At 65.0% G+C, this 55805-nt stretch carries 55 protein-coding genes and 1 pseudogene (1 of these 56 running past the window's edge); 43 read left to right on the top strand and 13 right to left on the bottom strand.

The genetic code is table 11. From position 1 onward, the window contains the following. Together HNQ95_RS24195 and HNQ95_RS24190 are read left to right on the top strand one after the other, a co-directional pair. Window positions 1-77, top strand: partial view of an IlvD/Edd family dehydratase gene (locus HNQ95_RS24195; protein ID WP_182575460.1) — the 3' end only. It extends 1621 nt beyond the left edge of the window; the window shows 77 of its 1698 coding nt (coding positions 1622-1698); its start codon lies beyond the left edge, outside the window; it ends in the stop codon at window positions 75-77. 11 nt (window positions 78-88) lie between these two features. Beyond that, on the top strand, window positions 89-1045 hold the full coding sequence (locus HNQ95_RS24190) for a dihydrodipicolinate synthase family protein (protein WP_182575459.1): 957 nt from the start codon (window positions 89-91) through the stop codon (window positions 1043-1045). A 720-nt stretch (window positions 1046-1765) separates the two neighbouring features. On the opposite strand, the gene HNQ95_RS24185 is transcribed toward HNQ95_RS24190, so the two are convergent. After that, window positions 1766-3364, bottom strand: a complete 1599-nt coding sequence (locus tag HNQ95_RS24185) for a globin-coupled sensor protein (RefSeq protein WP_182575458.1) — start codon at window positions 3362-3364, stop codon at window positions 1766-1768. Between the two features lie 269 nt (window positions 3365-3633). Here HNQ95_RS24185 and HNQ95_RS24180 point away from each other — a divergent pair, with 269 nt between their 5' ends. From HNQ95_RS24180 to HNQ95_RS24160, 5 genes are all read left to right on the top strand, one after another. After that, window positions 3634-4821 (top strand): NAD(P)-binding domain-containing protein, encoded by a 1188-nt coding sequence (locus HNQ95_RS24180; RefSeq protein WP_182575488.1) that lies wholly within the window; start codon window positions 3634-3636, stop codon window positions 4819-4821. A gap of 376 nt (window positions 4822-5197) precedes the next feature. Continuing rightward, window positions 5198-5704 carry a serine/threonine-protein kinase gene (locus tag HNQ95_RS24175; RefSeq protein ID WP_154386813.1) on the top strand — a complete coding sequence of 169 codons (507 nt, stop codon included), beginning with the start codon at window positions 5198-5200 and terminating at the stop codon, window positions 5702-5704. Continuing rightward, the gene (locus tag HNQ95_RS24170; protein WP_182575457.1) at window positions 5701-6912 is read left to right on the top strand and encodes a serine hydrolase domain-containing protein; all 1212 of its coding nucleotides are present in this window, start codon (window positions 5701-5703) and stop codon (window positions 6910-6912) included. The genes HNQ95_RS24175 and HNQ95_RS24170 overlap by 4 nt, the downstream gene beginning before the upstream one ends. Before the next feature lie 279 nt (window positions 6913-7191). Continuing rightward, window positions 7192-7485 (top strand): CPBP family intramembrane glutamic endopeptidase, encoded by a 294-nt coding sequence (locus tag HNQ95_RS34235; protein ID WP_182575487.1) that lies wholly within the window; start codon window positions 7192-7194, stop codon window positions 7483-7485. 153 nt (window positions 7486-7638) lie between these two features. Beyond that, window positions 7639-9102: an MFS transporter gene (locus HNQ95_RS24160; protein ID WP_083948658.1), complete on the top strand. Its 1464-nt coding sequence runs from the start codon at window positions 7639-7641 to the stop codon at window positions 9100-9102. Between the two features lie 58 nt (window positions 9103-9160). On the opposite strand, the gene HNQ95_RS24155 is transcribed toward HNQ95_RS24160, so the two are convergent. Next, the gene (locus tag HNQ95_RS24155) at window positions 9161-9763 is read right to left on the bottom strand and encodes a helix-turn-helix domain-containing protein (RefSeq protein WP_067964751.1); all 603 of its coding nucleotides are present in this window, start codon (window positions 9761-9763) and stop codon (window positions 9161-9163) included. Between the two features lie 347 nt (window positions 9764-10110). On the opposite strand from HNQ95_RS24155, the gene HNQ95_RS24150 reads away from it, so the two are divergent. The 9 genes from HNQ95_RS24150 to HNQ95_RS24110 are packed head-to-tail and all read left to right on the top strand — an operon-like array spanning window position 10111 to window position 20693. Next, window positions 10111-11667 (top strand): serine hydrolase domain-containing protein, encoded by a 1557-nt coding sequence (locus HNQ95_RS24150; protein ID WP_182575456.1) that lies wholly within the window; start codon window positions 10111-10113, stop codon window positions 11665-11667. A 26-nt stretch (window positions 11668-11693) separates the two neighbouring features. After that, window positions 11694-13298 carry an ABC transporter substrate-binding protein gene (locus HNQ95_RS24145; protein WP_182575455.1) on the top strand — a complete coding sequence of 535 codons (1605 nt, stop codon included), beginning with the start codon at window positions 11694-11696 and terminating at the stop codon, window positions 13296-13298. A gap of 13 nt (window positions 13299-13311) precedes the next feature. Then, the gene (locus HNQ95_RS24140; RefSeq protein ID WP_182575454.1) at window positions 13312-14301 is read left to right on the top strand and encodes an ABC transporter permease; all 990 of its coding nucleotides are present in this window, start codon (window positions 13312-13314) and stop codon (window positions 14299-14301) included. Continuing rightward, window positions 14294-15190, top strand: coding sequence for an ABC transporter permease (locus HNQ95_RS24135; protein ID WP_182575453.1), 897 nt, complete (start codon window positions 14294-14296; stop codon window positions 15188-15190). The genes HNQ95_RS24140 and HNQ95_RS24135 overlap by 8 nt, the downstream gene beginning before the upstream one ends. Window positions 15191-15192: 2 nt before the next feature. After that, complete coding sequence (locus HNQ95_RS33790) at window positions 15193-16023, top strand: ABC transporter ATP-binding protein (protein ID WP_182575452.1); 831 nt, start codon at window positions 15193-15195, stop codon at window positions 16021-16023. Next, the gene (locus HNQ95_RS33785) at window positions 16016-16837 is read left to right on the top strand and encodes an ATP-binding cassette domain-containing protein (protein ID WP_182575451.1); all 822 of its coding nucleotides are present in this window, start codon (window positions 16016-16018) and stop codon (window positions 16835-16837) included. The genes HNQ95_RS33790 and HNQ95_RS33785 overlap by 8 nt, the downstream gene beginning before the upstream one ends. After that, window positions 16830-18323 (top strand): amidohydrolase family protein, encoded by a 1494-nt coding sequence (locus HNQ95_RS24120; protein ID WP_182575450.1) that lies wholly within the window; start codon window positions 16830-16832, stop codon window positions 18321-18323. The genes HNQ95_RS33785 and HNQ95_RS24120 overlap by 8 nt, the downstream gene beginning before the upstream one ends. Further along, on the top strand, window positions 18320-19222 hold the full coding sequence (locus HNQ95_RS34110) for a CobW family GTP-binding protein (RefSeq protein WP_182575449.1): 903 nt from the start codon (window positions 18320-18322) through the stop codon (window positions 19220-19222). Before HNQ95_RS24120 ends, HNQ95_RS34110 begins: the two co-directional genes overlap by 4 nt. Before the next feature lie 22 nt (window positions 19223-19244). Continuing rightward, a complete protein-coding gene (locus HNQ95_RS24110) occupies window positions 19245-20693 on the top strand; it encodes a M81 family metallopeptidase (protein WP_182575448.1) in 1449 nt (482 codons plus the stop codon). A gap of 22 nt (window positions 20694-20715) precedes the next feature. On the opposite strand, the gene HNQ95_RS24105 is transcribed toward HNQ95_RS24110, so the two are convergent. Further along, a complete protein-coding gene (locus HNQ95_RS24105) occupies window positions 20716-21216 on the bottom strand; it encodes a peptide deformylase (protein WP_182575447.1) in 501 nt (166 codons plus the stop codon). A gap of 48 nt (window positions 21217-21264) precedes the next feature. Next, a complete protein-coding gene (locus tag HNQ95_RS24100; RefSeq protein ID WP_182575446.1) occupies window positions 21265-22239 on the bottom strand; it encodes a LysR family transcriptional regulator in 975 nt (324 codons plus the stop codon). Between the two features lie 60 nt (window positions 22240-22299). Here HNQ95_RS24100 and HNQ95_RS34230 point away from each other — a divergent pair. The 3 genes and pseudogenes from HNQ95_RS34230 to HNQ95_RS33765 form a co-directional block, all read left to right on the top strand. After that, window positions 22300-23193: pseudogene (locus tag HNQ95_RS34230) on the top strand (MFS transporter); the annotation flags it as partial. 46 nt (window positions 23194-23239) lie between these two features. Beyond that, window positions 23240-23722 (top strand): MFS transporter, encoded by a 483-nt coding sequence (locus tag HNQ95_RS33770; RefSeq protein ID WP_246340951.1) that lies wholly within the window; start codon window positions 23240-23242, stop codon window positions 23720-23722. A 26-nt stretch (window positions 23723-23748) separates the two neighbouring features. Beyond that, the gene (locus HNQ95_RS33765; RefSeq protein ID WP_246340950.1) at window positions 23749-24804 is read left to right on the top strand and encodes an alpha/beta hydrolase; all 1056 of its coding nucleotides are present in this window, start codon (window positions 23749-23751) and stop codon (window positions 24802-24804) included. Window positions 24805-24840: 36 nt separating this feature from the next. On the opposite strand, the gene HNQ95_RS24090 is transcribed toward HNQ95_RS33765, so the two are convergent. Continuing rightward, window positions 24841-25278, bottom strand: a complete 438-nt coding sequence (locus HNQ95_RS24090; RefSeq protein WP_067964726.1) for an Lrp/AsnC family transcriptional regulator — start codon at window positions 25276-25278, stop codon at window positions 24841-24843. 130 nt (window positions 25279-25408) lie between these two features. Between HNQ95_RS24090 and HNQ95_RS24085 the strand changes: the two genes are divergently transcribed. The 5 genes from HNQ95_RS24085 (at window position 25409) to HNQ95_RS24065 (ending at window position 32157) form a co-directional block, all read left to right on the top strand. Beyond that, window positions 25409-28459: an aminotransferase class III-fold pyridoxal phosphate-dependent enzyme gene (locus HNQ95_RS24085; RefSeq protein WP_182575444.1), complete on the top strand. Its 3051-nt coding sequence runs from the start codon at window positions 25409-25411 to the stop codon at window positions 28457-28459. A 122-nt stretch (window positions 28460-28581) separates the two neighbouring features. Then, window positions 28582-29595, top strand: a complete 1014-nt coding sequence (locus HNQ95_RS24080) for an amino acid ABC transporter substrate-binding protein (protein WP_376769273.1) — start codon at window positions 28582-28584, stop codon at window positions 29593-29595. Between the two features lie 234 nt (window positions 29596-29829). Further along, window positions 29830-30417: an NUDIX domain-containing protein gene (locus tag HNQ95_RS24075; RefSeq protein ID WP_182575443.1), complete on the top strand. Its 588-nt coding sequence runs from the start codon at window positions 29830-29832 to the stop codon at window positions 30415-30417. A gap of 5 nt (window positions 30418-30422) precedes the next feature. Beyond that, a complete protein-coding gene (locus tag HNQ95_RS24070; RefSeq protein ID WP_182575442.1) occupies window positions 30423-31454 on the top strand; it encodes a DmpA family aminopeptidase in 1032 nt (343 codons plus the stop codon). Between the two features lie 67 nt (window positions 31455-31521). Next, window positions 31522-32157, top strand: coding sequence for a 2'-5' RNA ligase family protein (locus HNQ95_RS24065; RefSeq protein ID WP_083948654.1), 636 nt, complete (start codon window positions 31522-31524; stop codon window positions 32155-32157). Between the two features lie 3 nt (window positions 32158-32160). Here the strand turns inward: HNQ95_RS24065 and HNQ95_RS24060 are convergent, their stop codons facing one another. Together HNQ95_RS24060 and HNQ95_RS24055 are read right to left on the bottom strand one after the other, a co-directional pair. Continuing rightward, window positions 32161-33606: an amidohydrolase family protein gene (locus HNQ95_RS24060; protein ID WP_182575441.1), complete on the bottom strand. Its 1446-nt coding sequence runs from the start codon at window positions 33604-33606 to the stop codon at window positions 32161-32163. 85 nt (window positions 33607-33691) lie between these two features. Next, complete coding sequence (locus tag HNQ95_RS24055; RefSeq protein WP_115733166.1) at window positions 33692-34381, bottom strand: GntR family transcriptional regulator; 690 nt, start codon at window positions 34379-34381, stop codon at window positions 33692-33694. A gap of 255 nt (window positions 34382-34636) precedes the next feature. On the opposite strand from HNQ95_RS24055, the gene HNQ95_RS24050 reads away from it, so the two are divergent. Then, entirely contained in the window at window positions 34637-35299 is a 663-nt protein-coding gene (locus HNQ95_RS24050; RefSeq protein ID WP_182575440.1) for a flavin reductase family protein, read from the top strand. A 102-nt stretch (window positions 35300-35401) separates the two neighbouring features. Here HNQ95_RS24050 and HNQ95_RS24045 read toward each other — a convergent pair whose 3' ends face one another. Then, on the bottom strand, window positions 35402-35845 hold the full coding sequence (locus HNQ95_RS24045; RefSeq protein ID WP_067964711.1) for a MarR family winged helix-turn-helix transcriptional regulator: 444 nt from the start codon (window positions 35843-35845) through the stop codon (window positions 35402-35404). A gap of 174 nt (window positions 35846-36019) precedes the next feature. On the opposite strand from HNQ95_RS24045, the gene HNQ95_RS24040 reads away from it, so the two are divergent. The 6 genes from HNQ95_RS24040 (at window position 36020) to HNQ95_RS24015 (ending at window position 41262) form a co-directional block, all read left to right on the top strand. Then, complete coding sequence (locus HNQ95_RS24040; protein WP_067964709.1) at window positions 36020-36952, top strand: LysR family transcriptional regulator; 933 nt, start codon at window positions 36020-36022, stop codon at window positions 36950-36952. 126 nt (window positions 36953-37078) lie between these two features. Beyond that, window positions 37079-38350, top strand: coding sequence for a Coenzyme F420 hydrogenase/dehydrogenase, beta subunit C-terminal domain (locus HNQ95_RS24035; protein WP_182575439.1), 1272 nt, complete (start codon window positions 37079-37081; stop codon window positions 38348-38350). A 23-nt stretch (window positions 38351-38373) separates the two neighbouring features. Further along, window positions 38374-39594 (top strand): aminotransferase-like domain-containing protein, encoded by a 1221-nt coding sequence (locus HNQ95_RS24030; RefSeq protein WP_182575438.1) that lies wholly within the window; start codon window positions 38374-38376, stop codon window positions 39592-39594. Then, a complete protein-coding gene (locus HNQ95_RS24025) occupies window positions 39591-40442 on the top strand; it encodes an SMP-30/gluconolactonase/LRE family protein (protein WP_182575437.1) in 852 nt (283 codons plus the stop codon). Before HNQ95_RS24030 ends, HNQ95_RS24025 begins: the two co-directional genes overlap by 4 nt. Continuing rightward, entirely contained in the window at window positions 40439-40843 is a 405-nt protein-coding gene (locus HNQ95_RS24020) for a RidA family protein (RefSeq protein WP_115733160.1), read from the top strand. Before HNQ95_RS24025 ends, HNQ95_RS24020 begins: the two co-directional genes overlap by 4 nt. 68 nt (window positions 40844-40911) lie before the next feature. Further along, on the top strand, window positions 40912-41262 hold the full coding sequence (locus HNQ95_RS24015; protein WP_172582943.1) for an ArsC family reductase: 351 nt from the start codon (window positions 40912-40914) through the stop codon (window positions 41260-41262). Between the two features lie 55 nt (window positions 41263-41317). Here the strand turns inward: HNQ95_RS24015 and HNQ95_RS24010 are convergent, their stop codons facing one another. Further along, window positions 41318-42250 (bottom strand): LysR substrate-binding domain-containing protein, encoded by a 933-nt coding sequence (locus HNQ95_RS24010; protein ID WP_182575486.1) that lies wholly within the window; start codon window positions 42248-42250, stop codon window positions 41318-41320. 91 nt (window positions 42251-42341) lie between these two features. Here HNQ95_RS24010 and HNQ95_RS24005 point away from each other — a divergent pair, with 91 nt between their 5' ends. Further along, entirely contained in the window at window positions 42342-42545 is a 204-nt protein-coding gene (locus tag HNQ95_RS24005; protein WP_182575490.1) for a hypothetical protein, read from the top strand. Here HNQ95_RS24005 and HNQ95_RS24000 read toward each other — a convergent pair. Beyond that, window positions 42542-42946, bottom strand: a complete 405-nt coding sequence (locus HNQ95_RS24000; protein WP_182575436.1) for an MAPEG family protein — start codon at window positions 42944-42946, stop codon at window positions 42542-42544. The genes HNQ95_RS24005 and HNQ95_RS24000 overlap by 4 nt on opposite strands. 172 nt (window positions 42947-43118) lie before the next feature. Here HNQ95_RS24000 and sbmA point away from each other — a divergent pair, with 172 nt between their 5' ends. Beyond that, window positions 43119-44393 carry a peptide antibiotic transporter SbmA gene (gene sbmA / locus HNQ95_RS23995; protein WP_182575435.1) on the top strand — a complete coding sequence of 425 codons (1275 nt, stop codon included), beginning with the start codon at window positions 43119-43121 and terminating at the stop codon, window positions 44391-44393. Window positions 44394-44640: 247 nt separating this feature from the next. Here the strand turns inward: sbmA and HNQ95_RS23990 are convergent, their stop codons facing one another. Then, window positions 44641-45639: a polysaccharide deacetylase family protein gene (locus tag HNQ95_RS23990; protein WP_182575434.1), complete on the bottom strand. Its 999-nt coding sequence runs from the start codon at window positions 45637-45639 to the stop codon at window positions 44641-44643. Window positions 45640-46206: 567 nt separating this feature from the next. Here HNQ95_RS23990 and HNQ95_RS23985 point away from each other — a divergent pair. The 9 genes from HNQ95_RS23985 to HNQ95_RS23945 all read left to right on the top strand — a co-directional run bounded on the left by HNQ95_RS23985 (window position 46207) and on the right by HNQ95_RS23945 (window position 53086). Beyond that, window positions 46207-46872 carry a tetratricopeptide repeat protein gene (locus tag HNQ95_RS23985; protein ID WP_182575433.1) on the top strand — a complete coding sequence of 222 codons (666 nt, stop codon included), beginning with the start codon at window positions 46207-46209 and terminating at the stop codon, window positions 46870-46872. A 10-nt stretch (window positions 46873-46882) separates the two neighbouring features. Beyond that, window positions 46883-48319, top strand: a complete 1437-nt coding sequence (der, locus tag HNQ95_RS23980) for a ribosome biogenesis GTPase Der (RefSeq protein WP_182575432.1) — start codon at window positions 46883-46885, stop codon at window positions 48317-48319. Between the two features lie 148 nt (window positions 48320-48467). Then, on the top strand, window positions 48468-49655 hold the full coding sequence (locus tag HNQ95_RS23975) for a cell wall hydrolase (RefSeq protein ID WP_182575431.1): 1188 nt from the start codon (window positions 48468-48470) through the stop codon (window positions 49653-49655). Between the two features lie 239 nt (window positions 49656-49894). Further along, a complete protein-coding gene (locus HNQ95_RS23970) occupies window positions 49895-50305 on the top strand; it encodes an AtpZ/AtpI family protein (RefSeq protein WP_182575430.1) in 411 nt (136 codons plus the stop codon). A 39-nt stretch (window positions 50306-50344) separates the two neighbouring features. Further along, a complete protein-coding gene (locus tag HNQ95_RS23965) occupies window positions 50345-51094 on the top strand; it encodes a F0F1 ATP synthase subunit A (RefSeq protein ID WP_182575429.1) in 750 nt (249 codons plus the stop codon). A 64-nt stretch (window positions 51095-51158) separates the two neighbouring features. Continuing rightward, window positions 51159-51383, top strand: a complete 225-nt coding sequence (locus HNQ95_RS23960) for a F0F1 ATP synthase subunit C (RefSeq protein ID WP_182575428.1) — start codon at window positions 51159-51161, stop codon at window positions 51381-51383. Window positions 51384-51444: 61 nt separating this feature from the next. After that, window positions 51445-52044: a F0F1 ATP synthase subunit B gene (locus tag HNQ95_RS23955; RefSeq protein WP_067964671.1), complete on the top strand. Its 600-nt coding sequence runs from the start codon at window positions 51445-51447 to the stop codon at window positions 52042-52044. Window positions 52045-52054: 10 nt separating this feature from the next. After that, on the top strand, window positions 52055-52534 hold the full coding sequence (locus HNQ95_RS23950) for a F0F1 ATP synthase subunit B (RefSeq protein WP_182575427.1): 480 nt from the start codon (window positions 52055-52057) through the stop codon (window positions 52532-52534). Window positions 52535-52699: 165 nt separating this feature from the next. After that, the gene (locus HNQ95_RS23945; RefSeq protein ID WP_182575426.1) at window positions 52700-53086 is read left to right on the top strand and encodes a DUF4180 domain-containing protein; all 387 of its coding nucleotides are present in this window, start codon (window positions 52700-52702) and stop codon (window positions 53084-53086) included. A gap of 22 nt (window positions 53087-53108) precedes the next feature. Here the strand turns inward: HNQ95_RS23945 and rnhB are convergent, their stop codons facing one another. Together rnhB and HNQ95_RS23935 are read right to left on the bottom strand one after the other, a co-directional pair. Beyond that, a complete protein-coding gene (gene rnhB, locus HNQ95_RS23940) occupies window positions 53109-53759 on the bottom strand; it encodes a ribonuclease HII (protein WP_182575425.1) in 651 nt (216 codons plus the stop codon). 149 nt (window positions 53760-53908) lie between these two features. Continuing rightward, a complete protein-coding gene (locus HNQ95_RS23935) occupies window positions 53909-55063 on the bottom strand; it encodes a PA0069 family radical SAM protein (protein ID WP_067964664.1) in 1155 nt (384 codons plus the stop codon). Window positions 55064-55210: 147 nt separating this feature from the next. Between HNQ95_RS23935 and HNQ95_RS23930 the strand changes: the two genes are divergently transcribed. Continuing rightward, a complete protein-coding gene (locus HNQ95_RS23930; protein ID WP_182575424.1) occupies window positions 55211-55714 on the top strand; it encodes a glycosyltransferase in 504 nt (167 codons plus the stop codon). Window positions 55715-55805: the final 91 nt, after the last annotated feature.

Here is a 55805-nt window from a genome sequence, read left to right as displayed (position 1 = left end):
TGCAGGCCGATCACGGTGCCGACCTCGACTTCCTGGTCGGTTGCCGTGGCCATGACGTGCCGCGCGAAAGCCATTGAAGGAGAGGCCGATGTCCCGTTTCGCTGTCGCCGACATGCACGGCATCCACGCCATCCTGTATGCGCTGTTCGATGATCAGGAAAAGCTCGACCGCTCTGCCATGCGCCGGCAGGTCGAACTTTGCCTTGGGGTCGGCGTCCACGGCATGGCCGCGCTCGGCCTTGCCACTGAAGCGTCGAAGCTGACGGATGCCGAGCGCCGGATGGTTATGGACTGGATCGCCGAAGACACTGGCGGAAAGGTGCCGCTGGCGCTCACCATCTTCGGTGCGTCGGTGGCAGAACAGATCGCGCAGGTGCGCCATGCCGAGAGCGTCGGCGCCGACTGGCTGATCCTGCAGCCGCCGATGGTCGGCCAGTATGGTGCTGCCGAATACATCCGCTTCTTCGGCCGCGTGGCCGAGGCGACCGACCTGCCGGTCGCGATCCAGAATGCCCCGGCCTTCATGGGCCGTGGACTGAGCGCGACCGAGATCAGCGACCTCGTTCGCCAGCACCCCAACATCCAGCTGGTCAAAGGCGAGGGTCCGGTGGTCGACATTGCCGGCCTTGTCGAGGCAACCGGCGGCAAGCTGCCGATCTTCAACGGCCGCGCCGGGTTGGAAATGCTCGACAATCTGCGCATCGGTTGCCGCGGCCTGATCCTGGCACCCGACTGCATCGACTACGCAGTCGCTGCCTACAATGCCTTCATCTGTCGAGACGAAGAAGAAGCGCTGTTGCATTACCGCAAAATGCTGCCGGCCGTCGTCTCGACGATGCAGGGCATCGAACACCTGATGGCCTACGGCAAACGGTTGTTTGCTTTGCGTGCTGGTCTGGTCGTTCATGACCGCGCGCCAGCGCTTAGGCCAAATGCGGTGGGACTTGCCATGATGGAGCGCTTCAATGCCGACCTTGGGCCGCTGCAGCGCAGGGCGAAAGATGCACGAGAATATCGTGGCCGAACGATAGTGACTAAGCGCTGAGCGCCAACGCCCTGGCTACGAGAACGCACGATCCGGCACGTCTCGTGAGGCAGGATCCGGCAGAAACTTGGTCGCCGACTCCGGGGCCCAAACCGCCCAGTGCTCACCAGAGCATTTGCGCCCAACCTCATAGCTCGTCAACGCTGGGATTCGACGGTTGAATAAACATGGGCGAGGCCTGCAAGCCATTTGCCCGCAGCGCTGGAGGAAGCAGTCAAGAGTGCCATTGACACCGCAGATACGCCGGCGCCATCGCTTCAGGATTACGACGGCGCCGCAGCGTTGGGAGGCTTTAGAGGTAGATAGGGTGGCCCGGCCGATCTGATCCTGCAACAGCCTCGCGATGCCTACACACGCCGCCTGATCGCCCCGATACCCAACCCTCTGCGTATTCTCGAAAGCGTTTGAAGGCACTAAGCCTGCGCGGTCAGCCGCTGCGGCGAGGATGCACGTCCCCGTCCGATTTTGTGGCGCTCCCTGTTGCAACCTCGTGGCTGGTTCGCCATGTCCGGTATCCGACATCCAAGTAAGGTGAGGAAGATCAGGTTAATGCAAGCTTGGCGCCTGGAGGTGCGCTTTCGCGGCATGTCGACGGCACGCCCGATACTGATATTCTTGTTTCCCTGGCCTCAACCATCCCGATCGTCTCATCGAAACGTTTGACCGGAGCAAGCGAAGGTCAGCAATTTCCAATGGCAGGACTGGTGCTGTTCTTTTGGCTCAGAACTCCGTCCATCCTTCCTGCGCAGTGGGAACCGGCTTGGCCGGTTTGACGACCCTGAGCGATGGTTGCGGCCTGCGCACGTGTTTTTCAGCGTGAACTCTGAGCGGTGTCCGCGCGCCAATCTCGAAATGCGCGACGCTGGTCGCCAGTGCCGACGCCTCCTCGGCAAGCGCGTGCGAGGCAGCCGTCGATTCTTCGACCATCGCGGCGTTCTGCTGGGTCACCTGGTCGAGCTGGGTGACAGCGTTGTTGATGCCCGAAAGTCCGACCGACTGCTCCTTGGCCGAGTTGGCGATATCGGCGACGAGCACGCTGATCTCCGCCACCTTGCCGGTCAATACCTCCAGCACCTCCCCGGTCTGGCCGACCAGCCGCACGCCGGCGGCGACGCGTTCGCCCGACGAGGCGATCAGCGACTTGATCTCGCGCGCCGCTTCCGCCGAGCGCAGCGCCAGGCCGCGCACCTCGGCGGCGACGACGGCAAAGCCCTTGCCGGCGTCGCCGGCGCGCGCTGCCTCGACGCCGGCGTTGAGCGCCAGCAGGTTGGTCTGGAAGGCGATCTCGTCGATGACCGAGACGATCTGGCCGATCTGCCTGGCCGAGCTGTCGATCTCGCCCATGGCGACGATCATGTCGCGCATCGCCTGGCTGCTCGACTGGGCGCTCAACCTGGCATCCTGCGCCACGCTGTCGGCGCGCGTCGCCCCGGTCGTCGTCTGTGCCGTCGCCTCCGAGATCTCGACCAGTGCCGCGGCCGTCTCTTCCAGGCTCGCCGCCTGGTGCTCGGTGCGACGGGCGAGGTCGTCGGCCGCCTGCACCAACTGGGCCGAGCCGTCGCGGATGGCGCCGGCATTGCCATGGATGCGGCCGACGGCCTCCTCGAGCAGTTCCATGGCGCGGTTGGAGTCGTCCCGGATCTGCGCGTAGTTCGGCGCGTCGAGCCCGTCGATGCGGTGGTTTAGGCGGCCCTTGGCCAGCTGGTCGATGGCCTCAGCCAGCGAAACCAGTGCGGTGCGCTGCTCCCTTTCGGCAGCGTCGCGCGCGGCTTCGGCCGAAAGCCGGCGCTGCTCGGCGGTTTCGAGGTAGGTCGAGATCACCAGCTCCATGTCGAACAAGGAGGCCTTGAGCAGGGCGCTCATCGCCTCTTTGGCCTTGGCCAGACCCGGCGCCTGAATGCCGAGCGCCTTCGGCCAGGACTGCTCGAGGATGACCGATACCAGCTCGTCGATGATCAGCGTGTAGCCGCCGACATACCAGCGCGGCTCGAGCCCGATGTCGGCATGGATGCGGCCGATGCGCTGCGCCGACTGGGCATAGTCGTCGCCGAAATCGGCGGCGGCGATGGCCGACCAGTGCTTCATCTGGCGCCCGCCGGCGGCCTGCATCCGCTGTTTGCTGCCGTCACCTAGTCCGAAGAAACGCCGCGCCTCTGCGAATTCGGCGATATGGCCGTAGAAGCTGTCCATCACCTTGGGCAGCGCTGCCTCGATCGAGGGTCGGACGGCGTTCAGCGCGGCGCGCGCCTCGCCGTCGAAGCGGACAAAGGCGAGGCGACGGGCAATTGCTGCGTCCGTTGTTGCGGGGTGATCGGACATGTTACTTTCCTTCGGGGTGGCTGGCAGCCTTCGGTTGAGCGCTTGCGCGAACCCGCTGCCAGTGAATGCTGTGCCGCTCGCTAGGCTCCAAATGGTTCACAATTGGTTTCCGCCAACACATTGAAATCACATGCGAAATAATGACGCGCCAGCGATGGTTGTCGCATCGCTCGGGCACTCGCCATATGCTGGAAGCATCGCGTCGTCGTCCAAGCGTCGATGCCCGACCCGTTGCGCCGTTGGCTTCGGCTGCTTATCTCTGCCGGGCCATGCCCGACCAAGATGCCGATAGCCCCGGATCCGAACCGTCGCCCGCCAGGGGTGATCTCCGTGCCGCCTACAAGACCAACATCGTCGTCATCGGCGCTGGCCAGGCGGGGCTTTCCACCGCCTACAATCTGAGAAAGCTCGGCCTTCAACCCGGGCGCGATTTTGTCATCTTGGACAAATCGCCCGAGGCCGGCGGCGCCTGGCAGTATCGCTGGCCGTCGCTGACGCTCTCGACCGTCAACCGCATCCATGACCTGCCCGGCATGCAGTTCGCCGACGTCGTCGAGGAGGGCGCCACCGAGGTCAGGGCGTCGGTCGCGGTGCCGAAGTACTTTGCCGCCTATGAGCGCGAGTTCGACCTGCCGGTCTATCGCCCGGTGACGGTCAAGGTCGTCTGCGACCGTGGCGACAGGCTGCGTATCGAGACCGATCGCGAGACCTTCTCGGCCCGGGGCATAGTCAACGCCACCGGCACCTGGGAAACGCCCGTCATCCCAGCCTATCCAGGTTCTGAGCGCTTCAAGGGGCGGCAGCTCCACACTCGCGACTACCGCAGCGCCGAGGCGTTCGCCGGCCAGCGTGTCGTCATCGTCGGCGGCGGCATCTCGGCGCTGCAACTGCTCGACGAGATTTCGCGCGTCGCCGCCACGATCTGGGTGACACGGCGCGAGCCGCAGTTCCGCGACCGCGCGTTCACGCCGGACGACGGTCGCGCCGCCGTGGCCATCGTCGAGGACAGGGTCCGGCGGGGGCTCGTTCCGGGCTCGGTCGTCTCGGTCACTGGCATCCCATGGACGCCGGCCCTCAAGGCCGCGCGCGACCGTGGCGTGCTCGACCGCCTGCCGATGTTCAACGAGATCACCGAGGACGGTGTGCGCTGGCCCGACGGCAGCGAGCAGCGTGCCGACGTCATCTTGTGGAACACCGGCTTCCGCAGCTCGCTCGATCATCTCGCGCCGCTGCAGATTCGCGAGGAGGGTGGCGGCATCGTCATGGCCGGCAAGCTGGCGACACAGGTTTCAAGGGATCCGCGCATCCACCTCGTCGGCTACGGCCCTTCGGCGTCGACAATCGGCGCCAACAGGGCGGGTGGGGCTGCCGCGCGCGAACTGGCGGCATATCTCGGGCTCGCCCGAGCAGCAAAGACAGCCAGCCTGGCCCGCGCAACCACCCCGCCGATGCCTTGACGGACCGCGCCGGCGCACCGGACGAAATCATCCCGCACGTCCGGAAACGGATCGGCTCGCTGGCGAAGACATGGCCAACCGCAAAGGCATCGAAGCAACGACGGGCGTATAGAAATCCGTAGATCAATGTACCGAGCGTGACCATCGAAATTCCGAACGCCAGTGCCCGAATGGAAAGATCGGTCCCTGTCGCTGGGGCATTCGCAATTGCCGCCTCGCTGAACAGCGTGCGCGTCGGCGTCATGAACCAATAGAAGAACATTGCTGCGGTGAGCAGCCCGGATGTGACGAGGCAACCCGTCGCCATCAGTCAACTGAGACGTCGAATCCGCAATTCGAGGCCCCTCGTGGCGGTCATGTCGATCATCTTTTGTGCTTGGTCCATGTCTGGACGACTTCTCTCTTTCCTTTGCCTGAATCAAAATACAACCCCAAAAAATTATCGTTTGACAATGATTTATTATTATCGATCAATGTGACGGCCAACATAGGAGATCCTGCATTGTCTCGTCGCCTCGCCAAACTGGCTATCAGTCTTGTCACCTGCGTCGTCGCCATTCCCGCTGCATCGCCATCAACGGCCACGCCATCCACCTCCCGTGGCCTCATCTCAGTCGCTCAGGTGATGCAGATGCTGGAGAAGGCTCCGACCGATCGGACGGCGCAGCAAGTTCTTGCCGCCTACCTTGCCGGCGTAGGCGAGGCCGCCGGTGCGGTTGTCAGCATGGGCAACGCGACCTGTCGGACATCGTTACGCGTGAACGCAGGGAGTGTCCGCCAGGCCCTCAAGGCCGCTGCTGCGGGTCAAGACACAGCGGAAACGCCGGCAACACCCTTGATCGTCAAGGACATGCTCGATCGCGCCGGATGCAAACGTCAATGAGCCCCGTCTACCTACCCTCGCTCTCCGAACGTTATTTCCGTCGGATCGAAACCACGCGCAGACCCTGCAAATTCATCCTTGCCGGTCTTGGGGTGGCGAGCCTCGCAGCGTTTGGCATCCCCGCTCATGCGGCGGACTATCAGCCAGTTCACTGCGCTGTTCACGCTGCCTATGTGGGGTCGCCGCTGCATGCCCCCGTTGACATCACGGCGACCCCACCCGTTCCGAATAAAGCGCTGCCGGCGGAAACCACGCGTCGCCTCGACGTCACCTACGAGCGTATCCAAGCCTTTACAGCCGCGTCAGCGATTACGGCCGCGGTCGCCATACCTGGGAAAGGTCTATGGCAACAGACCAGCGCTCCAACAGATGCACCACGGCTGTTTTGGGCCAGCGCTGGAAAGACCTTCACTGCGGTCGTCATCCTGCAACTCGCTGAGGAGGGGAAACTATCCCTTGATGACCCGGTTTCACTTTGGGTGCCGGACGTACCGAATGGCGATGTTGCCACAGTCCGTGATTTGCTCGCCCACACCAGCGGGCTATTCAGTGCCAATGAGGATCTGAAAGCGCATGCTGATCCGCGCTATCGCGATCCGGCGGCGAACCTTGCGATTGCGCGCAGGCATGGGGCTATGTTCTGCCCAGGGGGACGCTGGCGCTATTCGAACACGGGCTACGACCTTCTTGGCGAAATTGTCCGGAAGGTCGATCACCGATCGATCGATGTAGCGATCACCACGCGGATCATTGCGCCGCTTGGGCTCACCTCGATGCGGGCGCTTGTTCCAGGTGGCGGAGCCATTGGTGTCGCACCACTGACGGCGGTACATGAAAAGCCTATTGACCCAAGCTGGGCTGGCGCGGCTGGTCCTATCGTGAGTGACGCGGCCGACATGACCCGCTTCTGGGCCGCTTTGCTCGGCGGACGCCTGTTGTCAGACGGCACGGTCCGGACGATGGCCAGGAAGCTCTACCCTATGTTCGATCCAGGCACCTATTATGGCTTGGGGATCATGGTCTTCGACGTGACCGATGATTCCCGGTCGATACGCTGGATCGGGCACGCCGGCGGCACCCCTGGCGCCAGCGCAGTTGTTGCCTATTCGCCTTCAGACAACGCCATCGTCGCGGTCGCTCTTACCGGAGATGCTGCGTCCGTCCCTGCCGCCAACCTGCTCCTGAAAGCGCTTGGGCCGCCAAAGTGAGTCAGCAATCGACTGAACGACGCACGTGCCATTTCCGCGATCCCCTCTGTCGTCCTAACTGCCATGACACCGCGCTGCCGAGGCCAGGCAGCGACAAGGCGGCGAGCACGACGGCCATGCTGCCGTGGCGATCGTCGAGGACAGGGTGAGGCGGCGCCTCGTCCGGGCTCGGTCGTCTCTGTCACCGGCATCCGTGGACGCCGGCGCTCAAGGCGGCCCGTGACCGCGGCGTGCTGAACCGCCTGCGATGTTCAGCGAGATCACCGAGGAGGGCGTGCGCTGGGCTCCGGCCAGCTGTCGCCCTCGCCGCTGGCCGAATATGGTTGGATCGTCGTCGCCACAGCCGTTGAAGAACTGGTTTTCAGGGGCGTCATCCGGACCCGGCTGGCCGAGCGTTGGGGGGGGGCCGCTTTGGCCATCGGCGTCACTTCAGTTGCATTCCTGCTCATCTATTTCCCCGGGTGGGTGCAGTTGGCCGCCATGCCCGTCGCAACGACGATGGCCTCGGTCTTTCTCATCGGCCTGGTCTGCGGCTTGCTACGCCATCGGACCGGAAGCTGTGGCCAGCCATAGCAGCCCACGCCGCGAACAATTTTGGCGCGTTGCTCTAGCCGCGGACAGTCTCGTCGCTGCCCACAGGCCACATCCATTTGTCTTTTTGTCTGTTGACCTCAATAGGGCTTGAGGTTTTACAGACGTGTCGGCACGAAAAATGGAAAGGCCGACATGAACTTCGATCTTGAACAGCCGGCGCCCCTCGTCGGCACTGCGACCGCAGCGGCCGCGACCAAACCCGCGGGCTGGGGCGATCTCTTCAGCGGCAGGCACGGTATCTACACATTCGCGCTTGCCGGCGGCGTCACGCTGCACGCCGTCAACATGTACATTGCAACGACGGCGATGCCGTCGGTCATCGCCGACATCGGCGGGCTCGACTTCTATGCCTGGGCAACGACCCTGTTCGTGGTCGCCTCGATCCTCGGTTCGGCGCTGACGGCAAAGCTGCTGAACGGCAGCGGGCCGCGCGGCGCCTATGTGCTCGCCACGTCGATCTTCGCCCTGGGCACGCTTACCTCAGCGCTTGCTCCCAGCATGCCGGTCTTGCTCCTCGGCCGCGCCGTCCAGGGCCTCGGCGGCGGCTTCCTGTTCGCGCTCGCCTATGCCCTGACCCGCATCGTCCTGCCGGAGCATCTGTGGGCAAGGGCCATCGGCCTCACCTCGGCCATGTTCGGCATCGCAACGCTGGTCGGCCCCGCCATCGGCGGCATCTTTGCCGAATATGGCGCATGGCGGCTCGGCTTCGCCTCGTTGCTGCCGTTCTGCGTTGCCTTCGCCATCGTCGCCTTCGTCACCTTGCCCAGGAAGAGCTGGGACACCAACGAACACGTCGCCGTGCCGTTCCTGCAGCTCGTCATGCTGACGGTGGCCGTGCTTGCCGTGTCTGCCGGCAGCCTGTCGGCGCAGTTGGCATGGAACCTCGCCGGGCTCGGCGCCGGCCTTGCACTCGTCGTGCTGATCTCCGGCGTCGATGCACGGGCCAGCGCCCGGCTCTTGCCGCGCGGCGCCTTCAATGTCTCGACGCCGCTGGGCGCGCTCTACCTCACCGTCGCGCTGTTGATGTTGGCCATACAGCCCGAGATCTTCGTGCCCTACCTGCTGCAGAACCTTCATGGCCAGTCGCCGCTCTGGTCCGGCTACATCGCGGCCGTCATGTCGCTCGGCTGGAGCATTGCGTCGTTCATGAGTTCACGCTGGCAGGCGCATGCCGACCGCCTGATGGTGCTTGGTCCACTGCTCGTGCTGGCCGGTCTCGTGCTGTTTGCGTTGTTCATGCCGATCCATGGCGGTGGCGACCGGTCGCTGCTCGTGCCGATCAGCCTAGGCCTGCTGCTCGTCGGGTTCGGCATCGGCGTCACCTGGCCCGGGCTGGTCACACGCATCTTCCAGAGTGCTCCGCCCAGCGAGCAGGATCTTGCCGCCGGCGGCATGACGACGGTGCAGCTGTTCTTCATGGCCCTCGGCACCGCCTGTGCCGGCATGGTTGCCAACTTCGCGGGCATTGCCGATCCGGGCGGAGCTGAGGGCGCCGCCAACGCCGCCGTCTGGCTCGGCACCATCTTTGCGATGGCGCCCGCGCTCTGCGTGCTCGTCGCACTGCGCGTCGTGCGCCTCACCGGACAGCGGGGCTGACACGCCAAAATCCTGCGGAGCGGTTCTCGACGATGCCGCCTTCGATACCTTGCGTCGGTCAGGCCTGGTCGATCAGCACCTGTTCCAGCCCGGATTCGGGCGCCGAGCAGATGCACAGGATCGTCGCCTCGCCGTCGCCGACCGAGACGTAGCCATGGCCCATGGTCGAATCGATGTAGACGCCGTCGCCGGCGGCGAGCCGCGTCGGCGCGTAGTGGTCGGTGTGGATCTCGATCTCGCCGTCCAGCACATAGGCGAATTCCTCGCCGACGTGACGGACCAGCGGGCCGAATTCGTCGAGCGAACGCGTATGGATCCTGGCGATGATCGGCACCATGCGCTTGTTGGTGAGATCGGTGCACAGATAGCGGTAGTCGTAGTTCCGCGTCGCCAGTTGCAGTGTGTTGGTGCCTGACACGATCGAGCGCCGCGTTCGCTCCACACCCTTTGCCGGCTCGACGTTCAGCAGTTCCGTGACCGGGATATCGAGCCCTGTGCAGATCTGCAGGATCTTGTCGTAGGTCAGCGACATCAGGTCGTTCTCGACCTTGGACAGCGTCGACAGCGCCAGCCCGGTGCGCTCGCTGACTTCCTGCAGCTTCAGCCCATGGCGTTGGCGCATGGCGCGCAGGCATTCGCTCAGTCGCGGTTGGTGGGTCACATGGCCTCCGGTCTTGGCGGCGTGAGCGGGTTCATTTTCTGAAAATGGCAGGGATTTAGCGTTTACGCAAACGACTTGACGTATCAAAAAAGAAATCTTACCGATTGCATCACAAAAAAGCGGGAACGGCAAAAGTTTTGATTTTGCAGGGTAGCTCCTGCGCTGCAGCACGCCCCAGGCGGACTGCCACGGCCACTGCGGGAGGGCAGGACCATGCGTTGCGACAGGCATCAGGACGGCACGGCATCGACGCCAGTCGAGATGCGTTGCGGCACCGTCTTTCCACGCACATCCGGCGCAGCGCCCAGCGCCGCCGGCAATCCAAAAACTGTAAGGGAGTGACCGGCATGACCAAGGCACCGGCCGATTTCGCCGCGCGCATCGATGCGCTGTTTCAGGATTTCACCGGCCCCGGCAGCCCGGGCGCCGTCGTCGCGGTCACCGAAAATGGCCGCGAGATCTTCGCCAACGCCTACGGCCTCGCCAATATCAACAATGCCGTGCCGATGGGGCGAAAGACGATCATCCGGATCGGCTCGCAGACCAAGCAGTTCACCGTCCTGCTGATCCTTATGCTGGAGGCCGAAGGCAAACTCAGCCTGTCCGACGAGGTGCAGAAGCACCTGTCTTACGTGCCGCGGCTCGAGCAGCCGGTGACGCTCGCGCAGCTCGCTTCGAACACTTCGGGCTTCCGCGACCATCTCGAAGCGATGATCTTCGCCGGCCTGTCCATTTTCACGCCCTCCGACCGCCAGACCGGTCGTGACGTCATCGCTCGCCAGGACGCGCTGAACTTCAAGCCCGGCAGCGCCATGACCTACTGCAATGCCGGCTTCTTCATGTTGTCGGAAATCATCGAGCAGATCGAGGGCGCGACCTTCAACGATGTGCTGCGCAAGCGCATCACCGGCCCGCTCGGCATGGACGACACCTCGCTTTTGATCCGCGACGGCGCGGCGATGAACCGGCTCGCCGCGCACTACACAAAGCGCGAGGAAGGCTGGGCCAATCTCAACTGGGGCCTCGACCTCGGCGGCGAGGGCGGCATGATCTCGACGCTCGACGACATGATCGTCTGGCAGCAGAACATGTTCGATCCCAAGGTCGGCACGCCTGACATGTACGAGCGCATGGCAACACCCTGCGTCTTCGACAATGGCGCCACAGGCTTCTACGGCCTCGGCCTCGTCACCGACGTCTATCGCGGCCGCCGCGCCGTCGGCCATGGCGGCACGGTTGCCGGCGGCAAGTCGGAATCGACCCGCTTCGTCGATGATGGCTTCGGCGTCGTCATCATCGCCAACAACGACCAGGTCGCCTCCTTCGCGCTCGGCCGGCGCATCGCCGACATCTATTTCGGCGACAAGGCCCCGGCGCCGATCGCACTCGCGCCTGGCCGCTACCGGCAGGAGGGCGGCGCCGACGTCTTCGAAATCGTCGCCAAGGACGGCGTCGCGACCTTCCTCAACGCCGGCGGCGTCGGCGGATTCGACTTCGGTCACCAGGGCGGCGCCAAGCCCGAGCGCGCCATCACCGACCTGGTGCTCAGCCCGCGCGCCGACGGCAAGCTCGACGGTGTCTTCTGCGGCACGCCGCGCCTCTACGCGCCGCTTCAGGCGGGTGCTGCAGCCGCGCGCCCGCTGGCCGGGCGCTATGTCAACAAGGCGCAGGACCTCGAGGTCGAGATTACGGGCGACGCCTCGAAGGGCGAGTTCCGCCTGCGTTCCGGGCTCGGCGCCATGGCAGCCCCCATCGTCGCAGCCGATGCCGACCTGTGGTTCCTGTTGCAGCCCGGTACCGATATGCGCCCCGGCCTGCCGTGGAACGCAACGCTGGCGGTGACTTCAGACGGCTTCGAAATGAACTCCGACCGCATCAAGAAACTGGCCTTCAAGCGAGCCTGATCAACCACTTTACGGCGAGGTCCACCATGTCCCTACGCACTCTCACCCCTGAACAGTTCAACGCCCTGGCGCGTTCCTATCTCAAGCAGGCGACGCTGACGCGCCGCGCCTTCCTCGGTGGCGCCGCAGCGCTCACGGCCACAGCCATGCTTGGTTTGCCCAGCAAGGCACTGGCCGAGCAGACCGGCGGCACGTTGCGCGTCGGCCGCTCGGAAGAGCCCGACACGCTCGATCCGCACAAGACCACGCTGTCGGTGTCGTCGACGACGATGGATATGATCTATGAGCCGCTGGCGCGCGCCGGCTTCGACGGCGAAGTGCTGCCCGGCCTCGCCGAGAGCTGGGCCTTCAGCAATGACAACAAGACGCTGACCTTCAAGCTCAAGCCCGGCGTCAAGTTCCACGACGGCACGCCCTGCGACGCCGAAGCCGTTGCCTGGACCGTGGCGCGCCATCTGGCGCCCGAGGCTGCTTCGCCCAGCGCCTTCTTCCTCGGCCCGCTGGAGCGCGCCGAAGCCGTCGACCCGCTGACCGTCGCCTATCACTTCAAGGAGCCCTTCGTCGCCGTCTGGGTCGGCCTGACGCTAGGCTATTCGGCACCGATCTCGCGTGCCGCCGTCGAAGCGGCGGGCGACCAGTTCGGCCGCAAGCCGGTCGGTGCCGGTCCGTTCAGGTTCGTGTCATGGTCGACCGACCGCGGCATGCGGCTCGAGCGCAACGACGACTACGCACCGGTCGCCGCGCTCGCCCGCGTCGATGCCGTCGAACTGTTCCACTATCCCGAGGATTCGACCCGCATCGCCGCCTTCGAAACCGGCGAGATCAACGCCATGTATGGTGGCGCTTCGGTGCCGCTCGACAGCGTGCGGCGCCTGCGCGGCAATGCCGACGCCATCATGATCGAGCGTCCGGCCCAGATGATGCGGGCGCTGGTGTTCAACCAGAAGCGTCCGCCCTTCGACAATCCGAAGGTGCGCCAGGCCTTTGCCCATGCCATCGACCAGAAGCGGCTGATCGCCTTTGCGCTCGACGGCTTCGCCGTGCCGGCGACCTCTCCGATTGCAAGCTCCATCTCGGGCTATTCGCCCAAGACCGCCGAACTCTCCTACGGCTACGATCCCGAAAAGGCCAAGGCGCTGCTGGCCGAGGCCGGTTTCGACAAGGGTCTGAAGGTTAAGCTCGTCGCCAACGACACGCCGGTCATCCGCCGTACGGCCGAGGTGGTCCAGGCGCAGCTGCGCGAGATCGGCGTCGAAATCACGATCGAAACGCTGCCGATCGCCCAGTGGGCGGCGATTACCGCACAAGGCGGGCAGGACATGGTCATCTCGACCTATTCCTACACCGACGCCGATATCGTCTACCCGGTGCTGCACACCAAGGGCGCGCTCAACCGGGCCTTCCACGAGAATGCCGAACTCGACGGCATGATCGCCGAGCAGCGCGTGACCTCCGATCCTGCTGCCAGGCAAGTCATCCTCGACAAGATCCAGGCAAAGGTCGTCACCGAGGCCTACTGGAAGCCGCTGTTCGAGCCGCTCAACTTCGCCGTCGTCGCCAAGGACGTCGTCGATGCCCGGATGAATCCCGGCGGAGAGCTGCGCGTCGACCTGCTCGGCATGGCCTCGTGACCCGCGCCGACGGATGCTGAGGCTGGTCGTATCGAGGCTGCTCTATGCGGCCGTCATCCTGCTCGGGGTCATCCTTGTGGTGGCCTCGCTGGTCAAGCTCGTGCCGGGCGATCCGGTCGACGTGATTGCCGCCGGCAATCCCGGCATGAGCGTCCAGGACATGGACACACTGCGCGAGAAAATGGGGCTGACGCGCTCCGTGCCCGAGCAGTTCGTCGCCTATCTCGGCAATGCCGTGCAGGGCGATCTCGGCACCTCTATCCGCCAGGGCGTCCCGGTCACCAGCCTGATCGCCGACCGCCTGCCGGCAACGGGCGAACTCGCTTTCTGGACGCTGCTCCTGGCCTTCGTCATCGCCATCCCGCTCGGCATCGTCACCGCACTCAGGCGCGACAGCTGGCTGGATTATGCCGGCACCTTCATCGCCGTTCTCGGCGTGTCGATGCCGGGCTTCCTGCTCGCCGTGCTGATGATCCTGTGGTTCTCGATCGAGCTGCGCTGGCTGCCCGCCTCGGGCTATCGCGGCTCGGCCCTTGCCAGCATCGGCCGCGCCGTCGCCGAACGCGACATCGGCATCTTCTGGAATGCTTTCCGCTACTTCATCCTGCCGTCGATCTCGCTGGCCTTTGTGCTGGTGGCGGTCAATGCGCGGCTGATCCACTCGGCGATGCTGGAAGTCCTGCAGCAGGACTATATCACCTTCGCCACTGCCAAGGGCGCACCGCGCCTCACCATCATCCTGCGCCATGCGCTGCGCAACGCGCTTCTGCCCATCGTCACTTTGGCCGGCCTGCAGATGGGCGCGCTTTTGTCGGGCACGGTGGTCATCGAGACGGTGTTCGCCTGGCCGGGCATCGGCCGCCTCGCCGTCGATTCCATCCATGTCCGCGACTATCCGATCATCCAGGCCGTTGTGCTGGTGTCGGCGGCGCTGTTCATCTCGCTCAACCTGATCGTCGACATCCTGTACCGCTTCATCGACCCGCGGGTGCGCAATGACTGAGGCCGTGATCGTCCCCGCTGCAGCGCGGCCTGCCACCGAGCGCCGCTTCCTCGGCAGCCTCGGCCGCAGCGCCAAGGGCCTGACCGGCCTGTTCCTGATCGCCATCGTCGTGCTCTGTGCGCTGTTTGCGAAATCCATCGCCCCGCACGATCACGCCCAGCAGGTCATCGAATGGCGCTACGCCCCTGTTGTCTGGCAGGAGGGCGGCTCGACCACCAACCTGCTCGGCGGCGACAATATGGGCCGCGACATTCTCAGCCGCACCGTCATGGGCGCGCAGGTGTCGATCCAGGTGGCGCTGATCGTGGTGTCGATAGCGCTCGTCTTCGGCTCGACGCTCGGGGCGCTTGCCGGCTATTTCGGCGGCATCGTCGACACCATCATCATGCGCATCGTCGACTTCCAGCTCGCCTTTCCGTTCCTGCTGCTGGCGCTGATCTTCATGGCCGTTCTGGGCGCCGGTTTCGCCACGCTGGTCATGGCCCTGGCCTTTGCGCTGTGGATCAATTTCGCCCGCATCGTGCGCAGCGAAACCATGCGGATCCGCACGCTCGATTATGTCGACGCCGCGATCACCATGGGCGTGTCGCAACTGCGCATCATCTTCACCCATGTCCTGCCCAACGTGCTGCCGGCGGTGCTTGTGGTTGCCACCCTCGACATCGCCCTGGTCATCATCTCGGAGGCAGCGTTGTCCTTCCTCGGCCTCGGCGTGCAGCCGCCAACGGCATCCTGGGGCGTGATGATCTCGGAAGGCCGCGACTTCCTCTACGAGCAGCCATGGATCGTCATTGCGCCCGGCATCGCCGTGCTGATCTCCTCGGTCGGCATCAACCTGTTCGGCGATTTCCTGCGCGACTATTTCGATCCCCGGCTGGAGCGGATGTGACCATGACGGCCTCGCCCTTGCTCTCCGTCCGCGACCTGACCGTCGACTATCCCAGCCGCAGCGGCCCGGTCCGTGCCGTGGGCGGCGTCAGTTTCGACGTCGCGCCCGGCTCGGTGCTCGGCGTCGTCGGCGAAAGCGGCTCGGGCAAGTCTTCCATCGGTTATGCGCTGATGGGGCTGACCGATGCGTCCCATGCCATTCTCGGCGGGGCGGTGACCTTCGAAGGCCGCGACCTGCTCGCTCTGTCCAGGCGCGACTGGCGCCGGTTGCGCGGCAACCGCATCGCCATGGTGTTCCAGGATGCGATGGCGACGTTGAACCCGGTCATGCCGGTCGGCGACCAGATCGGCGAGGTGTTCGGTTTCCACCGCCCCGACATGTCGCGCAAGGCGATCCGCGCTGCCAGCCTTGAGCTGCTCGAACGCGTCGGCATCCAGGACGCTGCCCGTCGAATCGACGCCTATCCGCATCAATTGTCGGGCGGCATGCGCCAGCGCGTGGTCATCGCCGCGGCGATCGCGCTGAAGCCTGCTCTGCTGATCGCCGACGAGCCGACAACCGCGCTCGACGTGACCGTACAGGCGCAGATCCTCGGGCTGATGCAGGAGCTGAGCCGCGAGCAGGGCATGGCGATGATCCTGGTCAGCCATGACCTCGACGTCGTCGGCGATGTCTGCGAGGACGTCGTGGTGATGAAGGACGGTGTCGTTGTCGAGGCGGGTCATGTCGACGACGTGCTGAGCCATCCGAAACATGCCTACACCATGCAATTGCTCAATGCGCGGCCAAGCTTCGGCGCCGGCCACACGCAGGCGGGGGCGGCCCATGGCTGATGACGTTCTGCTCGAAGTCAGCGGCCTTGTCCGCCATTTCACCCTGTCCGGCCGGCTATTCGAGAAGCCGCGCCAGCTCACCGCCGTCAACGACGTCAGCTTCACCATCCGGCGCGGCGAAGCCTTCGGGCTCGTCGGCGAAAGCGGCTCGGGCAAGTCGACGATCGGCCGCATCATCGCGCGGCTGACAGACCCGAGCGCCGGCTCGGTGACCTTTGACGGCGTCGACTGGCTGGCTTTGCGCGGCAAGGCCCTGCGCGACAAGCGCCGCGACGTGCAGATGGTGTTCCAGAGCCCCTATGCCTCACTCGATCCGCGCTGGCGCGTGCGCGACATCCTGGCCGAACCGCTCAAATCCTACACCGACCTCAAGGGCGCGGCCCTGACGACGCGCGCGGCCGAACTGATGCAGCAGGTCGGTCTCAACCCTGACTGGATCGAGCGCTTCCCGCACCAGTTCTCCGGCGGCCAGCGCCAGCGCATTGCCATCGCCCGTGCCCTGGCATCGGGCCCGAAGCTCCTGATCGCCGACGAGCCGGTGTCGGCACTCGACGTCTCCAGCCAGGCGCAGGTGCTGCAGCTGTTGCGCAAGATATGCAGCGAACAGGGGCTGGCGATGCTGTTCATCTCGCATGACCTGTCGGTCGTCGATCATCTGTGCCAGCGTGTCGGCGTATTGAACCACGGCGTGCTCGAAGAGGTCGGCCCGACGTCCGAAATTTTCCGCACTCCAAAGTCCGATTACACCCGCCGGCTGATCGATGCCGTTCCGGGCAAGAAGCGCCGCGCCGCCGAAAGGGCTGTCCATGCATGACATCGTGATCAAGGGCGGGCGCGTCATCGACCCCGAGACCGGCCGCGACGAAATTTCGGACATTGCCATTTCGGCCGGCCGCATCGCTGCCATCGGTGCCGATCTCGGTCCGGCGCTCGAGGTGATCGACGCAAGCGGCCTGATCGTTGCCCCCGGCTTCATCGATCTCCATGCGCATGGCCAGTCCGTGCCCGCCGACCGCATGCAGGCCTTCGATGGCGTCACCACCGCGCTCGAGCTGGAAGTCGGCGCCTTGCCGGTCGCCGGCTGGTACGAGGCGCAGTCAAGGACCGCGCGCCTGCTCAACTACGGCACGGCGTCGGCCTGGATCTTTGCCCGCAAGGCAGTGATGATCGGACTGGAGCTCAAGCCGGGCGAAGCGCCGATCACGGTGATGGGACGCGGCTTCGATGATCCGCGCTGGTCGACGGACGCTGCGACCGAAGCGCAGGCAGACGAGATCGTGGCACGTACCCGCCAGGGCATAGAGGAGGGCGGCCTCGGCATCGGCATTCCCGCCGGTTATGCGCCCGGCGCAGGCGCCAAGGAGATGAGCCTGATCTGCGATCTCGCCGCCGAAACCGACACGCCGACCTATACCCACATCGCCCAGATGTCGAACATCGACCCCAAGAGCTCGATCGAGGCCTATGTCACCTTGATCGGACTGGCCGGCGCCACCGGTGCGCATATGCACATCTGCCACCTCAACTCGACCAGCCTTCAGGACGTCGAGCGCGCCGCGGCGATCATTGCCAAAGCGCAGGCGCAGGGGCTCAGGATCACCACCGAAGCCTATCCCTACGGCACGGGCTCGACCGTCGTCAGCGCCGGCTTCTTCGTCGATCCGGCCTTTTCCGCCCGCACCGGCACCGGCTACGACGCCATCGAGCTTGTCGCCACCCATCGCCGCCTCGACGGCATCGACGATCTCAAGCAGGTCAGGCAGGCCGATCCCTCGGCGCTGGTGCTCTGGCACTTCCTCGACACCGAGGACAATCCGCGCCATCGCGCGCTGCTCGACGTCTCCGTCACCTATCCCGGCGGTGCCATCGCCTCCGACGCCATGCCATGGAGCCAGCCCGACGGCACTCCTTACGAAGGCGACGAGTGGCCGCTCGGAGCCGACAAGACGGCGCACCCCAGATCCTCGGGCACCTTCACCCGCTTCATCAGCCAGTGGGTACGTGAGCGCGACGCCATCCCGCTTGCCCAGGCGATTGCCAAATGCACGCTCATTCCGGCGCAAATCGTCGAGAGCTGCGCGCCGCTGTTCAAGCGCAAGGGACGGCTGCAGCCGGGCTGCGATGCCGACATCGTCGTCTTCGATCTCGCCACCGTCACCGACCGCGCCACCTTCGCCGAGATGAACCTGCCCGCTCAGGGCATGCGCCACGTGCTGGTCAACGGCCAGGCGGTGATCTCGGACGGGGTCCTCGACCAGGCGGCGGCACCCGGGCGCCCGATCAGGCGGGGTGACCGGTGAGCGTTCCAGTCCTCGTCGTCACCGGCTTTCTCGGTGCCGGCAAGACGACCTTCATCAACCAGTTGCTGCAACGTGCCGACGGCCGTCGCATCAGCGCCATCGTCAACGACTTCGGCGCCATCAACATCGACGCCGAGCTGATCGCGGATGCCGCCGACACCGTCGTCGGGCTGAAGAACGGCTGCATCTGTTGCTCGTTGCAGGGCGACCTTCTGCGTACCCTCAAGCTGGTGCTGTCCCAGCCCGTCCAGCCGGACCACATCGTCATCGAAGCCAGTGGCGTCGCTGACCCCAGGGGCATCACCGAAACGCTGATGGACCCGATCCTGTGGCACGATATCCGGCTCGATGCTGTCGTTGCCGTGGTCGACGCCGACGAGGTCGCCGCCAATCCGGCCCGCCTGCGCGACGAGCTCTGGCGCGCCCAGGTCGAGGCGGCCGATTTCATCGCCCTGTCCAAGACGAGGGAAAACTCCGATGAGGCACTGCGGGCGGAACTCGTCTGGCTCAACAGGACGCTGGTCTTCGAAACCGATGGCGATGCCTTGCCGATCGAGGCGCTGCTCGTCATCGACCGGCCGCAGCCGGTACCGGGCCAGGCCAAGGTCGGTGCATCGCGCTTCACCTCGATCGAATGGCAGTCATCAGGGCCGGTCGCGCTCGACCGCTTCCAGGCTGCCATCGACCGGCTTGCGCCCAAGCTCATCCGTGCCAAGGGCATCGTCAGTTTCGTCGAGCGGCCCGGACAGAGTTTCCTGCTGCAGCTCGTCGGTCGCCGCGCCACCTTGCGCCCGTTCCCGAAATTCGAGCCCGATTGCCGTCTCGTCCTGATCGCCGAGGCCAGCGTCCTCGACGCCGAGACGGCGCATGCCGGCCTCGCCGAAATCACTGCCTCTTAATTCGCAAGCGGAGTTATCCATCATGCGTGTGTTCAGTGCCGTCCTTGCGACCGAGACCAACACCTTCTCGCCCATCCCCACCGGCCTCGGCGCCTTCGTTTCCGGCGGCGACTACTATCCCGCCGGCCAGCATCCGGACCACATGACGCTGTATGGCGGCCAGCTCTGGGCGGCGCGCGAACGCGGCCGCCGCGAGGGCTGGACCTTGTTCGAAGGGCTGAGCGCCTCGGCCGAACCCGGCGGCACCACGACCCGGCACGCTTATGAAACGCTGCGCGACCAGCTGCTTGACGATCTGCGCGCCGTCCTGCCGGTCGACATGGTCTTGATGTCGCTGCACGGCGCCATGGTCGCCGATGGCTATGACGATTGTGAAGGCGACATCCTCGCACGCATCCGCGCGATCGTCGGCCCCGACACCGTCGTCGGCTGCGAGCTCGACCCGCACTGCCACATGACATCAGAGATGGTCGACAATGTCGACATCCTCCTGACCTACAAGGAATACCCTCATACCGACGTCTATGAATGCGGCGTCCAGCTCGTCGATCTCTGCCACCGTATCGCCACCGGCGAGATCAGGCCCAAGGCCGCGCTCGTCGACACCAGCATGGTCAGCCTGATCCGCACCACCACCGAGCCCGGCCTGTCGATCATCCGCGGCATCCGCGCCATGGAGCAGAAGGACAAGGTGCTGTCGGTGTCGATCGCGCAGGGCTTTCCCTGGGCCGACGTGCCTGAAATGGGTACACGCGTCGTCGTCTACACCGACGACAATGAGGACCTCGCGCAGTCGCTGGCGCAGCGGCTGGCCAACGACCTCTATGCCATGCGCGCCGAGATCGTGCCGCCGATGCCCTCGATCGACGAGGCGCTCGATCAGGCCCTTGTGGCACCCGCAGGCACGGTCGTCATCGCCGACACCGCCGACAATGCCGGCGGCGGTGCCGCCAGCGACTCGACTTTCTTCCTCGCCCGCATGATCGCGCGCGGCATCCCGGATGCCGTCATCGGCCCGCTCTGGGATCCGATCGCCGTTCGTCTGGTGTTCGAAGCGGGTGAGGGGGCGGTGCTGCCGCTGCGCGTCGGCGGCAAGGTCGGTCCGCGCTCCGGCGACCCGGTCGATGTCACCTGCCGCGTCGTCGCACTCAAGCGCGGCCTCGTCATGACCGGGCTTGGCGGCGTGCCGTCGCCGATGGGCGATTGCGCCCTGATCGACTGCGGCGGCGTCGAGGTGCTCCTGGCCTCCGAGCGGTCGCAGGCGATCGACACGGACCTGTTCAGCAATATCGGCTGCGACCTCGCCGACAAGCGGATCGTGGTGGTCAAGTCGACGCAGCATTTCCGCGCGTCCTACGAGAAGGTTGCCAGCGCCGTGATCTACGCTGCCTCGGAAGGCACCGTCACCTCCAATTTCGCCAGCTTGCCCTACACCAGGATCAAGCTGCCGAAATGGCCGGTGACCGCGTAGCCGCTCTGGAACAGCGGGGGATCTAGATCGCCCGCTGCAGCTTCTCGTAGCGCCTGACCAGCCGGTCCCGCTTCAGTTTCGACAGCCGCTGGATCCAGAACATGCCGTCCAACTGGTCGATCTCGTGCTGGTGGCAGACGGCGAGCAGGCCCTCCGCCTCTTCGGTGCGTTCGATGCCTTGGAGATCCTGATAGCCGATGCGCACCCGTGCGTGGCGCCTGATCTCGTCGGTCACGCCGGGCATCGAGACGCTGCCTTCGGTGTGCGGGATCGTCTCCTCCGAGGTCCATAGTATGCCGGGGTTGACGTAGGTCCGGGCGCTGCCGGGGCCTTCGAGCTCGAGCACCACCACCCGCCTGGCGATGCCGACATGCGGGGCGGTGATGCCGATGCCGGGTGCCGCGCGCATCGTGTCGAGCAGATCGGACGCCAGCGCGCGCAATTCGTCGTCAAAGGCCGTCACCGGCGCGGCGACGAGCTTGAGGCGCGGGTCGGGAAATTTCACGATTGGCCGGGTCGTCACGTCAGGTCTCCGCCTCGGGCAGCGCTCGGCAGCCGCATAGCGCGAAAGTCACCGCGCGGCCAGCGCCGCGTGGCCTGGGAGCAGCGAGCCCGCCTCGCGGCTCAACTGGTCGATCAACAGCCGCACGCCCGGCAACATGCCGCGATGCGCGGCATAGACCAGCGAAATGTCGAGCCCGGGCCCGGCCCATTCCGGCAGCACCGGCACGGCCAGGCCATGCTCGGCCATCCTCCGTCCGACGAATGTCGGCAGCCGCCCGATTCCAAGTCCCGCCTCGATTGCCTCGGCGATGGCACGTACATTGTTGGCCGACATGCGCGGCTTGAACTCAATCTTCGCCGGTTTCTGCGTCGCATGATGCAGCAGCCATTGCTGCGTGTCCGACGGCGAAATCTGCTCGCCGATCAGCGGATAGGCGTCAAGCGCCTTGGGGTCTGACGGCAGGCCTCGCTCGGCGACCAATGACGGCGCGGCAAACATCGAGGCTTCGGTGCTGCCGATCTTCCTGGCGATCAGCGTCGAGTCCTTGAGCCTGCCGACACGGATGGCGAGATCGTAGCCCTCCGCGACCAGGTCGACATAACGGTCGGAGACGTCGATCTCACAGCGCAGCTTCGGGTTGGCGGCGACGAAGCGCGCGATCAGCCGTCCCAGCCCGGCCTCGACCAGCACCGTCGACATCGTCAGCCGCAGCCGCCCCGACGGTTCCGCCACCGCCTGTGCCGCTTCGTCGGCGGCGCGTTGCAAGGCATCGACGATCAGCTGGCCATGGGTCAGGAATCGCTTGCCCGGCTCGGTCAGCGAGGATCGCCGTGTTGTCCGCGCAATCAGCGTGACGCCGAGATGCTCCTCGAGCTCGGCCACGCGCTTGCTGACGGTTGCCAGCGGAAGTCCCATCGAGCGTGCCGCGGCAGTGAAGCTGCCGGTCTCGGCCACGCGGGTGAAGATCACCACGGCCTCGACCGGTGGCAGCCGCTCATCCCTGGTAGCGCCGGCGCGGTCAGGCTCATTATTTCTATTCATGGATAGTCATTCCAGATTTGGCAAATTATCAGTGTAAAGGAGATAATCTATCTTGTCTCCATGAACCAGATGTTTCCCCATTCCTCCTCACCCGAAGCCGGCACGCCGGCACAACCCGCGTCGCTGATGCTCCTCATCATCTGCGGCGCCCAGTTCCTGGTGGTCATCGATGCCGTCGTCCTCATGGTTGCCGGCCCCGCGCTGGCGCAAGCGTTCGACGCCACCGAGCGCGACCTGCAATGGGTCTTCAACGCCTATGCCCTGGCCTTCGGCGGCTTGCTGCTGCTGGCCGGCAGGGCAGGCGACCGTCTCGGCCACCGCGGCATGTTCGCCGCCGGCGCGGTCGTCTTCGCGCTGTCTTCGTTGATCGGCGCGTACAGCGTCTCGATGTCGATGTTGATCGCCGCTCGTGCGCTGCAAGGTGCCGGTGCCGCCTTGCTTGCCGCCAACTCGCTCGCCTCGCTGACCTTGTATTACCCTTCCGGTCCGGCACGGCTGCGGGCGCTCGGCCTGTTTGCCTCCTCGGCCACCGTCGGCGTCGCCTCGGGAACGTTGCTCGGCGGCCTGCTCACCAGCACCTTCGGCTGGTCGTCGGCGCTATTGATCAATGTTCCGCTCGGCCTTGTCATGGCCTGGGCCACAAGGCGCGCCGCTGGCGCGGCCGGCGACGGCCAGGCCCCGTCCGGGCCGATGGATTGGGCTGGCGCCGCCACCGCGACGCTCGGCTTCGGTGCGCTCACCCTTGCCATTGCGCAGACATCGCACCCGACGCCAAGCACCCTTGGCTTGTGGCTCGCCGCCGCCGTTCTGCTCGTCCTGTTCGTCCTCATCGAGTGCCGAAGCGCAGCACCGCTGCTTGACCTCGCCACCCTGCGCAACCGCCCGGTCGCCGTCGCCAATGCCCTGATCTTCATCCACTCCGCTGGTCCGCTGACCTCGCTGTTCTTCGGCTCGCTCTACTTCCAGCAGCTGCGCGGGCTCGAGGCGCTCGAAACCGGGCTTGCTGTTCCTGCCCTTCGCACTGGCTTCGATCGTCGGTGCCCGCCTCGCACCTCTTGCCATGGGCTACATGGCGCCGCGCGGCATTGCCGCCCTGGGTTTTGCCCTGATGAGCCTGTCGTCCTTCGCCCTGTCGTTCCTGCCGGTGGCTGCGGGGGAGCCCTATCTGCTGCTCACCATCGCAGCCTTTGCCATCGGCGGCTTCGGCTCGTCATTCTCCTTTGTCAGCCTGACCGAGGCGGCAACCGCCTCGGTCCGCAAGGGCGAGGCCGGCATGGTCTCCGGGCTCACCAACACTTCGCTCCAGATGGGCGGCGCCTCGATCCTCGCCCTGCTGATATCAGTCACCGCCACGGTGCCGGCGGGAGCCGCGGCTCACGCGACGACCTTCACCTCGGCCGCCGTCATCCTGCTTGCCGGTGCGATCGCCGGCTTCTTCCTCTTTTCCACGTCGTCGGGCCGGGCCGCTTCGGCCGGCCGGTAATCCACGTCAAATCTCAGGAGACCAATATGCACCTCAATCGCAGGGAACTCGCCGCCATGTCCTTTTCCGCTCTCATGCTTGCAACAGGCGCGCGCGCCGAAGCGGCATCGCCGACAGTCGGACCAGCGGCTGGTGCCGCCATCGATCCGCTTGACCTCGTCGATCCCGAGCTGCGCCCGATCCTCGATCACATCCCACCGCTCGATCTCGGCATGGACACTCTCCAGGCGGTGCGCGGCGCCCAGTTCCCGCCGGCGCTGCCATTGCCGGCGATCCAGCCGCGGGACCGGTTCATCCCAGGCGGCGCCGGCAATCCCCGCCTGCGCGTCGTCGTCCTCGACCCCGCGCCGCAGGCAGCCGCCAAGCCGGCGATCCTGCATATCCATGGCGGCGGCCTCGTCGTCGGCAAGCCGGAGGTGGTCATTCAGGAACTGCAACAGCTTGCAACCGAGCTCGGCGCCGTCATCGTGTCTGTCGACTACCGCCTGGCGCCCGAACATCCGTTCCCGGCCGGCTTCGATGACGCCTACGCGACGCTCGAATGGATGCATCGCTCGGCCAGCGAGCTTGGCATCGACCCGAGCCGTATCGCCTTGCTCGGCGAAAGTGCCGGCGCCGGCCTCGCCGCTGCCGTCTCGCTCCGGGCGCGCGACCGTGGCGAACTGCCCCTCCGCTTCCAGGCCTTGCGCTACCCCATGCTCGACGACCGTACCGCCTTGCATCAGCCGCCGGCCCACCTCGGCACGTTCATCTGGAACTGGCAGTCCAATGCCTTCGGCTGGGCCTCGGTGCTCGGGCGCAAGCCGGTGATGGAGCACGCACCCGAGGGCGCCGTTCCCGCGCGGGCAAAGGACCTGCACGGGCTTCCCGAGACCTGGATCGGCGTCGGCATGCTCGACCTGTTCGCCAGGGAATCGATGGCCTTTGCCGGGCGACTCGTCGAGGCCGGCGTGCCGGTCGAGTTGTCGGTCGTGCCGGGCGCCTATCACGGCTTCGACGCCATGGTTCCTGAAGCGCGCGTTTCCGCAGCCTTCATCGCCGGCTGGAAATCGGCGCTCCGGCGCGCCTTGCAGGCCGCTTGATCAGCCCTGACTGCCGGCGGCATCCGATGCCGCCGGCTACTCCCGCCGCTCGATGTCCCGGCGCAGCACGATCAGCGTCGTCAGGTCCTGCACGCTCGGATGGGTGGCGATGATGTCGCGCAGCGTGTTCAGCCGGTCGATCGACGGCACCTCGACCTCGACCATCAGGTCGAGCTGACCTGTTACCGACGATACCCGCCGCACCTCCGAATAGCGTGCCAACTGGTCGAGCACCCCCATCGACGGCGTCGAGACCAGCGTCACCATCAGGAAGGCCGAGACCAGGTTGCTGTCCATCTGGCCGATATCGGCGCGATAGCCGCGGATGACGCCGCTCTTTTCCAGCGCCGCGACGCGTTCGCTGGTCGCACTGCGGGAGAGCCCGATGCGCCCGGCAAGCGTCTTCAGCGGGATGCGCGCTTCCTTCGACAGGATGCCCAGAATGTCCCTGTCCTTGGCGTCGAGTTCCTTCATCGCCCCGTTCCGATCGGTGCCGTTAAAGTGCCGGTCCATGCAGTCATAGTGCCGGTGCAACCGACGCTTTGCCGGATGCCCGATTTTTCGGCCCGTGCCAAGCTCCAGTTACAGCAATTCCGGATAGACCATGACCGACGTGACCCATCCCGCGCCTGCATTCTCCTTTGGCGAGGCCGCCGACCTGGCTTCGAGCCGGTTTGGCGTGAGTGGGCGCGTCGCAGCCCTCGACAGCGAGCGCGACCAGAACTTCAAGCTCTCGGCCGACGACGGCGCCCAGTGGATTCTCAAAATCATCAATGCCAGCGAGCCGGCCTCCGAAAGCGAATTTCAGGTCGCCTTGCTCGATCATCTCGCGCGCTCGGGCGTCGCCGCTCCCCGCCTCAAGCCGTCCGCCGACGGTGCGGCGCTCTCGGAAGCGACCGGTGCCTCGGGCGAGCGCCATGCGCTGCGGCTGGTGTCCTGGCTGCCGGGCCTGCCGCTGGCCGAAGCGGCGCGCACCCCGAAGCTGCTCGAAAATCTCGGCCGCGCGCTCGGCCGGCTCGACGGCGCGCTGCAGGGCTTCATCCATCCCGGCGCGATCAGGAGCTTCGACTGGGACATCCGCCAGGCCGGTGCCGCGCGCCAACGCCTGCACCATGTTCCCGATGTCGCCGACCGCGCGCTTTTGCGCCGCCTGCTCGACCATTTCGACGTCGCCGTGGCACCCCGTCTCGCCGGCCTGCGTGCCCAGGTCATCCACAATGACGCCAATGACTGGAACGTGCTCGTCGATGAGGACGACCACGACCGGGTTGCCGGCATCATCGATTTCGGCGACGCGCTCCATTCGCCTGTGATCGCCGAAGTCGCGGTCGCCTGCGCCTATTCGATCCTCGATGTCTCGGACCCGATCGGCGCCGCGGCGACCCTGGCCGCCGGCTTCCATGCCGAATATCCGCTGCGCGAAGAAGAGCTCGATCTCCTGTTCGACCTCATCGCCATGCGCCTGGTCATCTCGGTCACGCTGTCGGCGCAGCGCAAGGACAAGACCGGCGACAATCCTTATCTCGCCATCTCGGAGGCGCCGGCCTGGCGGCTGCTGCGCCGCCTTGGCGCGATGAACCGCCGTTTCGCCACCGCCATCCTGCGCCACGCCTGCGGCTTCGACGCGGTATCAGGTGCCCGCGCCGTCACCGCCTGGATCGAGGCCAACAGGAAGAGTTTTGCACCGGTGCTCGATCGTCACCCGGCAACCCTGGTCAAGGCGCTGGTGCCCTATGGCGATCCGGCTCATCCGATGACGACCACTTCGGCCGGCCAGGAGCCCGACAAGGCCACCGCCTGGTGGGATTCCTGGTGCGCCGAGCACGGTGTCGAGCTCGGCATCGGCCCCTGGGGCGAGGCACGCACGGTCTACACCTCCGACATCTTCTGGTCGCGCTTCGTCGAAGGCGCCCGCCGGGTCCACCATCTTGGCCTCGACCTGTTTTTGCCGGCAGGCACCAAGGTCTACACGCCGCTCGCCGCCACGGTCAAAAGCGTCGAGATCGAGGAAGACCCGCTCGGCTATGGCTGCCTGATCGCGCTGGAGCACACGCCTGAAGGCTGCCCGCCCTTCGTCACGCTGTGGGGTCACATGGCGCATGAGGCGATGGCCCGCCTGAAGCCGGGCGAGACGCTCGAAGCCGGCGCGCTCGTCGGCGAAATGGGCGCACCGACCGAGAACGGCGGCTGGGCGCCGCATCTGCATTTCCAGATCTCGACCGACCCTGATCTCGCCGCTCGTGACATCCTCGGCGTCGGCGAGGCGCGTTATCTCGACGTCTGGGCCGAGCTGTTCCCGGATGCCGCAACGCTTGCCGGCATCCCGCCCGAGACCTTTCACCAGACCGGCCGCACCCGCCCCGAGATCGTCGCCGCGCGGAAAGCCTCGCTGCTGCCCAACCTGTCGATCTCCTATTCCGATCCGATAAAGTTCGTGCGCGGCGAGGGCGCCTGGCTGATCGATGACCGCGGCCGCGCCTATCTCGATTGCTTCAACAATGTCTGCCACCTCGGCCACGCCCATCCCGATGTCGTCGAGGCGATCGCCACCCAGGCAGCAAGACTCAACACCAACACGCGCTACCTGCACGACGCCATCGTCACTTATGCCGAGCGACTGACTGCGACCTTGCCCGAGGGCCTGTCGGTCGCCTCCTTCGCCTGTTCCGGCAGCGAGGCCAATTCACTTGCGCTGCGCATGTCGCGCACCTTGACCGGCAGCAACGACGCGCTGGTGCTCGACTGGGCCTATCATGGCACCACCCAGGAGCTGATCGACCTCAGTCCCTATAAATACAAACGCAAGGGCGGCAAGGGCCGGCCGGCCCATGTCTTCGAGGCAACCATCCCCGACAGCTACCACGCGCCGGATGATTGGCCGGTCGAAGAGCATGCCAGGCGTTTCGCCGAAAGCATCGCCGAGCAGATCGAGACGATACGCACAAAGGGTCGCGCGCCGGCCTTCTTCATCGCCGAATCCATCCCCAGCGTCGCCGGCCAGGTGTTTCTCCCCGAGGGATATCTCAAGGAAGTCTACGCCATGGTCCGTGCCGCCGGCGGCTTCTGCATCGCCGACGAAGTACAGGTCGGCTTCGGCCGTGTCGGCAGCCACTGGTGGGCCTTCGAGACGCAAGGCGTTACCCCCGACATCGTCACCATGGGCAAGCCGATCGGCAACGGCCACCCGATGTCGGCATTGGTCACCACGCGCGAGATCGCCGACCGCTTCAACAACGGCATGGAGTATTTCAACACCTTCGGCGGCAACCCGGTGTCCTGTGCCGCAGGCCTCGCCGTGCTCGACGTCATCGAGCGCGATCGCCTACGCGACAATGCCGCCGATGTCGGGGCCTATCTCGTCGCGCGCTTCAGGGAGATGCAGCAGCGCTACGAGGTCATCGGCGACGTCAGGGGTCAGGGGCTGTTCCTCGGCGTCGAGCTGGTCACCGACCGCAAGACCAAGGCGCCGGCGACCGCCTTCGCCCGCAAGGTCAATGACGGCGCCCGCGCCCGTGGCGTCTTGATCGGCACCGAGGGCCCACACGACAATGTGCTCAAGATGCGTCCGCCGATGATCTTCAGCCGCGCCGATGCCGACCATCTCGTCGGCGTGCTCGAGGAGGCGTTCGCCGCGGCGTCAGTCGAAGGCGCATAGCTCAGGACCCGCGCGGAAAATCTCGCGCGGAGGGAATTAACGACAGGGGAATTCACCGACTTCCGGCGCCATCGCGCCGGCGGCAAGCAGAGGCTTTGCCTCAACACCAGAGGGAGGAAATGATGAGGACAATTTTTGCAACGGCACTATTGCTGGGCTCGGCCGCGATGACCATTCCGGCAGCGGCCGACACCTTCGACATCGTCAAGCAGCGTGACAAGCTCACCTGCGGCGTTAGCCAGGGCGTCGCCGGTTTCTCGGCGCCCGACGATGCCGGCAAATGGTCAGGCTTCGACATCGACTTCTGTCGCGCCGTAGCCGCCGCCGTGCTCGGCGATCCGGAGAAGGTCAGCTACGTGCCGCTGTCGACCAAGGAGCGTTTCACCGCGCTGCAGTCCGGTGGTGTCGACGTGCTGTCGCGCCAGACCACCTGGACGCTGTCGCGCGATTCCAGCCTCGGCATTCGTTTCGTCGGCACCGCCTATTATGACGGCCAGGGCTTCATGATCCGCAAGGCTCTTGGCGTCGACAGTGCGCTCAAGCTCGATGGCGCCACCGTCTGTACCGAGCAGGGCACGACCACCGAGCAGAACGTCGCCGACTACTTCTCCACCCACAAGATGAAATACGAGCCGGTGGTCATCGATTCCGCCGACGGCATCATCAAGGCCTTCGACACCGGCCGTTGCGACGTCTACACGACGGATGCCTCGGCACTCTATGCCCAGCGGCTGAAGCTTACCGATCCGGCTGCCTATGTCGTCCTGCCGGAGATCATCTCCAAGGAGCCGCTCGGGCCTGCCGTTCGACAGGGCGACGACAAGTGGTTCAACATCGTGCGCTGGACGCTGTTCGCGCTGCTCGAAGCCGAGGAACTCGGCATCACCAAGGACAATGCCGAAGCCGGCCTGTCCTCGGATAATCCTGCCATCAAGCGCTTCCTCGGCGCTGAGGGTGACAGCGGCCAGCAGCTCGGTCTCGATCCGCGTTGGAGCTACAACATTATCTCCAAGGTCGGCAATTTCGGCGAGATCTTCGAGCGCAATCTCGGCCAGTCGAGCGAGCTCAAGATCGACCGCGGCATCAACGCCTTGTGGAATGCCGGCGGCCTGATGTACGCCCCGCCGGTCCGCTGATCGCTTTCCTCCCCCCGGGGTCGCGCGTCAGCGCGGCCCCTTATCTTCCCGCCAGAATTTCCAAGTCGCGCGTCAGCGCTGCCCCTTATCTTCCCGCCAGAATTTCCAGGTCGCGCGTCAGCGCGGCCCCTTATCTTCCCGCCAGAATTTCCAAGTCGCGCGTCAGCGCGGCCCCGCCTATGCTGCCTCGCGAGATTCCCGGCGCGTTCGTCGGGCCGCAGCATAGGTGCATTGATGAGCATAGCCGATCGCGTTCGCGTCAAGGATGTCAAAGTCCTGTCCGATGACTGGTATCTGTTGAAGAAGACGGTCTTCGAGTATCGCCGCAATGATGGCGAATGGCAGCTCCAGAGCCGCGAGACCTACGATCGTGGCAACGGCGCCACCATCCTGCTCTATGATTCCGTCCGCTGCACTGTCGTTCTCGTCAAGCAGTTCCGCTACCCGGCTTTCGTCAGTGGCTACGATGACATGCTGATCGAGACGCCGGCAGGCCTGCTCGACAATGCCAGCCCGGAGGAGCGCATTCGGGCCGAGACCGAGGAAGAAACGGGCTTCCGCGTCCGCGACGTCCGCCGCGTCTTCGAGGCCTTCATGAGCCCCGGCGCCGTCACTGAGCGGATCTACTTCTTCGTCGGCCGCTACGAGCCCGGCGACCGCATCTCCGAAGGCGGCGGCCACGAAGGCGAGGGTGAGGACATCGAGGTGCTGGAGATCGGCATCGATGAGGCGCTCGCCATGGTTGCCGACGGCCGCATCTGCGACGCCAAGACCATCATGCTGCTGCAATACGCAGCCCTTCACCTCTTGCGCGGAGCCTAGCGCCGATGTCGACCATCGCCCGCGAGCTCGGCATCTCCTTCGGCACGTCGCCGACCGGACCGCTCAACGCCATCACCGACGTTTCAGGCGTGGCCATCGGCCATCGCACCATTCGCGCGGGCGACCTCAACACCGGCGTGAGCGCGGTCCTGCCCCATGGCGGTAACATGTACCGCAATAAGGTGTTGGCCGCCTGCGATGTCATCAACGGCTTCGGCAAGAGCACCGGCCTGATGCAGGTCGACGAGCTCGGTTCGATCGAGACGCCGATCCTGCTCACCAACACCTTCGGCGTCGGCACCTGCGCCAACGCGCTGATCCGCGCGGCGGTTCTGGAGAATCCGGACATCGGCCGCGAGACGTCGACGGTCAATCCCGTGGTCATGGAGTGCAATGACGGCCATCTCAGCGACATCCAGGCGCTCGCCGTCACCGAGGACGATGCCCGCGCAGCGCTTGCAACAGCCGCGTCCGGGCCGGTTGCCGAAGGCAATGTCGGCGCCGGCACTGGCATGAGCTGCTTCGGTTTCAAGGGTGGCATCGGCACTGCCTCGCGCCGCATCGAGTTGGCCGGCAGCGCGCATCATGTCGGCGTGCTGGTGCTGACCAATTTCGGCCGCGCCGGCGATCTCGTCCTTCCCGATGGTCGTCGCCCCGATCCGCGCAGCAGGCGAGAGGCCGAGAAGGGCTCGGTCATCGTCATCCTCGCCACTGACATCGCGATGGAACACCGACAGCTCAAGCGCGTCGTCCGCCGCTGCGGCGCCGGTCTCGCCAGGCTCGGTGCCTATTGGGGGCATGGCAGCGGCGACATCGCGCTCGGCTTCTCGACCGCCCAGACCTTCGATCATGACGAGCGTGCCGACTTCGTTTCCATCTCCGCCCTCAACGAAAACCGCATCGATCGCCTGTTCCGCGCCGCGGCCGAAGCAACCGAGGAGGCCGTGGTGAACTCGATGTGTGCAGCCGAGGTCATGCATGGCCGCGCCGGGCATGTCAGGCCGTCGCTGGCAGACTGGTTGAGAGAGCAGGGCTAGATCGCCTTCGACGGGCTCTGGAAGCAGGATTGCCGGGCTCGGAAAATAAACTCAGCATGTTCCTTCTTTGTTCTTAAAAGAAGGAAGTCATGTCGCGGCAACTCCAGTTCGACTTCGGAGCAACTTCGCTTGGTTTGCGACCACCGTCGCGTTGGCCAAGGCAGGCAAGGTCCGACGCAGACAGGCTGATGTTTCGTCTGCATCCGGGTCAGTCGGCGCAGATGGCGACGGTGGCGGACCATACCCGCCGCAGCCATGGCCTGTCCGGGAAGCACGCGATGCAGGACAGCTGCACGTCTCGCTGGTGGGGCTTCACAACGGCGGGGAGATCGACCGAACCACGGTGCATGACGCCTCGGCCGCCGCCGCGACAGTCAGAGTGCCGGCATTCGAGCTGGCCTTCGACCGCATCGCCAGCTTCCACAATCGGGAATCGAAACCGCTGGTTCTGCTGTGCGGCAAGGGTGCCGAAAAGGTGGTGGAGCTCGAACGCCGGATCATCGATGCGTTGAACCGTGCGGGGCTCCGGCTACGCCGGCGCGCCGGCTTCGTGCCCCACTGCACGGTGCTCTACGCCGACAGGCTCGTCCCGGAAACGCCTCTCGACCGGCCGATCGTCGTCCCGATCACGGAGTTTCATCTCCTGCATCGTTCGGCCAGTGGCCGCCGCCGGAGCGTCGGCAACTGGCCGTTGCTGGGCTGAGGCTCAGAGCTGCAGCGGCTGACGCGCGTTGCGCCAAAACTCCTCAGGTTCCTCCAGCAGATGTGTCAGCCCGACACGCTCGAAGGCGAGTGCCGCCTGCTCGGCGGCATCGGCGAGGATGTCCTCGGCGTCGAGATGGTCGGTCCTGCGGCTGCGCATCAACACCTTGCCGTTGACGATGACGGTGTCGACGTCGGCGGCGTTGGCGAAATGGGCGATGCGCGTCACCGGCATGACGGGCGGGTAGAGATGCGGCTTGCGCATGTCGACCAGCACGATGTCGGCCTTCTTGCCGGGCTCCAGCGACCCCAGTTCCTTTTCCAGGCCAAGCGCCCTGGCAGCGTCGATCGTTGCCATCTCGATGGTCTTGCCGGGCGGCAGATAGGCCGGGTCGCGGAAATGGCGGCGGTGGTAGTGCATGCACTGCGCCATGTGGCGGAACATGTCGTAGCCGCGGTCGGGGGCGGCCGCGTCCGAACCCAGGCAGACATTGATGCCAGCCTCGAGCAGCTCCGGCACCGGGCAGCGGCCATAGACCGACATGATGGCGCTCGGATTGTGGATGATCGACGCGCCTGTCTCCTTCAGTGCTGCAAAATCTTCCTCGGTGAGGTCGACGCTATGACCCAGAAGCGCGAACTCACCGAGGACACCAAGATCGCGCGCCAGCGCGATCGACCCGTCGCGGTGGCCGTCCTGGGTGAACAGCACGCCCTTGCGACGGCGCAGATCCATGACCGCTTCGCCCATCTCGACGACCTGCCGTCGGGCATCGGCATCCGCCACCTGGGCGGCATAATAGACCGGCATGACAAGGCACACGCCGGTGCCGCGGCCGAGCAGGTCGTTCCAGCGATCGATCAGGATTTCGCTGACCTCGAGCTGGCGCTCGAAGCCGACGGATACGTCGCGCGCCTGACCGGTCTCCGAGAACTGGCGGTAGTTTTTCGGGAAGGGCGTCCGGCCGGGGCCGACGGCCATGAAGGTGCGCAGCCCGGATTCGGCGGTCGCACCGCAATGCGCGTCGCCATAGATGGGATCGTCGGTGCGGTAGATATCGGCGCCGCCGCCGAGCAGCGTCATACCGGTGGTGATGCCGCCACGCAGGCGTTCGAGCTGGGTCATGCGCGCCTCGGCGCGCCAGAAGTCCGGCGTCGAGCCGCGCGCGTAGATCTCCTCGCAGGCGTCGAACCAGCTGTCGAGCCCGGCGCCGGCATTGCGCACCAGCCCGTGGCCGGCATGCGAATGGCTGTCGATCAAGCCGGGCATCGCCACCATGCCTGTGCCGTCGATGATGTCCCTGGCGCCGACAGGCTCGGCGTCGCCGTCGCCACCGATGGCGCTGATGCGGTCGCCGGTGACAGCGATCCAGGCGCGGTCGATCACCCGGCGTTCCGGGTCGACGGTGATCGCCGTCACGTTGCGGACGAGGATGTCTGGCTGCGTCATGTCACTGCTTTCCAAAAGTCGGCGGGCGAAATCGCATGGTTGCGGAAGTCCGAGCCGGACTTCCGCAAGCCATGTCAAACCGGGGCTACAGCCCCAGAATGTCTTCCAGGTCGCGCGCGAGCACGCGTTCGCTTTCGAGATCGAGCTGGTTTTCGATATGGGCGAGGTGGTGGTGCATGACGGCAAGTGCCGCCTTGGCGTCGCGCGCGGTGATGCTCTGCACGATCGCCGCATGCTCGTCGGGGCCGCAGTTCTGGATTTCCTTCTGCTGGTACATCGCCATGATCAGCGACGTCCGCGAAACCAGATCGCGCAGCAGGGTGGCGAGGATCTGCGATTGCGCCAACTCGGCGATCAGCATGTGGAACGCGCCCGAGAGCCTGATCGCACCGGCGAGGTCGCCGCCCTGGTGGGCCTTGCGCTCCTGGTCGACATGTTCGCCCAGCCGAGCGATTCCGGCGGCGTCGATGGTCGCGCACAGCCGCTCGACCAGCCTTTCCTCGATGGTGCGGCGGGCGAAGAACACATCGCGCGCTTCCTCGATCGACGGTTTGGATACGAACGCACCGCGATTGGGAACCAGTGTGATCAGGCCGTCGCGGGCGAGGTTCTGCAGCACATGGCGGATGCGTGCCCGGCTGGCGCCGAAGATGTCGGCAAGCTGCTCTTCTTTCAGCCGCGTGCCGGGGCCGATCTGCCGCTCGGCGATGGCGCTCCAGATCTTCTCGTAGATTTCCTGATCGGTGGCATGCCGCATGCCTGCTTCAGCGTCCATCCAATCCTCCTCCCGTTCGTCCCGATATGCGGCTCCAACCTATTCAAACCTAAAAGCGCGGCAAGTCAACAAATCTGTTGACAACGATTGTTGACAATAATTGGATACGATGACAGCGTGCGATGGATGGAGTCGGGAACCGACCTGCTACATGGTGGCGCGGGTCTGCCGTCCGGAAACGTGAGGCGCCGGTGCTTCGGGTGTATGATATCGGCACCCACCACATGCTGCGGATTGCGGTCTGAGGGAGAAAAAATGGATTTCGATTTCGCCGAGCTGCCCGAAATGGACCGCTACCGGCTGCTCACCAACTTCGTCGGACCGCGCCCCATCGCGCTGGTCACCACCATCGACGAGCATGGCTGCAACAACGCCGCGCCGATGAGCTTCTTCAACGTCTTCTCACATGAGCCGCCGCTGCTCATCCTCGGCATGCAGACCCGTCCTGATGGCACCGCCAAGGACACCGTCGCCAACATCCGCCGCTCCGGCGAGTTCGTCGTCCACATGGTCGACATGGCGATTGCCAGCGAGATGATCGTCACCGGCATCAACTTCCCCGCCGACGTCGACGAGATCGAGCTCGCCGACCTGACCAGCACGCCGTCGAAAAAGGTCGCGGCACCCCGCATCGAGGAATCGCCCTGCGCCATGGAGTGCCGTGTGTCGCAGATCCTCGATTATGGCCGCCGCACCATCGTCATTGGCGAGGTCGTGCAGATGTATGTTCGCGACGACTGCCTCGATGAGCGCGGCCGCTATGTCCGGCCCGAGGTCTACCAGCCGATCGCCCGTCTCCACGCCGACAACTACATCGTTGCCGCCGACCAGTTCGTGCTCAAGCGCCCGGCCGAGCTTTTTCCTCAAGAGGAAAAAGCCGCCAATGCCGCCCCGAAGTCGGAAAAGGTCATCGGCTGAGGCCAGAGCCTTGTCGGCCCACCCGCTCCACCGCAAGGCGTAAGCCCCCGACGACCTTGCATGGGAAGGGCGCTCGTTTCGGGCGCCCTTTCTGTTTGGGCGTCAGTCCTCGGCCGCCGCGCCAATGTTCTCGCTCAGCACGCGCAGCACGCGGGTCGCGCTTTCGATGTCGGCGTCGTCAACACCGGTAAGCACCAGGCAGCGCAGCTCGGCGACGTCGGCGAACATGCTGTCGGCCTCGCGCCGCGCCGTCGGCGTCAGAAAGATGCGCTTGGTGCGCCGGTCGCCGTCGGTGGTGCAGCGCACCACCAGCCCCTTCTTCTCCAGCCCGTCGATGAGCCCGACCAGCGAGGGCTGCTCGATCTGCATCTGCTCTGCCAGCTCGGCCTGCGTCTTGCCCTCGCATTTGGCGATCTGCATCATCAGTCGGGCGCGCGCCAGCGTCAGGCCGCGCTCCTTCACCCGCGCGTCGAACATCGTCCTGAGCTTGCGGTTGACCTTCAGCAATTCGTCAAAAAACGCGCTCTTCAGCTCGGCGCTGCTCATATCGATCCCCTTTTGTTCTTTTGATTATCATTAGATGCCTATGTAATTCGCGGCAATATCTCCGGCAAGAACCATCCTCCTAGTCCCTTCGGACGAGGCTGCGGCTTCGATCAGCGTAGGTAATGTCCATTCTCGCCAATGGAGCGGCGCAGCCGGGGATGGAGGAGGTGGGGTGTGGTCCTGCGCAATCTGGCAAAGCTCGACCTCAACCTGTTGCATGTCTTCGAGGCCGTCTACGGCGAGGCCAGCATCACCCGTGCCGCCGAAACGCTCAACGTCACCCAGCCCGCCGTTTCCAACAGCCTGGCGCGCCTGCGCGACATCTTCGGCGACCAGCTGTTCGTCCGTGCCCGGCAGGGCATCGCGCCGACGCCGCTCGCCGAAACGCTGATCGGCCCTGTCCGTGAAGCGCTCACCGCGCTCGACCGCACGCTCGCACGGCATGAGCGCTTCGACCCGCTCGCCTCCGAGCGCATCGTCTCTTTCAGCATGAGCGACTATGCCGAGGCGGTCGTGCTGGCACCGTTTGTCGGCGAGTTGAACCGGCTGGGCTCGAGGCTGACGGTGCGCAACCGCTTCCTTGCCGAGCGCGACCTGTTTCCCGGCCTGGCCTCGGGCGAGATCGACTTCGCCGTCGAGTCGCATCCGCTGGCCGAGGATGGTTTCGGCCAGCGCCTGCTGTTCAGTGACGAATTCGTCTGTGTCATGCGCCGGGGCCATCCGGCGGCGACCGAACCCTTCACCATCGAGCGCTACATGGCGCTCAGCCACTTGCACATCTCCAATCGCCCGCGCTTTGCCAATCTGGTCGACGGCGCGCTGGCCCGGATGAAGCTGAAGCGGCAGGTGGCGGTGCATCTCGAACATTGCCTGGCCGCTGCCGCCATCCTGTCGCGCAGCGACCTCTGCCTCACAATTCCGACCTCCTTCGTCCGGCACTTCCTGCCCGAAGATGGTTTCGTTGCGTTGCCCCGGCCTTTCCGCATGCCGCCGCTTCAGACCTGGCTCTACTGGCACCCGGCCTCTGAAGGCAGCCCGGCGCATGATTGGGTTCGCGGCGTGCTCGACGATTGTTTTCCGGACGCCTGCCGGGATCACTCAGGCTGATGTCGGTCATTCGGATTGGCAATTTGCCCGGGCAAATACCGCCGACCTATAACTTGAGCCAACAGCTGAGATCGAAAACCTGTCGCTGGGGCGATGGCCGCGAGGCTGTCGCCGGGAGGATGGCGCATGCGTGCTGCGGCAAGCATCGAGGAGATTGTTGAGCGTGGGCTTTGCACCGGCTGCGGCGCTTGCGCGAGCCTGCTCGGAGGCGACGCCCTGCGCATGGATATGTCGCCTGAAGGCTACATGCGGCCGCGCGGCCAGCGCCCGCTCGACAAGGGCGAGCAGCAGGCGGTGCTGGAGATATGTGCCGGGCGCGCGCAGCAGGGCGCAGCACCAGCCGAGGCCAAGCCGCACCGCATTTTCGGCGCGATGCTGCATCTCGCCAAGGGCCATGCGACCGACAAGGAGATTCGCTTCAGGAGCGCCACCGGCGGCGTGCTCACCGCGCTCGCGGTCTATCTGGTCGAAAGCGGCGAGGTCGACGGCGTGTTGCAGACCGGCGTCGCAAGCGACAACCCGCTGCACAACGAACCGAGGTTCAACACCACGCGCGAGCAGATCGTTGCCTCTTCGGGCTCCCGCTACGGGCCGTCGGCGCCGCTGAAGGACATCGCAGCGCTGCTCGACAGCGGCCGCCGCTTCGCGTTCGTCGGCAAGCCCTGCGACGTCGCCACCTTGCGCAACCTGGCGCTTGTCGATCCGCGCGTCGACCTGCAGATCCCCTACATGCTGGCGATGGTCTGCGGCGGCAATCCCAGCATTGCCGCCACCTACAACATCGTCAGGCGCTTCGGCGAGGACCACCGCGACGTCGACGAGTTCCGCTATCGCGGCCATGGCTGGCCCGGTCCGACCTATCTGCACACGCGGCAGGGCAGGGCGCACAGCCAGAGTTATGACGAGACATGGTTCTCTAATCTCACCTACGAGCTGATGTTCCGCTGCAAGATCTGCGCTGACGGCACAGGCGAGCACGCCGACGTCGTCGCCGGCGATTGCTGGGTCATGGAGGATGGCAAGCCGAGCCATCGCGAGGCCGGCGACGGCTGGAACATGCACATTGCCCGAACCGTACGCGGCAGGCAGTTGATCGAGGATGCGCTCGTCGCCGGCTACATCCATGAGGAGGCGTTCTCCGTTGCCGAACTCGAAGCCATGCATGACGACCACGGCACCAAGAAGCGCTCGGTGCTGTGGCGGCTCGCCGGTCTCGCCCTGACCGGTCAGCCATTCCCCTGTTATGGCGGGCTGCGGGTGGTCCAGGCCGGCCTTGCCGCCAGCTGGCGCGAACGTTGGGCAGCCTTCCGCGGCACGCTTGCCCGTTCTCTCAAGCGCCGCAACCGCGAGAGCCCGATCACCTCGGGGACCTTCGTCCCGGACACCAAGACAAGCTGACAACGATCATCAAGGAGGAAACAATGCCTGTCGATCAACTGCGCGCCAAGCTCTCCGGTTCCGGGCCTGCCCTGTTCTTCCCGGATCCCGAAGTGCCGGCGATCTTCAATTTCGACCAGGGACTGGCAGCGCCCGAGACGTTTCCCACCGAGGACCTCGTTCGCCTCGCCCGCAAGGCGCTCGACGAGCACGGCGCCAAGGTGCTCGACTATTTCGACCCGGCCACCGGTTATGAGGAGCTGGTCTTCGGCTTCAAGGGCTTGCGCAAAGAGATCGCTGACCGCATTGAACGCACCCAGGGCAAGCAGCTCGGCACTCTTGGCGTCATCCTGACCTCGGGTTCGGTGCAGGGCATCGCCCTTGCCGCCAATGGCTACGTCAATCCGGGCGACGTCGTCGTCGCCGAGGCGGCGTCCTTCCCTTATGCGTTGCGCTTCATGCAGATGGCCGGCGGCGACCTGCGCACAGTGCCGGTCGACGACCACGGCATGGACATCGACAAGCTCGAAGCCTTGCTGAAAAAAGTCAAAGCCGAGGGCAAGAAGGTCAAGGTCGTCTACACCATCCCGACCTTCCAGACGCCAACCTGCACCGAGATGTCGGTGCCGCGCCGCAAGCAACTGCTCAAGCTCGCCAGCGAACATGACTTTCTCATCATCGAGGACAATGTCTATGGCGACCTGCGTTTCGCCGGCGAGGAGTTGCCGACGCTGCTCAGCCTCGACACCGACGAGCGCGTCATCCAGTGCGGCAGCTTCTCCAAGATCGTCGCTCCCGCACTGCGGCTCGGCTGGATCGCCGGTCCGGCTGCCGCCATCGAACCCATCGCCGCCGTGCGCCAGGATCTCGGCGTCGGTCAGTGGCATGCCCGCGTCATGACCTCCTATATCTCGGAAGGCTTGCTCGACGAGCATATCGCCGAGGTCAACAAGGTTTACAAAAGCAAGGCCGAGACGGCAGCGCGCGCCGTGCGCGACCATTGCGGCAACTACGTCACCTTCCGCATGCCGCAGGGCTCGTTCTATCTCTGGCTCGAAATCGACGAGCGCGTCGACTGGCAGCGCGCCGCCGAGCTTTCGGCGAGGGAAGGCATCTTCTTCCGCCCCGGCGAACGTTTCATGGGCGAAAGCGACGGCCGCCAGTTCCTGCGCCTTGCCTACAGCCATGTCAGCGAAGACATCATCGAGCGCGGCATCAAGAAGCTCGGCGAGATCCTCAGCGCTTGCGCCCGGGTTCCGGCATGACGCTTTCTGTTCGCACGATCGCGGGGGGATTTGTCTATCCCGAATGCCCCCGCTGGCATGACGGCCAGTTGTGGTTCGCCGACCAGCATGACGGCCTCGTCCATGTCCTGGATGCCGCCGGAATCAGGTGCGACAGCTTCGCCGTTCCCGGCGGCCCATCCGGCATGGGCTGGCTGCCGGACGGCGACCTGCTCGTCGTCTCGATGAACGACCGCAAGCTGTTCCGACGGCTTGGCGACCGCAAACTCGTGCTTCATGCCGATCTCGCCGCCGTCCACCCGTTCCATTCCAACGACATGGTCGTCGACGGTGAAGGCCGCGCCTATGTCGGCAACATCGGCTTCGACTTCTACGCCGGCCAGCCGCCGGCGCCGACGATGCTGGCCGCTGTCGCGCCGGATGGCTCCATCAGTGTCGCCGCGGACGGCCTGATGTGCCCCAACGGTGCGGTGATTTCACCTGACGGTCGCACGCTCGTCATCGCCGAGTCGATGGCCGCCCGTCTCACCGCCTTCGACATGTCAGCCGACGGCAGCCTGTCCAACCGCCGGCTGTTCGCTGCGATCGACGGCCATGTGCCCGACGGCATCTGCCTCGACGCCGAGGGGCACATCTGGGCTGCATCGCCTTACGAAAAGATGGTGCTGCGCATCAGTCCGGCTGGCGAGATCGTTGAGCGGGTCGTCATCCCTGATGCCAACCCCTATGCCTGCATCCTCGGTGGGGCCGACGGTCGCGACCTCTACATCTGTATTGCCCCGCACCACGACCCTGAGATGACGGTGAAGCTGAGGGGAGGGCGCATCGATGTCGTCCGCGCGCCAGCATCGGGAGCAGGACGGCCATGAGCAACGTCGAACGTCTCAATCCTCCAGGCATGGCCTTCCCCGGCATGAGTCAGGCCGTCGGCTGCGGCGACTTCGTGCTCGTGTCCGGGCAGGTGGCGCTGAAGGACAAGCAGATCGTCGCGGTCGGCGATCCCGCCGGGCAGACCGAGCAGGTGTTCCGCAACATCGAGGCGGTGCTGGCCGAGGCCGGGCTGACGCTCGCCCATGTCGTCTCGCTGCGCTGCTACCTGACCAGTGCCGAAGCCTACCAGGCCTATGCCGTGGTCAAGAACCGCATCTTCGCCGACAATCCGCCGGCCGCCTCCGCGATGGTCGTCACCGCCCTCGTCCTGCCCGAGATCATGGTCGAAGTCGAGGCGGTCGCCTGGCGCCACGCGCTTGCCAAAGCTGTCGAGGTGTAGAACCTAGCCGGACCTGAAACTGGCCGAGTCGGGTCCGCCCGGCCGGCCGCGCTTGTGGAGGCCCGATCTTGTCGATCAAAATGTACGGCATCAAGAACTGCGACACGATCAAGAAGGCCCGGACCTGGCTCGAAGGTCACGGCGTCGCCTACGACTTCCATGATTACAAGGCCGCGGGCATCGACCGCAAAAGCCTGGAAAGCTGGGTCAAGGAGTTCGGCTGGGAAACGGTGCTCAACCGCGCCGGCACCACCTTCAAGAAGCTGCCCGACACTGAGAAGGAAGGCCTCGACGCCGACAAGGCGATTTCACTGATGCTCGCTCAACCCTCGATGATCAAGCGCCCGATGCTCGACCTCGGCAGCCGCCGCCTCGTCGGCTTCAAGCCCGAGGCCTACGACGCCGCATTCCCGGAGTGATTTCTTTCGCGAAAGGAAACGGCGGGCCGCAGCCCGCGGCTGAACCTCCGCGCGGCTACTTCGCCCGTGTGCCGAACCTTGCCATCGTCGCCGCCACTTCCTCGCGCAGCCACGTCGTGAAGTCGCGCACCTTGCGGCCTGGCCGCCCCAGTCTGGAGCTGACCAGATAGTAGCCGAGCCCGCTGGCGACCGTGATGCCGAACGGCGCCACCAGCCTCCCGTCGGCCAGCGCGTCGGCCGACAGGAGCTGCCAGGCCAGCGCCACGCCCTGTCCGCCCACCGCCGCGTCGATACCGAGGATCGGGTCGGTGAAGGACGGCCCCGCCCGTTGCACAGGAAACGGCTTTGCCAGCCCCGCCGCCTCGAACCAGCGCTCCCAGCTGATCATCGTGCTCTCGTCGGCGATGACGGGCAGATGCGTGAGATCGGCCGGCTCCTTGAGCTTTGCGGCCAGCGCCGGCGCGCAGACCGGAAACACCTCCTGCGCCAGCAAAAGCTCCGCCCGCACATCGGGCCATGTGCCGTCGCCCATGCGGATGGCGAGGTCGACGTCGGAATGGTCGAGATCGACAAGCCCGGTCGAGGCGTCGATCCTGAGCTTGATTTCGGGATGGCGCTGGTTGAAGCGGTTGAGCCGCGGCACCAGGAAGCGCGAGGCAAAAGCCGGTGCCACCGACACCACCAGCACGTTGCTTACCGCCTCGTCGGCCAGCGCCACCGCGCGGCCCAGCTCCTGAAAGCCGGTCGTAAGCCGCGCACAAAACTCCGCTCCGAAGGCAGTCAGCGCCAGTCCCGCGCCGGTGCGCTGGAAGATGGCACGGCCAAGCTGCGCCTCGGTGCGGCCGATCTGCTGGCTGACCGCGCTGGCCGATACGCCGAGCTCCTCTGCCGCCTTGACCAGCGAACCGCAGCGCGCGACGCTCTCCACCGCGCGGAGCCCGTTGAGATGGACGCGATTGAGAACGCGATTGAGTGCCCGACTTGAGATTTTCTAAACTCCTGCTTCGGCATTTCTTGATTGTAGCGTCAGCGTTTGTAGCGAAAATAGCGTGAAAGGATCAACGCCCAGGAGAAGTCAGATGAAGATTTTCTCAAGCCTCGCCACCCTGCTGCAAGGCAAGCATGACAACCACGGCATCGACAGCGAGCGTTTCCTCGCCTGGCTGCGCGATCCGCTCTCCCATCCTGACATCGCCCGCATGGACGAGCGCGAGCTCGCCGATCTGCCGCTCGGCCGCGGTTTCCGGCCTGCTTTGCCGGTGCCGGGCGAGTGCCGCGCCTAGAGCAGAAGGAGGGCGTGGCCGAGCACGCCGAGAGTTGCCGCGCCAAGCGTCAGCACGCTGAGCCCGAAGCCCGTCGCCCGCTGCCACTGCGCCGCCTCGGCATGGCTGAAATGCCACGCATGCAGCGTGCGGCCGACGGTGAAGGCAGCACCCAGCAGATGGATCGCCAGGATGGGCGCGCCGAGCGCTGCCGCAAATCCCAGCAGCACCAGCATCACGGGGATGTTCTCGATGGCATTGGCATGGCCGCGCATCGTACGGCGGAGATGCGCCACCCCGCCGTCGCCGATCACCACCATGTGCCTGCGCCGCACCAGCGCGGTTGCCATGGTCAGCCACAGCAATATCAGCGCGTTCAGGCCCGCATAGAGGCCGGCTGCGGCAAGGGCTGACTGGTTCATACGCTCCCCGAACTGTCTAGATGACCAAACTGTAATATTCCGGTGCGGAAAATCGCCACGATCCGGCTCGCATTGCAACAGGTGGTCGCCGCAGGGGATTCCCTTGTGCCACGAAGTGTGACTTCATGCGGCCAACAGGCAATGCCCCCGTCTCCGAAAGGAACCCGGAACCGTGTTCATATCGTTCTTCCCGCAGCCGAAGCTGTTCTTCACCTCGGCTGCGGCCTGGAGTCTGGTGCTTGTGCTGTTCTGGTTCTTCGGCGGGGCGCAGCTGGGCGCCGTATTCGGCCTGCCTCCGGCGGCGCCGGGCACGCCACCCATCATCGGCATCACGGTGTTCCTGTCGGCACCGTTCATCTGGTTCTACATCTACTATGTCGCCGGCGTCCTGCTCTTTTATGCCTTCTGGCGCTGGTATTCGCCCCATCCCTGGCAGCAATGGTCGATCCTCGTCACCTCGGTCATCCTGTTCCTGATCTACTTCAACGTTCAGGTCAGCGTCGCCGTGAACAACTGGTACGGCCCGTTCTTCGATTACGTCCAGGGCCTGATGGGCGGCACCACCAACTCGACCAATGCCGAGTTCTATGCCGGCGCGGCCAGCTTTGCCTGGCTGGCGCTGATCGGCATGAACGTTTCGGTCGTCAACGCCTATGTCGTGCAGCATTGGATCTTCCGCTGGCGCACCGCCATGAACGACTATTTCATGCAGAACTGGAGCAAGCTGCGCCACATCGAAGGCGCCTCGCAGCGTATTCAGGAAGACACCATGCGTTTCGCCCAGATCATGGAAGACCTGGGGTCCAGCTTCGTTGCGTCGATCATGACGCTGATCGCCTTCCTGCCTGTTCTGATCGAGTTGCAGAAGCACATCACCGAGCTGCCGATCATCGGCGCTGTCCCGCAGCCGCTCATCCTCGCCGCGATCGGCTGGTGTTTGCTCGGCACGCTGTCGGTCATGCTCGCCGGTGTGAAGCTGCCTGGCCTGCAATTCCGCAACCAGCGCGTCGAGGCTGCCTACCGCAAGGAGCTGGTCTATGGCGAGGACCATGCCGACCGTGCCCAGCCGGCGACGACCACCGAGCTTTTCACCAATGTGCGCAAGAACTACTTCCGGCTCTACGCCCACTACATCTACTTCAACGTCGTCCGTTACACCTACCTGCAGGCCGACAACATCTTCTCCTTCATCATCCTCGGGCCGTCGATCGTCGCGCACAAGATCACATTGGGCCCGATGAACCAGATCTCGAATGCCTTCGGCCGCGTGACCGGATCGCTGCAGTTCCTGCTCAATTCCTGGTCGACGATCGTCGAGCTGCAGTCGGTACACAAGCGTCTGCGCGCGTTTGAGGCGACGCTGTCGGGTGAAGCGCTGCCCGATATCGACCAGCGCTATCTCGACCGGAAGAAGACCGGCTCCGAACCGGAGAGCGAGCCGGCCTGAGTGCCGGCGCCCCGGCCAGCGCAATCGCCGGAGCCAGATATCGGCATTGGATCGCCGGAGTCAGTTATCGGCAAGTAGCTGAGGGGGCGCGTTATGCACCCTCTTGCGGCTTCGCTATCACGGCATGGCGACTCTGTTGATGCGAATGGTTTTTGGTCGCGCTGCATGGCGTTGATGACTGATCACGGCCATGTCCCAACGGGTAAGGGCGTAAGCTCGCGCGAGTGGGCCTACCCGCGCGTCCAGCTCACCCGCCGGTCTGCACCGGCGCTGTATCCTTCTGCCGCCCGACATAGTCGGCATAGCTGATGCATTCGACATCCGCCTTCACGCAGACCTCGCCGGCGAAGCGCTCCAGCGCACGCCAATAGGCGCCGTCATTCATCAGCGTGAAGTGGAAGCCGATCTGCAACGGAATACGGCCGCCTTCATATTGCGTGTCGAAGGCCTTGCGGAACGCGCCGTAGGCGCGGCTTTCAAATCTTGCCGCTTCCGCGGGCTTGTCGACGCCGCCGGAGTGGCGGACGAACAGATTGTAGTCCATGGCGATGATGCGTCGCTCCGAGGGGCCTTCAGGAATCTCCGGCAGGGCAAAATCCATCATCGAGCCGTCGAGCCTGGGTTCTTCCGGTCCGCGCGACACGCCGCTGGCATTGTAGGCAAAACCCCTGTCGCGAAGTGCTGCCGTCAGCCCCTTGCTGTCGGAGAGATAAGGCGCGCGAAAACCCTTCACCGATGCGGCGATCCTCGCCCAGCCATCCGGCTCGGGCGAGATGCCGTTGATCCTGTAGGCGTCGCGCATGATTGTCGAAAACGCGTCGAACTCCTTGGTCCACTCGGCCTTGCTCCACTTGCCGCCGTCGAAATGGCCGCAGGCGTGGCTGGCGATGTCGTGGCCCTCGGATGCGGCGAGGTTGATCTGCCCGAGGCGGTCGACAACCTCCTGTCTGGTCATGGCGAAGCCGACATTCGACTTGCCGGCCGACTTGCCGGGCGCCTGGTAGCTGCTGCGCGTCTCGCGCGACAACAAGAACACGCAGGACAGGAAATAGGTGAAGCGCGCCCCTGTCCGCGCCGCAAGCTCCCGGCTGCGCTGCCATTGCGCGAGGTCATGCGCGCCGTCGAACGAGATCAGCACGATCTGCGGCTTCTTGATGTCCTCGACCTTGGGCGCCGGCCCGGCCATCGCGGAGGACGCGACCAATGACGCGGATACGAAAGCACTGACTGGGAACGCTTTGGTCATGTCGAACTTCGATGCAATTTCGGGGGGCTTGTTCGATATTGGAGCGAGATCAGCCGGTAGGGCCGAAATGTGGCATGGATGCGTCCCGCCGCCTATGCGTCCATTTGGGCCAAGGAGCCGGGGTGATGGCTTCGGGCGCCAAATTCCACGGGCAAATCTCCACTGCCGCGCTCCGTCCCACCCCCTCTGGCCTGCCGGGCGTTCGATGCTCGAAAAGCCAAGTAGTTGGCTTTTCGTCCGCTGCGCGGACCGCATCTCACCCCCCACACACAAGGAGGGAGATTAGTCGCTCCGCCGGCGGCGCTCATCCCGCCGCTGCTACGGTGGTGATTGCCTGAGGCGTTGATGACGGCGTGATCTCCCTCCTTGTGGGCGAGATGGCCGGCAGGCCAGAGGGGGGTGCGAAGGAGCATGACGTCAAAGGTTGACTTCGTAAGTCACGACTGGCTCTCACTGCACCCAGAACCCGTAGGAACCGAATTTCCGCCCCGCCCCCTTCCATGGCGGCGAAATTCCGCTAAAACGCAGGCTCAAACGGCCCCCGAGGGGCAGAGGTGATTGGACAGCATGTCGGACGACAGTTTCTTTCGTGAAGTAAACGAGGAAATTCGCCAGGAGAAGGCGAAGGCCCTGTGGGACAGCTATGGCCCCGCAGCCATCGTCGTTGCCGTGCTGATCGTTATCGGCACCGGCCTGTTCGTGGCCTGGGAATATTGGGTCGAGACCAAGGCCAACAGCTCCGGCGACCGCTTTTCGCAGGCGCTGACGCTCGCCAATTCCGGCAAGGCCGACGAGGCGCTTGCCGCATTCGATGCGCTCGAAAAGGACGGCTACGGCGCCTATCCACTGCTCGCCCGCATGCGTGCCGCCACCGTCCAGGCCGACAAGGGGGACTTCAAGGCGGCCATCGCCGGCTTCGACGAAGTGGCTGCCGACAGCTCGATCCCCAATGTCATTCGTGATGTCGCCCGCCTGCGTGCGGCACTGCTGCTCGTCGACAACGGCAGCTATGCCGATGTCTCCGGCCGCGTCGAAGCGCTGACCAACGACACCAACCCGCTCCGCCATTCGGCCCGCGAGGCGCTCGGCCTTGCCGCCTGGAAGGAAGGCAAGCTCGCCGACGCGCTCAAGCTGTTCGAGCAGATTTCCTCCGACGAAGGCGCGCCGCGCAATGCGCGTCAGCGCTCCAACCTCCTGGCCGAACTGATCCGCGGTTCCGGCAACGCGTCGTGATGCGGGCCCGATGGCTTTCAAGATCGCGATAATCGGCCGGCCCAACGTCGGCAAATCCACCCTTTTCAACCGCCTGGTTGGAAAGAAGATCGCCCTTGTCGACGACACGCCCGGCGTGACGCGCGACCGCCGTGTGCATGCGGCCAAGCTCTACGATCTCGTCTTCGACGTCATCGACACGGCCGGCTTCGAGGATGCGGGCGCGGCAACCCTCCAGGGCCGCATGCGGGCGCAGACCGAGATCGCCATCAAGGAAGCCGATCTCATCTTCTTCATGGTCGACGCCAAGGCGGGTCTCACGCCAGACGACCGTACCTTCGTCGAGATCGTGCGCCGGTCCGGCAAGCCGGTGGTGCTCGTCGCCAACAAATCCGAGGCGCGCGGTGCCCAGGGCGGCGCGCTCGAAGCGTGGGAGCTCGGCATCGGCGAACCGGTGCAGATCTCGGCCGAGCATGGTCTTGGCATGCCCGACCTGCGCGACGCCGTCGTCGAAGCCCTCGGCAAGGACGTCGTTTTCGCCGATGACGAGGACGAGACCGGCGACATCGCCGAAAGCGACGTGCTGATCGGCGAGGACATCGCCGATCCTGACGCCGAGGAGGCGCCCGCCTATGACGAGACCAAGCCGCTGCGCATCGCCGTCGTGGGCCGGCCCAATGCCGGCAAGTCGACGCTGATCAATGCGCTGATCGGCGAGGAACGCCTGCTCACCGGGCCCGAGGCCGGCATCACCCGCGATTCGATCTCGGTCGACTGGGACTGGCAGGGTCGCAGCATCAAGATGTTCGATACGGCCGGTATGCGCCGCAAGGCCAAGGTCCAGGAAAAGCTCGAGAAGCTGTCGGTGCAGGACGGCCTGCGCGCCATCCGCTTTGCCGAGATCGTCATCATCGTGCTCGATGCGACGATTCCGTTCGAGAAGCAGGACCTGCAGATCGCCGACCTGATCATCCGCGAGGGCAGGGCGCCGGTCATCGCCTTCAACAAGTGGGATCTCATCGACAAGCCGCAGGAGACGCTGGCCGAACTGCGCGAGAAGACCGAGCGGCTGTTGCCGCAGGCGCGTGGCCTGCAGGCAGTGCCGATGTCGGCGGAGACCGGCCGCGGGCTGGAAAAGCTGATGGACGCGGTGATGAAGACGCACCGGGTCTGGAACAGCCGTGTCTCGACCGGCAAGCTCAACCGCTGGCTCGAGGGCATCCTCGCCCATCATCCGCCGCCCGCCGTCGCCGGCCGCCGGCTCAAGATCAAGTACATCACCCAGGCAAAGACCCGGCCGCCTGGCTTCGTCCTGTCCTGCTCGCGCCCCGACGTGATGCCGCAGTCCTATGTGCGCTATCTGGTCAACAACCTGCGCGACGCCTTCAACATGCCCGGCGTGCCGATCCGCATGGCGCTGCGCGCTTCTGACAACCCGTTCGCCGGGCGGGCCAAGAAAAAGAAATGAAACATCGAAGGGCTCGCGCAAGCGGGCCCTTTTTGCATTGCGCCCGCCCCTTGTTGCATTGCGCCAAGGTTGCGCCCGTTAACGCTCCATCAAGGTTAATGCATCATTTTCCTCTCCAGTAGGGTGTGTTGCGTCCTGGAGAGTTTCCGTGCATCGAGGTGTTGTGAAGCGGCGGTTTGCTGCTGCCCGCGAGGGAAGACGTTCGTTCCTGGCGCCGGCCGTCATCGGCCTGGGCATCTGGCTCGGCTTTCCCACCGTTGCCGCCTATCAGGACATGACCAGCCTCGTCTCCGGCCTTGAGAACAAGGACACGCGCTGGGGCGCTTATGTCGAGAAAGCTGCCGCCGGCTCGGTCCATGCCGCTGAAATGCCGTTCGTCGACGGCATCATCACCGGTCCGATCTCGGGCTCGGGCGTCAAGATCGCCGGTGTCGGCACCGTCGCGTTTCGCGGCAAGAAGTTCGGGTCGTCCGACCTGCCTGACGAGGACCGCATCGTCCGCGTCGACAAGAAGGCCCGCATCGTCAACATCTCAAGGGTCAGTCCGCCGAAGAACTTCACCGCCGGCTCGGTATTCGAGCGCACCAGTTCGCTTCTGCGCCCCGCCCTCGACAGCGGCCTCAAGCTGACCTTCGCCAAGCCCGCGATCAAGGGCAAGGAAGTCCAGATCGCCGGCTCCTTCCACGTCAAGGAAACCGAAAAGCGCGCGACGCGCGGCGTGCCGGCCATGTTGGCCTCGCTGGTCAACAACGACAAGGCCGACATCCTGGCGACAGCTTACGCACCGGCCGCGCCCGACTATGCCAAGGCCTCGCCCTTCGAGGCGCTGCTGCGCGACGACGACGAGGCCGGCGGCCGCTTCATCCCGCCGATGGGCAAGGGCGACCACTGGTGGCTGGCCAATCCGCTGCCGGCAGGCGTCTTCTCCAAGGCCGAGCAGGCCTGCCTCGCCAACGGTATCTACTTCGAGGCGCGCGGAGAATCGGTGCGCGGCCAGGCAGCGGTCGCCCAGGTCATCCTCAACCGCGTCCGCAACCCGGCCTATCCCGGAACCATCTGCGGCGTCGTTTATCAGAATGACGGCTGGTTCAACCGCTGCCAGTTCTCGTTTGCCTGCGACGGCATCAAGGACCGCGTCACCAGTCCCTCGCACTACAAGACCGCGCAGGACGTCGCCATGGCGGTGACCGCCGGAAAGATCTTCATCCCGGAAGTCGGCTCCTCGACCCACTACTACGCCAACTACGTGAATCCCGGCTGGGCGCGCGGCATGAAGAAGATGACCAAGATCGGCCTGCACATCTTCTACCGCACCTATGGCGGCGGCTGGAGCTGATCGCTTCCGGCCGGGCTCATGGAGTCGGCCAGTCGCCGGATTGCACGCGGATTCGGCGGGCGATCACCGAGCGGAGCCACGGGCAGGATGTCGCACTTCGACAACTAGCTGATTTTCCTACATAAAATACTTAGTTAGATGGGCCTCCCCGTGGCTTGACGGGCAGGGGCCCTCTAACTATGTTGCCGGCGACTTTGAAGCGGACGAACGGATACGCTCGGACCGGGTGGGAGTTTGCAATGGCCAAGCCTTCGGGCCCAGGCGGAAATGGAAACTCCCGGCCTGAAAATCGAGCCGAGAACGATCACCGCGACGACGAACTCGAGCGCCGTCGGCAACAGCTTGAAGCAACGCTTGCGACAAGACGCCAGACTGCCCGCGAGGGGGAAAAGAGTACAGGGTCGAATGGTGTGACCGGCTACGGTCAGGCACTCAAGCTGTCCAGCGAGTTCATCGCCGGGATCGCGGTTGGTGTCGGTCTGGGGTGGATCATCGATCGGATGGCAGGCACGTCGCCATGGGGCTTGATCGTGTTTCTGCTGCTCGGCTTCGGCGCCGGTGTACTCAATGTCCTGCGTTCGGCAGGAATGGTTACTGAGGCCGGTATCAGGTCGCCCGACAAGACGTCGGACGAACCGGAAAAGAAATAGCAGCGCCGCAAGGCGCAATTTAGGCGAAGGGGGGCCAGCGTGGCCAACGATCCAATTCATCAGTTTCAGATCTCGAAATTGATTCCGATCGAGATCGGCGGCCTCGACTTCTCCTTCACCAACTCGTCCGCCTTCATGGTTGCCACCGTGGTCGCCGCCAGCGCCTTCCTGTTCCTGACGACGTCGAGCCGCGGCCTGGTGCCGAGCCGCCTGCAGTCGGTTTCGGAGATGTCTTACGAATTTGTCGCCTCGATGCTACGAGACGCGGCGGGTTCTCAGGGCATGCGTTTCTTCCCGCTGGTGTTTTCGCTGTTCATGTTCGTGCTCGTCGCCAACCTGATCGGCCTGTTCCCTTACTTCTTCACCGTCACCAGCCATCTCATCGTCACCTTCGCGCTGGCGCTGCTGGTCATCGGTACGGTCATCGTCTACGGCTTCATGAAGCACGGTTTTGGCTTCCTGAAACTCTTCGTCCCGCACGGTGTGCCTGGCATCCTGGTGCCGCTGGTCGTCCTGATCGAAGTGATCTCATTCCTGTCGCGTCCGATCAGCCTGTCGGTTCGTCTGTTCGCCAACATGCTGGCCGGCCACATCACGCTCAAGGTTTTCGCTGGTTTCGTCACTTCGCTCAGCGCATTCGGTGCTGTCGGCGTCGTCGGCTCGATCCTGCCGCTGTTCATGACGGTCGCGATCACCGGCCTGGAAGTCCTGGTCGCGTTCCTGCAGGCCTATGTGTTTGCGGTGCTGACCTGCATGTACCTCAACGACGCCCTGCACCCGGGCCACTAATTCGACGGCGGCTGCCGCCGTCTTGGATACCGCAACTAAATTTCGATCCACAAGGAGTTGGACAATGGAAGTTGAAGCAGCAAAGGCAATCGGCGCAGGCATCGCTTGTCTCGGCATGGGCGGCGCAGGCATCGGCCTGGGCACCATTTTCGGTAACTACCTGTCGGGCGCCCTGCGCAACCCGTCGGCAGCTGACGGCCAGTTCGGCCGCCTGATCTTCGGCTTCGCCGTTACCGAAGCTCTGGGCATCTTCTCGCTCCTCGTCGCTCTGCTCCTGCTCTTCGCATAAGAGCCGCGCAAGCGAGTTGACCGGCCGCGTGTTGCGGCCGGTGGGATGACAGGGGATAGAGATGTTTGTCACGCCGGGTTACGCCGAGGAAGTCGCACCTGCGGCCGGGGAAGCTCATTCTACCGACGCCACCACTGCGCACACCGAAACGGGTGCGGAGCATGGCGGTGGTGGGTTGTTTCCGCCTTTCGATACGTCGAACTATCCGTCGCAGCTGCTCTGGCTCGCGATCACCTTCGGCCTGTTCTATCTCTTCCTGAAGAACGTCGTGCTGCCGCGTGTCGGCGGCATCCTCGAGGTGCGCCGCGATCGCATCGCCGGGGATCTCGACCAGGCTGCCCGGATGAAGTCCGAGGCGGATGCGGCGGTTGCCGCATACGAGCAGGAGCTTGCCGAGGCCAAGGCCAGGGCAAACGCCATCGGCCAGGAAGCACGCGACGAGGCCAAGGCGGAAGCCGAAGCCAAGCGCAAGGAAGTCGAAGCCGGGCTCGACCAGAAGCTGACCGCTGCGGAAGCACGCATCGCTACCATCAAGGCCAATGCCATGAAGGAAGTGGGCACCATCGCCGAGGACACCGCTGCCGCGATCGTCCAGGCACTGGGCGCAGGCAAGGTCGACAAGGCTGACATCGCCGCCGCCGTCAAGGCAGCGAGCAAGTAGGAGAGGGGCCATGGACGCAACATTCTGGGCCACAGTCGCTCTCGTCATCTTCGTCGGTGTCGTCCTGTACCTGAAGGTGCCGGGCATGCTTTCGAAGTCGCTCGACGAGCGCGCCGAACGCATCCGCGCCGAACTCGAAGACGCACGCAAGCTTCGTGAAGAAGCCCAGCAGCTGCTCGCCGAGTACCAGCGCAAGCGCAAGGAAGCCGAGAAGGAGGCCGCCGACATCGTCGATCTGGCCAAGCGCGAAGCTGGCCTTCTCGCCGAAGAAGCGCATAAGAAGACCGAAGAGTACGTTGCTCGCCGGACCGCACTTGCCGAGCTCAAGATTGGCCAGGCCGAACGCGACGCCGTCAACGAAGTTCGCGCCAATGCTGTCGACCTCGCGGTCGAGGCAGCTCGCCAGATCTTCGCCGGCAAGGCCGACGCCAAGACCAATGCCGACCTGTTCAAGGGCTCGGTTCAGGAATTGAAGGCCAAGCTCAACTAAGTCGAGCCGCCAATTAAGTCAGGCAGCCGGGCAGATTTGAAAAAGCCGCTGGAATTTCCGGCGGCTTTTTTGTTTTCAGGATAGCCAAGGGCGACTGTCTTTCGTTTGGCAGGAGCTGCTCCGGTGCGGCTTGCACCTTGCCGCGGCCGCTGCTAGCCGGGTCACATGACCCAGATCGTCGAAATCGGCAAATCCCGCGTGCTTCTTTTCAGCCGGAGCGGCTCGTTGCTGCGCGCGCCCAGCGACGCCAATGACTTTATCAGCGAGGCGTGGTCGAACGAGGCCGAAGTCCTCGCCATCCCCGTGGAAAGGCTTGCCCCGGATTTTCTCAAGCTCAGCACCGGCATTGCTGGCGAGGTGTTTCAGAAGTTTGTGAATTACGGCCTGGGCTGCGCGATCGTCGGCGACATCACGCAGGCGCTGGAAGCAAGCGGTGCGCTGCGTGACTTCGTGCGCGAGACCAACAAGGGCAAGTCGATCTGGTTCGTTGCGGATCTTGCCGAACTTGACGTCAGGCTCGGGACGTCGCCGCTTCAGAGTGGGCAGGGTTAGGCGCCAAGCGTTTCTGCCGTGGCTAGTCCCTGAACGGGGCGAACGAAATGCGGTGCAGGCGAAGCGATGCACCGTGCTCGACAATCGCCGCCCGGTGACGGGCGGTGGCGTAGCCCATATGAACTTCGAAGCCGTAGCGGTTGTCGTTCGAGCCGCAGACCGACATCATGCGGTCGCGCGTGACCTTGGCAACGATCGAGGCGGCGGCGATGGATTGCGAGCGCTGGTCGCCCTTGACCAGGGCGCGGCAGGTGCAGGCGAGGCCGGGCGGCACGTCGCGGCCGTCGGCAAGGGCCGATTTGGCGGCCATAGGCAGGCCCGCCAGCGCCCGCCGCATCGCTTCCAGGCTCGCCTTGCGGATATCGCTGCGGTCGATGCTGTCGGCCGAAACCGACGCCACGGCGACGCCAAGAGCCTTGCGCAGCACCTCGTCGAACAGCGCGTCGCGCTGGGCGGCGGTGAGGCGCTTGGAATCATCCAGCCCTGAAGGAATGTTGCCGGGGTCGAGCACGACAGCGGCTGCGACAACCGGCCCGGCGAGCGGCCCGCGTCCGGCTTCGTCGAGGCCGGCGCATGGCCACAGGCCGCCCGATATCGCTTTCGTTTCGAAGGCGAAGTCGGGCTTGTCGATGAATTCGAACAGGGGCGGAGAATCGGAGCGCGGGCGAGCCATAGTGCGGCGATGCTCGCATCGGCCCCGATCCTCCGCAAGTCCTTCCCGGCCGATTAGGGCGGCGGTCCGGGAAGGCACCGTCAACTGGCCACGGGGAACGGCCGGACGGAATCTCTTGCACGGGCGGACGACGATGCCCGCCCAAATGTTCAAAGCAGCGTCAGCTGCAACTGGTCCTTGGGGCCGGCCTCGAAAAGGTCGGTCCTCAGCGGTGTGCGTACCGAATTGAGGCCGAGGCGCTGGGCCGCGATCTCGAAGCGACGGCCGATCTGCCAGGCATAGGGACCTTTGCCCTTCATGCGTTTGCCCCACTCCGAATCGTAGTCCTTGCCGTCGCGCATCGAGCGGATCAGCGACAGCACGTGGCGATAGCTGTCGGGATAGTGGCGCAGCAGCCAGTCCTTGAAGATCGGGCTGACTTCGAGCGGCAGGCGCAGGATGACGTAGCCGGCGCTGGTGGCACCGGCGGCCTTGGCCGAGTCGAGGATGCGCTCGATCTCCTGGTCGGTGAGGCCGGGGATGATCGGCGCCACCATCACCGAGACCGGGATGCCGGCATCGGAGAGCTGCCTGATCGCCTCGAGGCGCTTGGTAGGCGTTGCTGCCCGCGGTTCCATGGTCCGTGCCAGCATGCGGTCGAGGGTCGTCACCGACAGCGCCACCTTGGCCAGGCCCTTTTCGGCCATGCGGCTGAGGATATCGATGTCGCGCGTGACCATCGCCGACTTGGTGACGATGCCGACGGGATGGTTGCGTGCTTCCAGCACCTCGAGCACCTCGCGCATGATGCGCCAATGCTTCTCGATCGGCTGGTAGGGGTCGGTGTTGGTGCCGATGGCGATGGTGCGCGGCTGGTAGCCGTCCTTGGACAGTTCGCGGTCGAGCAGTCGCGCCGCATCCGGCTTGGCAAACAGCTTGGATTCGAAATCGAGCCCGGCCGACAGGCCCATATAGCTGTGGGTGGGGCGGGCGAAACAGTAGACGCAACCATGCTCGCAACCACGATAGGGATTGATCGAGCGGTCGAATGAGATGTCGGGCGACTCGTTGCGGGTGATGATGGTGCGCGGCTTCTCGACCTGGACCTCGGTCTTGAACGGCGGCAGCTCCTCGATTGTGCTCCAGCCGTCGTCGAAGACATGGCGGCTGACCGGCTCGTAGCGCCCCGACGGGTTGACGCCGGCACCGCGGCCGCGTCGGCGCTCATGGTTGATGCGCAGGCCGCTTTCCTCGATCATGGCATTGGCCATTCCGGCTCCACCACCCTTGAAAGCGGCAATATCGGCCCGTGCGATGGGTTCCATTTCGCTATCTCCCCGAGGGAAAGAGGCCGCCCGTCGATTCGTTCGGCATGAAACTATTCCTATTTTGGGAAAGAGAACAAAGCAAGAACTTTGTTCTCCGGGCCGCGAGGCTGGCGCTTCGGCCGGCTTTCCGATATGCGGCTGGATATGCTGAGCGTTCTGATCGAGACCAGGGACGACGAGGAGGGGCTGGCGCGCACGCTGGCGGCGCTGGTCGGCGGCGCCGTCGAGGGTGTCGTGCGCGAGGTGATCGTCTGTGACCTCGGCTCCACCGACCAGACCCATTATGTCGCCGAACATGCCGGCTGCGCCTATCTCGCCAAGGGCGGCATCCAGGCGGGCATCGCGCAGGCCAGGAGCGACTGGCTGCTGCTGCTCGAGCCGGGCGCGCGGCTGGCCGAAGGCTGGACCGAGGATGCTGTTCGCCACATGAGCCGGCTGACCATGGCGGCGCGCTTCACCCGGTCGCGGGCGAGCAACCGTCCGTTCTGGGAACGGGTGACGTCGCGGCCGCGCGCTCTGGAGCAGGGGCTGGTCATCACCAGGAAGCAGGCAGCTATTCTGGGTCGCAACGGGGCGGACGCCGAAGGCATCGCGCGCGGACTTGCCATGAAGACGCTGGATGCCGAAATCGTCGTCGCGCCGCGCTAGGTGACCGACTCATAACTACGCAACCAGATGCGGATTGAAGCAAGCTGGACGGAAGCGAGGAAGTTGTCGTCGCGCTTGTCGTAGCGGGTGG

This window comes from Aminobacter ciceronei, assembly GCF_014138625.1.
GTDB lineage: Bacteria > Pseudomonadota > Alphaproteobacteria > Rhizobiales > Rhizobiaceae > Aminobacter > Aminobacter ciceronei.
This window is presented reverse-complemented; position numbering and strand designations above follow the sequence as displayed.

Excerpts from the sequence above, each read along its gene's own strand:
- HNQ95_RS24190 (WP_182575459.1), top strand. The coding sequence starts at position 89 with ATGTCCCGTTTCGCTGTCGCCGACATGCACGGCATCCACGCCATCCTG.
- HNQ95_RS24185 (WP_182575458.1), bottom strand. The coding sequence starts at position 3,364 with ATGTCCGATCACCCCGCAACAACGGACGCAGCAATTGCCCGTCGCCTC.
- HNQ95_RS24180 (WP_182575488.1), top strand. The coding sequence starts at position 3,634 with ATGCCCGACCAAGATGCCGATAGCCCCGGATCCGAACCGTCGCCCGCC.
- HNQ95_RS24170 (WP_182575457.1), top strand. The coding sequence starts at position 5,701 with ATGAGCCCCGTCTACCTACCCTCGCTCTCCGAACGTTATTTCCGTCGG.
- HNQ95_RS24160 (WP_083948658.1), top strand. The coding sequence starts at position 7,639 with ATGAACTTCGATCTTGAACAGCCGGCGCCCCTCGTCGGCACTGCGACC.
- HNQ95_RS24150 (WP_182575456.1), top strand. The coding sequence starts at position 10,111 with ATGACCAAGGCACCGGCCGATTTCGCCGCGCGCATCGATGCGCTGTTT.
- HNQ95_RS24145 (WP_182575455.1), top strand. The coding sequence starts at position 11,694 with ATGTCCCTACGCACTCTCACCCCTGAACAGTTCAACGCCCTGGCGCGT.
- HNQ95_RS24140 (WP_182575454.1), top strand. The coding sequence starts at position 13,312 with ATGCTGAGGCTGGTCGTATCGAGGCTGCTCTATGCGGCCGTCATCCTG.
- HNQ95_RS24135 (WP_182575453.1), top strand. The coding sequence starts at position 14,294 with ATGACTGAGGCCGTGATCGTCCCCGCTGCAGCGCGGCCTGCCACCGAG.
- HNQ95_RS33790 (WP_182575452.1), top strand. The coding sequence starts at position 15,193 with ATGACGGCCTCGCCCTTGCTCTCCGTCCGCGACCTGACCGTCGACTAT.
- HNQ95_RS33785 (WP_182575451.1), top strand. The coding sequence starts at position 16,016 with ATGGCTGATGACGTTCTGCTCGAAGTCAGCGGCCTTGTCCGCCATTTC.
- HNQ95_RS24120 (WP_182575450.1), top strand. The coding sequence starts at position 16,830 with ATGCATGACATCGTGATCAAGGGCGGGCGCGTCATCGACCCCGAGACC.
- HNQ95_RS24110 (WP_182575448.1), top strand. The coding sequence starts at position 19,245 with ATGCGTGTGTTCAGTGCCGTCCTTGCGACCGAGACCAACACCTTCTCG.
- HNQ95_RS24100 (WP_182575446.1), bottom strand. The coding sequence starts at position 22,239 with ATGAATAGAAATAATGAGCCTGACCGCGCCGGCGCTACCAGGGATGAG.
- HNQ95_RS33765 (WP_246340950.1), top strand. The coding sequence starts at position 23,749 with ATGCACCTCAATCGCAGGGAACTCGCCGCCATGTCCTTTTCCGCTCTC.
- HNQ95_RS24090 (WP_067964726.1), bottom strand. The coding sequence starts at position 25,278 with ATGAAGGAACTCGACGCCAAGGACAGGGACATTCTGGGCATCCTGTCG.
- HNQ95_RS24085 (WP_182575444.1), top strand. The coding sequence starts at position 25,409 with ATGACCGACGTGACCCATCCCGCGCCTGCATTCTCCTTTGGCGAGGCC.
- HNQ95_RS24080 (WP_376769273.1), top strand. The coding sequence starts at position 28,582 with ATGAGGACAATTTTTGCAACGGCACTATTGCTGGGCTCGGCCGCGATG.
- HNQ95_RS24075 (WP_182575443.1), top strand. The coding sequence starts at position 29,830 with ATGAGCATAGCCGATCGCGTTCGCGTCAAGGATGTCAAAGTCCTGTCC.
- HNQ95_RS24070 (WP_182575442.1), top strand. The coding sequence starts at position 30,423 with ATGTCGACCATCGCCCGCGAGCTCGGCATCTCCTTCGGCACGTCGCCG.
- HNQ95_RS24060 (WP_182575441.1), bottom strand. The coding sequence starts at position 33,606 with ATGACGCAGCCAGACATCCTCGTCCGCAACGTGACGGCGATCACCGTC.
- HNQ95_RS24055 (WP_115733166.1), bottom strand. The coding sequence starts at position 34,381 with ATGGACGCTGAAGCAGGCATGCGGCATGCCACCGATCAGGAAATCTAC.
- HNQ95_RS24050 (WP_182575440.1), top strand. The coding sequence starts at position 34,637 with ATGGATTTCGATTTCGCCGAGCTGCCCGAAATGGACCGCTACCGGCTG.
- HNQ95_RS24045 (WP_067964711.1), bottom strand. The coding sequence starts at position 35,845 with ATGAGCAGCGCCGAGCTGAAGAGCGCGTTTTTTGACGAATTGCTGAAG.
- HNQ95_RS24035 (WP_182575439.1), top strand. The coding sequence starts at position 37,079 with ATGCGTGCTGCGGCAAGCATCGAGGAGATTGTTGAGCGTGGGCTTTGC.
- HNQ95_RS24030 (WP_182575438.1), top strand. The coding sequence starts at position 38,374 with ATGCCTGTCGATCAACTGCGCGCCAAGCTCTCCGGTTCCGGGCCTGCC.
- HNQ95_RS24025 (WP_182575437.1), top strand. The coding sequence starts at position 39,591 with ATGACGCTTTCTGTTCGCACGATCGCGGGGGGATTTGTCTATCCCGAA.
- HNQ95_RS24020 (WP_115733160.1), top strand. The coding sequence starts at position 40,439 with ATGAGCAACGTCGAACGTCTCAATCCTCCAGGCATGGCCTTCCCCGGC.
- HNQ95_RS24005 (WP_182575490.1), top strand. The coding sequence starts at position 42,342 with ATGAAGATTTTCTCAAGCCTCGCCACCCTGCTGCAAGGCAAGCATGAC.
- HNQ95_RS24000 (WP_182575436.1), bottom strand. The coding sequence starts at position 42,946 with ATGAACCAGTCAGCCCTTGCCGCAGCCGGCCTCTATGCGGGCCTGAAC.
- HNQ95_RS23990 (WP_182575434.1), bottom strand. The coding sequence starts at position 45,639 with ATGACCAAAGCGTTCCCAGTCAGTGCTTTCGTATCCGCGTCATTGGTC.
- HNQ95_RS23985 (WP_182575433.1), top strand. The coding sequence starts at position 46,207 with ATGTCGGACGACAGTTTCTTTCGTGAAGTAAACGAGGAAATTCGCCAG.
- der (WP_182575432.1), top strand. The coding sequence starts at position 46,883 with ATGGCTTTCAAGATCGCGATAATCGGCCGGCCCAACGTCGGCAAATCC.
- HNQ95_RS23970 (WP_182575430.1), top strand. The coding sequence starts at position 49,895 with ATGGCCAAGCCTTCGGGCCCAGGCGGAAATGGAAACTCCCGGCCTGAA.
- HNQ95_RS23960 (WP_182575428.1), top strand. The coding sequence starts at position 51,159 with ATGGAAGTTGAAGCAGCAAAGGCAATCGGCGCAGGCATCGCTTGTCTC.
- HNQ95_RS23955 (WP_067964671.1), top strand. The coding sequence starts at position 51,445 with ATGTTTGTCACGCCGGGTTACGCCGAGGAAGTCGCACCTGCGGCCGGG.
- HNQ95_RS23950 (WP_182575427.1), top strand. The coding sequence starts at position 52,055 with ATGGACGCAACATTCTGGGCCACAGTCGCTCTCGTCATCTTCGTCGGT.
- HNQ95_RS23945 (WP_182575426.1), top strand. The coding sequence starts at position 52,700 with ATGACCCAGATCGTCGAAATCGGCAAATCCCGCGTGCTTCTTTTCAGC.
- rnhB (WP_182575425.1), bottom strand. The coding sequence starts at position 53,759 with ATGGCTCGCCCGCGCTCCGATTCTCCGCCCCTGTTCGAATTCATCGAC.
- HNQ95_RS23935 (WP_067964664.1), bottom strand. The coding sequence starts at position 55,063 with ATGGAACCCATCGCACGGGCCGATATTGCCGCTTTCAAGGGTGGTGGA.
- HNQ95_RS23930 (WP_182575424.1), top strand. The coding sequence starts at position 55,211 with ATGCTGAGCGTTCTGATCGAGACCAGGGACGACGAGGAGGGGCTGGCG.